Origin of the sequence: Vibrio sp. 2092 (assembly GCF_033339635.1) — a bacterium.
Lineage (GTDB): Bacteria > Pseudomonadota > Gammaproteobacteria > Enterobacterales > Vibrionaceae > Vibrio > Vibrio alginolyticus.
In genome coordinates, this window is record NZ_JAWOUY010000018.1 from 1 (window position 1) to 57,671 (window position 57,671).

Sequence of the window (57,671 nt, forward strand, 5' to 3'; positions counted from 1 at the left end):
CCGAATGAAAGCCTGTCCTCAGCATAGTACTGGGAAGGAGGGAGTGACCATCTCATTAAATAAAGCACGCTAAGCCGTAAGTAAGCGTGCTCCTGTGAAAGCCACAGCTAAAACTGCGTAGTACACATAGAGGTATTTTTTTCTAGATTTATATCGAATTTCGTTATCGAATTTCGCTTATTATTGATCAACTCGTTGCAGATCATGAAGGCGAAAGTATGACGAATAACCCTACCGATGACAGCAGACCATGGTCGGTCTTTCTTATTTTTCTGCGGCTTGGATTGACATCTTTTGGCGGCCCCATTGCGCACTTGGGCTACTTCCGCGCCGAATTTGTCACACGGCGGCGCTGGCTCTCCGAACGGAGCTATGCTGACTTGGTCGCGCTTTGTCAGTTCTTGCCAGGGCCTGCAAGCAGCCAGGTCGGCATAGCGGTAGGACTGTCTCGGGCTGGATACAGCGGGGCGCTGGCTGCTTGGGCTGGCTTCACGCTGCCGTCTGCCATAGCCTTGATCCTTTTTGCGCTCGGCATCTCCAGCTATGGCGATTACGTCTCGCAGGGCGCGTTGCATGGCTTAAAAGTGGTGGCTGTGGCCGTGGTCGCTCAAGCAGTATGGGGCATGGCGCGTAACCTATGCACGGATGGGCTGCGAGTCACCATCATGGCAATTGCTACCTGCGTCGTTTTACTTGTGCCGTCCGCGTGGGGACAGGTTGGCGTGATTGCTATCGCAGGCATCGCAGGCCGGTTATTGTTCAAGCCAGCGAAAGTTGTTGAGCATGACCCCCTACCTATCACGGTCAGTCACCGGGCCGGCGTGCTTTGGCTCTCGCTGTTCTTTGTCTTGCTGATTGGCCTGCCGGTGTTGGCCGAACTGATGCCAAGTCAAACCATGGCAATGGTGGATTCCTTCTATCGTGTCGGATCACTGGTGTTCGGCGGTGGTCACGTTGTGCTGCCATTACTGCAAGCCGAAGTGGTGCCCTCCGGCTGGGTCAACAATGAATCCTTTCTCGCGGGGTACGGGGCAGCTCAAGCGGTGCCCGGCCCTTTGTTCACGTTCGCCGCGTTTCTTGGTGCCTCGATGAACACCGCCCCGTCGGGCTGGATCGGCGGCATTGTGTGTCTGCTGGCTATCTTCGCGCCCTCGTTCTTGCTGGTCGTCGGATCAATGCCATTTTGGGAGCGTTTGCGCCGCAATACAGGCATCCAAGCTGCGCTGGCCGGGATCAATGCCGCTGTAGTCGGCTTGCTGCTGGCCGCGCTGTATCAGCCTGTATGGACTAGCGCCATCTTTCAGCCGCAAGACTTCGGCTTGGCATTAGTTGCCCTTGTCGCACTTATGTTCTGGAAGCTCCCGCCGTGGCTGGTTGTCCTCGGTAGCGGTGCAGCTGGGTGGCTGTTGAGCGTCGCTCTGTGAGGCACAAAAAATGACTGACAAAGACCTCTACGGCGGTTTGATCCGCCTGCACATCCTTCACCATGCAGCCGAGGAACCTGTCTTTGGGCTGGGGATCATCGAAGAGCTACGCCGACACGGCTACGAGATGAGCGCTGGCACCGTGTACCCGATGCTGCACGGCCTGGAAAAAAAAGGCTATCTGACCTCACGCCACGAACGCACCGGGCGACGTGAACGGCGTGTTTATGACATCACTGAACAAGGCAGAACTGCACTTGCTGATGCGAAAACAAAGGTCAAGGAGCTGTTCGGAGAGTTGGTAGAAGGTGGTTGAGTTTTTGCTTCTATGTCAGGTTGAGCTATGCCTCAGTCTGACAGTGATGAGTCGCAGGCGTTCGGATCGGCATCGGTTTCGCTCCCGGTCTTGGCGCGCGCCTGGAAGCGCTGATAGCACTCCAGCCCGCAGAAGTGCTCGACGTATTCCGCGCCTTCCGGGGTGAAGGCGGCATCGAGCGGGATTTCCTTGCAGCACACGCAGCAACTGGTGGCAGTCGGATCATTTGCATTCATGGTGGCACCCCTCCATTGACTGACGAAGACGGCGAATGCCGCCGCCGGCATCGGCTTGGCGAACAGGAAGCCTTGTCCTGTGTCGCAGTCCGCTTGTCGCAACAAATCAAGACTCGCCGATGTTTCCACGCCTTCGGCCACTACTTCCATGCCAAGCCCATGCGCAAGCTGAATCACGGTGCGCACGATGGTCTGGTCGCGGTGGTCGTTGGCGAGTCCGGCGACAAACGATTGGTCGATCTTGAGCGTGCTGATGGGGCAGCATTTCAGGTGTTGCAGGCAGGAATAGCCGGTGCCGAAGTCGTCGGCGGCGAAGCGCACACCGATCTGTCGCAAAGCTTCCAGGGCGGGGAAGATCGCCGGATCACCGAACGCAACCGATTCGGTCAGCTCAATTTCAAGATACGCGGCGGGCAACCCGGCATCGGCCAGCACGCCCTTTACCCACTTGTCGAAATCTGGCCCCACTTGGCTCGCCGAAACATTGACGGCCAGCCGGAACGGTTGCCATGCCAGCACCCGCCAGTCGCGCATTTGACGGCAGGCTGCGCCCAGCACCCATGCGCCGATTTCCGGCATCAGGCCGGACGATTCGATCACGGGCAGGAACTGGCCCGGCGGCAACAGTCCGAGCGTCGGATGACGCCAGCGCAACAGGGCTTCCGCGCCGACAATCTGCTCACTGCGCAAATCGACAATCGGCTGGTAGTGCAGCTCAAGCTGCCCGCGCTCGACCGCCTGCGCCAGTTGCGCCACTGTCCATTCAATTGGCTGGGAAGCGCTCATGATCGACCTCTGAAGGCCCGCAGCAGCCGCGTCACAGACAGGACAAACAAGCCGGTCAGCGTGAGGGCTGCAATACCCCAGTGCTCGCCGATGAACGCGCCGGCCGTCGTGCCGGCCAGCACAATGGCGAGAATCGGCAAATGACAGGGACAGGTGAGCACCGCCAGCGCACCCCACAGGTAGCCGGTGAACGGCTTGTGTGTCTCGGCCGGCATGCGCTCGGGGCTGTTCATGGCAAACTCTCCGCATGCTGTGCCGGCGCGGTCGGCATGGCGGCCAACTGCACTTCCAGATTGGCCAACGCTTCGCGCCGGCGTTCGACGAACTGACGCAGCACAGCAAGCTGCGCGGCAGTTTCATCGCAGTTCGCCGCATCCAGCGCCCGGCACAGCCGCGCCAATGCGCCGAGGCCGATGCCCGCCTCGAAGGCGGCCCGCACGAAGCACAGTCGCTGCAAGGCGGCGTCATCGAACAGGCCGTAGCCACCCGTGGTGCAGGCGACTGGCCGCAGCAATCCGCGCAGCAGGTAGTCGCGCACGATATGCACGCTCACCCCGGCATCAAGGGCCAGCCGGGACACCGTGTAGGCGTTCATCGAACACCTCCTTTTGGTCGGTTCACGGCAATGCATATACCGTTTCGCCGAGTTCAATCCGCGCGCTGCGAATCCGATGCCGGTGCCGTAGAACATTGGGTCGATATCCGATCACGGTGTCCTAGATGACATGGTCTGCAACAGATGTCGATTAAACTCCTGGCCCAAGCCGAAAGCCTCGTGGACACTGACGATCGCCAATCCTTCCAATCCTTGATGCTTGGAGGCCCAGTCTTCCGCCGTCGGGACAGATGCAAAGAAATGTACATGGCAACAGAAGGACTGACGAACGTCGGCTGCTTCCTGCGGCAATACCAAGGACACCGCCATGCCGGCAGGTTCGACAGCCTGTATCTCGCTGGGTGAAACCGTGAGTGAAACGGGTGCTCCGGTTGCAGCGCAATGCGATGAGACGCGAGCTGTACGGCCGATCAGCGCCGGAAATATCAAGGTGTCCAGCGCGCACCAGGCATACAGACGGCGGTCGTCAATTTCAAAGACATACGAAGTCTCGCGCAAGGTGAGGCCGTAGCCGATGATGTTCCCATCTTTGTCATATTCGGTACTGGTGGCCTGTTCGAGTACGGCGGCCACTCGCTCAGCGGGCCAGTCGAGAATCCCGGCAAGTGTCGTTCGTGAAACCGGACGCCCCTTGGCGAGTTCCCGCAGTAGCGGGACCAAGAGATCCGCAGTACCATTGGTACGATTGACCGAAGTGAGACGTTCTAAAATATATGGGGCGAGCTTCATGGTTCCATCTCCTTTCATCCTGCGCAGCAGGACAATTGTTTGACATCCTTGGTGAAGGTCTGCGCCGCGAGCTTCAGCCCCTCGACCATCGTCAGGTAGGGGAACAACTGGTCGGCCAGTTCCTGCACCGTCATGCGGTTGCGAATGGCGAGAACAGCCGTCTGGATCAATTCGCCGGCTTCCGGGGCGACGACCTGCACGCCGATGAGCCGTCCGCTACCTTCCTCGATGACCAGCTTGATAAAGCCGCGTGTGTCGAAGTTGGCAAGCGCACGCGGCACGTTGTCGAGCGTGAGCGTGCGACTGTCGGTTTCGATCCCGTCGTGATGCGCTTCCGCTTCGCTGTAGCCCACGGTTGCTACTTGCGGATCGGTGAACACCACGGCCGGCATCGCGGTTAGATTGATGGCAGCATCCCCTCCGGTCATGTTGATCGCGGCACGGGTGCCGGCCGCTGCCGCCACATAGACGAATTGTGGCTGGTCCGTGCAGTCGCCGGCCGCGTAAATGTGTGGCGTGCTGGTGCGCATGCCCTTGTCGATGACGATGGCACCCTGCGCATTGACGGTGACTCCCGCCGCGTCGAGTGCCAGGCTGCGCGTGTTCGGTGTCCGTCCGGTAGCGACCAGCAGCTTGTCGGCACGTACTTCACCGTGTCCCGTGGTCAGCACGAATTCGCCGTTCACATGCGCGACCTGGCTGGCTTGCGTGTGTTCCAGTACCTTGATCCCTTCGGCACGGAAGGCCGCTGTGACGGCCTCGCCGATGGACGGGTCGTCGCGGAAGAACAGCGTGTTGCGAGCTAGGATCGTGACCTGGCTGCCCAGCCGGGCGAAGGCTTGCGCCAGTTCCAGCGCGACCACCGACGAGCCGATCACGGCTAGGCGTTCGGGAATGGTGTCGCTGACCAAGGCCTCGGTCGAAGTCCAGTAGGGTGACTCTTTCAGGCCCGGAATCGGCGGCATGGCCGGACTGGCACCCGTGGCGACCAGGCAGCGGTCGAACATCACGACGCGCTCACCACCCTCGTTCAAACTAACGATAAGGCTCTGGTCGTCCTTGAAACGCGCTTCACCGTGCAGAACGGTGATGGCTGAATTGCCGTCCAGGATGCCTTCGTACTTGGCATGACGGAGTTCTTCGACACGGGCCTGCTGCTGGGCCAGCAGCCGCTCGCGCAAGATCGTCGGCGGTGTGGGTGGCATGCCGCCGTCGAATGGGCTTTCCCGGCGCAGATGGGCGATGTGGGCGGCGCGGATCATGATCTTGGACGGCACACAACCGACGTTGACGCAGGTGCCGCCGATGGTGCCGCGCTCAATCAGCGTGACCTGCGCGCCTTGCTCGACGGCCTTCAGTGCTGCCGCCATCGCGGCTCCACCGCTGCCGATCACGGCGACTTGCAACGGGCGCTCGCCGCCGCTGCCCTTGTCGGCGGCACCCATCCAGCCGCGCACCTTGTCGAACAGCCCAGTGCGGTTGTCGGTCGGCGGGGCATCGGCGAGCATCGCTTTGTAGCCCAGGCCAGCCACGGCGGCGGTCAGTGCGTCCGGCGCTGTGCCTGGATCAAGGGCGAGCTGGGCCGCGCCCTTGGCATAGGACACTATGGCAGATTGGACGCCGGGTACTTTTTCCAGCGCTTCCTTGACGTGCGCCGCGCACGAGTCGCAGGTCATGCCGGTGATTTTTAGATGGGTCATGCGACAGATCCTTTTTCGTTTGTGGTAGCAGACAAGGGCGTCAGATGTGCTGCGCTGCCGTTTTCAGTGCCTCACTTCTTGACGCTGGACGGATAGCCCGCGTCTTCGGTGGCCTTGGTCAGCTTCTGCACGCTGGTCTTGGCATCATCGAAGGTGACAACCGCTTCGCGTGTCTCGAAGGTCACGTTAACTTTGCTGACGCCTTCGACCTTGGAAATCGCCTTCTTAACGGTGATCGGACAAGCGGAGCAGGTCATGCCCGGTACGGACAGCGTGACGGTCTGGGTGGCGGCCCACACGGGGGCAACAACGGCAGCGATGGCGAGAGAGGCAAACAGTTTTTTCATGATGAACTCCTGTGATTAATAGAAAAATGGCATGACGTAGGGAAATCCGAGCGCGACCAGAACCAGCGCGGCCACGACCCAGAAAATGAGCTTGTAAGTAGCGCGCACTTGGGGAATCGCACACACATCCCCTGGTTTGCAGGCTTGCGCCGGTCGGTAGATGCGCCGCCAGGCGAAAAACAGCGCCACCAACGCCGCGCCGATGAAGATCGGGCGATAAGGTTCCAACACCGTCAAGTTGCCGATCCAAGCGCCGCTGAACCCCAGGGCGATCAGAACCAGCGGCCCCAGGCAGCAAGCCGAGGCGAGGATGGCGGCTAGCCCGCCAGTGAAGAGCGCCCCGCGCCCGTTTTGAGGTTCAGACATACGCTTGTCCTTTCAAATCTGGATTGGATAGCTTAAGCTTACTTCCGTACCAATGTACGGAGTCAAGCGATATGGAAAAAAATTTGGAGAATCTGACTATTGGCGTTTTCGCCAAGGCGGCCGGGGTCAACGTGGAAACAATCCGGTTCTATCAGCGCAAGGGCTTGTTGCCGGAGCCGGACAAGCCCTATGGCAGCATCCGCCGCTATGGCGAGGCGGATGTGACGCGGGTGCGCTTCGTGAAATCAGCCCAGCGGCTCGGATTCAGCCTCGACGAGATCGCAGAGCTGCTGAGGCTGGATGACGGCACCCACTGCGAGGAAGCCAGCAGCCTGGCCGAGCACAAGCTTCAGGACGTGCGCGAAAAAATGACCGACCTGGCGCGCATGGAAACCGTGCTATCCGAACTTGTGTTCGCCTGCCATGCGCGGCAAGGGAACGTTTCTTGCCCGCTGATTGCTTCGCTGCAAGGGGAGAAAGAGCCGCGTGGTGCCGACGCGGTGTAGCCGAGGGTAGTTACGCCTTAGCGTGCTTTATTTAATGAGATGGTCACTCCCTCCTTCCCGGTACTATGCTGAGGACAGGCTTTCATTCGGAGAACTATCATGGAAAACATTGCGCTCATTGGTATCGATCTGGGTAAAAACTCTTTCCATATTCATTGCCAGGATCGTCGCGGGAAGGCTGTTTACCGTAAAAAATTTACCCGGCCAAAGTTGATCGAATTTTTGGCGACATGCCCCGCTACAACCATCGCAATGGAAGCCTGTGGCGGTTCTCACTTTATGGCACGCAAGTTGGAAGAGTTGGGGCATTCCCCAAAGCTGATATCACCACAATTTGTCCGCCCGTTCGTTAAAAGCAATAAAAACGACTTTGTCGACGCCGAAGCTATTTGTGAAGCTGCATCGCGTCCGTCTATGCGTTTTGTGCAGCCCAGAACGGAATCTCAGCAGGCAATGCGGGCTCTGCATCGTGTCCGTGAATCCCTGGTTCAGGATAAGGTAAAAACAACCAATCAAATGCATGCTTTTCTGCTGGAATTTGGCATTAGCGTTCCCCGAGGAGCTGCCGTTATTAGCCGACTGAGTACCATTCTTGAGGATAATAGTTTGCCTCTTTACCTCAGCCAGTTATTGCTGAAATTACAACAGCATTATCACTATCTTGTTGAGCAGATTAAAGATTTGGAATCCCAGTTGAAACGAAAGTTGGACGAAGATGAGGTTGGACAGCGCTTGCTGAGCATTCCCTGCGTCGGAACACTGACAGCGAGTACTATTTCAACTGAGATTGGCGACGGGAAGCAGTACGCCAGCAGCCGTGACTTTGCGGCGGCAACAGGGCTTGTACCTCGGCAGTACAGCACGGGAGGTAGGACGACATTGCTGGGAATTAGTAAGCGAGGTAATAAAAAGATCCGAACTTTGTTGGTTCAATGTGCCAGGGTATTCATACAAAAACTGGAACACCAGTCTGGCAAATTGGCCGATTGGGTCAGGGATTTACTGTGCCGGAAAAGCAACTTTGTCGTCACTTGTGCTCTGGCAAACAAGCTGGCCAGAATAGCCTGGGCCCTAACGGCACGACAGCAAACTTATGTAGCATAACGGCAGAAATACACCGGTTTAAAGAATTACTGATCTGGTTTTGCGAATACTGATATTGATGATACTAACGGCCCACCGGCCTGTTGAGGAACCTGTAAAACGGAAAGGCTCATTGAAGCCGTATATTTTCTGGAGGTTCATCAGGCGCGGAACTCATCGAGGCGCGGGAATAAAATCCCATTCAGACGCCGGATAGATTCAAGCAAGCCAACTTGTCGTCAAAATCGGTGTTGCAAAAACGGGAGTGACCATAGATTCCGTTTTCTGAGACGACCCCTTGTAGGATTGGCTGTATCTGGGGACACTATAACCGTCAAAGAAGCCGGTTTGGTGTTGGTCATTGGGGTTATCCTGTGGATCTATGGTATAATCTTAACCAAGGTCAGCAATTCCTAAGGGGGTCAAATGGACGCTTTCACATTAGGCATGTTGGGGTTGCTCATTTTTTTCACTGTCGTCACTGGCGGCAGTCTGTATCTCTACCATGAGAAACAGAAGGAAAAAAAGCATCACAACGCCTAAAGAGTAACTGCGACAATGAACGTAAAGGCCAGCAATAGCTGGCCTTTTTTTATACTTGCAGTTTGAGGTGTTACATGTCACGATAAGGTAAGTGTGACATGTAACGGAAAAGGTGATTTTTTGAAAGTATCCAATGAAGATGCTCAGGCTACGGCGATCTATCTCCTCAGAGCTGCTTCGCGCCCAGCTTTCTGGCGTGACGTCCCATTCGATAAGAAACTTGAAGCCGTGGACAGCCTGAACAGCATAGGGCGATCACCATCAGAACTCACTGAATGGATTAATAAATACCTGACAGCAGAGCAAATCAATAAACTCGGGACATCAATTAGGCAACGTCGCAGAAGGGGATATGGTGTTGGTAAAAGCATAACTATAAGCGATAAAGCCCACAGGATTTTGAAGCGGTTGTCAGAAGTCGATGGTTGCAGTTTGTCAGAAGTGATCGAGAAACGCCTAGCCCGAGCTTATAAAAATACATGGGACCATAAATAGAGTGACACTAGGGGTTGCATTTTTAAAACCCGTGATAGCATCTAAATGAACCCAAACGAATAGGGGGGCTGGCGGCGATGCCGACCATTATCCCGACAATGGAGAAATAGACCATGATGACATTGACTACCGTCTCGAAGAAAACTTCAAATAATTCAGCCCTTGTATTCTGGCGCGTTGGTACAAAACGGAAAGGCATCCTTGATGTCCATATTGATTTTGACCACGAAGAAGCGGATCTTTTGGCTGAGCTCGTAGCCATTCGCTATCTGGCGCTGGACAAACAGGTTTTTTGCAGAGAGCCAGGTGCTGGTGCTGGTTACAAGCTGGTGGTATCCAAAGGTGCAATCAAGAAGCTGGCGCTGGGCAAATCCACCAAGGCTTTTGCTTTCAAGTTTGCGGCTTGCCTCACTGGGCGTTTAAAGGGCGCTACTATTGAAGTCTCGCAGAGCATGGAGTTTATGGATGAGCCGGGAGAGGGCAACATTGAGCTCCTCGATGTGGACAAGCAAGCCTATACCCAGACCCATGACGAAATATCTACACCTGCCATTGGCCCCGTCCTGGTTACTCAACATGCCATCGATCAGTATCAGGCCCGGATAACCTCTGGAGACCCTAAAAAACCGTGGGCCTCACTTGTTGGCCGCCTCCAGCATCCAGAGTTACAGGTTCAGCCCTTTGACGAGAAAGTGGCTCGCCATAAAGCCAGAAAGTATGGCCGCGTAGATAACGTGGAAGTCTGGGGCCATAGAGATTCCAAGTTCAAGTACCTGATGGTGATCAACGACGACAACCAAAAACGTGTTCTTGTCACAGTGTTTGAGCGAAATGAGTAACCTGCTTCTCATTTGTTCTGAATACACAACCTCTCCAAATCACGTATTCATACCCTAAAAGGGCAATAACGCAGTCGTTGATAACGACTCTCCCACCTGAAAATAGCTCCAGCATAAAAACTGGAGCTGTAAATGAGATCGAGACCTTCCCTTTTACTGATGCGAAACCTGCGGTCATTGGCCGTTGTGGTGCTCGCAACTTTGCCATGCGTTGCTTTTGCACAATGGCGGGTTGTAGCCGTGAGCACCGAAGTAGACAAAATGCGCTTCAACACCATCATAGACGCGCATTCCTTCATGAAGAATTATCGCTCTGGTGAGGAGCAAGGGAAGGGAACGCCAGTTGGGGATGCGCTTTATCCGGTTGCCAGTTATGGTGATGGCCGTTATGTCTCCAGGATCTGTTTTAAGTATCTAGGTGCTACTGGCGATTATGACCCCACTACCTGCACTGGCGACCCAGCTACGGTCTACTGGCGCTCAACCTATGTTCTGCCGGGTGAGATGGATAAAACACCGTTCCTGGACAGGGATCTCGGCTTACCAACAACGACCATGTGTGTAGGGAACCCTATCCATCTTGGCACCGGCAACAAGTTCCAGGCTGAACTGGATTATCAAAGCGGAGGCTCCGACCCTTTCACATTCACCAGATACTACAATAGCCACCTTCCTGATGAAGAGCTCGGCGGCTGGCGGCATACCTACTCGCGGAGCGTCGAGGTCAACGCCTCGAAGTACGGTGAGAACATGGTTGTCCTGCACCGGCCAGAAGGGCAACAACTCGCGTTCTACAACTCGTCCTCTGTCTGGGTGCCAACATGGAAAACCGATGATACCTTGACGAAGGATGCTACCGGCTGGCGCTACACTCAATCTGACGGGGTAGTCGAGGCCTATGATGAAACCGGACGACTGACCGGCATCGAGAAGCCCAACGGCAATCACATCACCCTGAGCTATCTGAACGGAGAGCTATCCTCGATCACTGACGGCTTTGGCCGCACCATCCAGTTCCAGTATCAAGATGGCCGCATGGTCAGTGTCACCGATCCTGCTGGTGGCAGTATTCAGTACCAGTACAACAGCGCTGGCAAGCTGGCGGAAGTGATCTACCAGGACAATACGAGCCGCAGCTATCTCTACGATGACCCGAATGCACCGGGTTTGCTCTCTGGGCTGGTGGACGAGAACGGCAACCGTTTCGCCACATGGGGATATGATACTCAGGGGAGAGCGGTTCTAAGCGAACACGCCGGGGGCGCAGAGAAAACTCAGGTAAGCTACAACGCTGACGGAAGCGTCTCTGTCACCAATGCCCTCGGCCACGTTCAGCGATACACCTACAGTCGCCACAATGGGATGCTCAAGCCTGATGTGGTTGAGGGTGCGCCGTGTACCGGCTTTGTGGGCGGCAAGGAAACCTACGTCTACGACAGCAAAGGCCTCGTCTCCAGCATTACTGACCGCGCTGGGCAGAAGCGCACGTTCACCCATAACGACCGGGGATTGGAAACCACCCAGATAGACCAGGACGGGGGTAAGGTTACGACCGACTGGCTTCCTTCCAAGTCGCTCCCGGCAAAAATCACAGAACCAACCAGGATCACTGAGCTCACCTACGACACTCATCTCCGGGTGATAAGCCGCAAGGTCACTGATCGCAGCTCGGGCGCTTCCCGGACATGGACCTACACCTATGCCCCTGTTGGTACAGGAAAGCCGAGCCTGTTGGCCTCGGTTGATGGTCCGCGCACCGACGTCAGCGATGTTACGACATTTGACTACGATGACCAGGGCAACCTGATCCGGACAACGAACGCGCTGGGGCAGGTGACGCAGTTTGGTGACTACGACGCGAACGGTCGCGCCGGGACCATTCAGGGTGTCAATGGTGTAACCCAAACCCTCACCTATGACGCCAGAGGAAGACTTGTCAGCTCCACTGGGCCAGAAGGAACCACGGTCTACAACTATGATGCTGTGGGCCTCCTGAGTTCGCTGACCAAGCCAAATGGTGCAACCGTCAGCTATGAGTACGACGCTGCACATCGGCTGGTGGCGGAAACAGATGCACAGGGCAACCGGCGCGAGCTTGAGCTCAATGACCTCGGGAACCCAGTAGAAGAGCGACTGCTCGATGCGCTGGGCCAGACCCGTTGGATAGAGCGCCGGATCTTCAACGAAATCGGCTGGCTCTCCAGTGTCTCCGACGCCTATAGCAATCAGTCATCGTTTTCCTACGATGTGGTGGCAAACCTGATACAGGAGACCAGTCCCTCTGGTAACACACACTCCTACAAGTACGACGGCTTCCATCACCGGACACAAACGACCGATCCCCTCGGGAAGGTCACGCAGGTGCTCTACAAGGATACCGGCGATGTTTACCGTGTCTCCGACCCTCGTTCGCGCCTGACCTACTACAGCTACAACGGCTTTGGCGAAGTGACCCAGGTCCGGAGCCCGGACACCGGCACCACCGACATTACCTATGACGAAGCCGGTAACGTGGCAACGCGCAAAACGGCCAAGGGGCAAACCACAAGCTACAGCTATGACGCGCTGAACCGGATCATCGAAACCTCCAGCGATGTCGCTGGCGAATCGCCAATTCTGTACGGGTACGACGAAGCAACCTCACCATACGGCATAGGCCGCTTGACCTCAGTCGATGATGGCAACGGTGTCCGGAGATTTGGCTACACCCCCGAAGGATGGCTGGCTTACGAAACCTGGGAAACCCACGGGCAGAGCCTGACTACCCAGTACCAATACGATGGTGCAGGCCTCGTCACGAAGATCACGTATCCCAGTGGCCGTGAGGTCTCCTACACCCGTGACTCAGCCGGTGACGTCATCGAGGTGACAACGACACAAGCAGGCACCACAACAAACCTGGCAAGCCAGATTGAGCGAGCGCCCTTTGGCCCCGTCACCAGTATGGTCAGAGGGAACGGCATTTCAGAAAGCCGCACTCTGGATCTCGATTACCGTGTCACCGGCATCGACGCTGCTAGGGTGCATTCGCTGGTCTATCGGTACACGCCAGACTCGTTGATTTCAGCCATAGACGACAATCTCAGCTCATCAGTCAATCAGTCACTCGGTTATGACGCGGTTGGCCGCATCACCTCTGCTGAGGGGATCTATGGCGTTTTGGGCTATGGCTATGACGCCACCGGCAACAGGACCTCGATCACGACCGATGGCCTGAGCCAAAGCTACACCATCAACTACATGAACAACTGGTTGGTGAAGGCCGGGCAAACCTCCAGAAGCTATGACGCCAATGGCAACCTGACGAAGCAGGGGGCGGATACCTTCACCTATGACAGCCAGAACCGGCTGGTGGCCGCAACGGTCGCGGGAGTGACTGTAAGCTACACATACAACCATCTGGATCAGCGTGTAACCAAGACCCTAAACGGGCATACCCGGCTGCTGGTTTACGACCTGGCAGGAAACCTCATCGAGGAGCTGGACGCGGCCACTGGAGACGTGCTGGCGGAGTACATCTGGCTCGATGGGACACCCTTGGGCTTTGTTCAGTCAGGACAGACCTACCAAGTCCACGTCGATCACCTGGGCACCCCGAAGGCACTGACCGACGTCAGCGGCCAAGTCGTTTGGAAGGCGAGCTACAGCCCGTTCGGTAAGGCCAGCATCATCATCCAGGGGCCAACCTTCAACCTGCGATTCCCAGGACAGTATTACGACGCGGAGACCGGGTTCCACTACAACTGGCGGCGTTACTACGACCCAGCGACCGGGCGGTACATTACCAGCGACCCTCTTGGCCTGATCGATGGAGTAAACACCTACGGGTATGTGCATGGAAACCCTATGTCCAATACCGACCCGACGGGTGAATTTGCGTTTGTTGGTGCAGGTATTGGAGCTGGGTTGGAGCTACTTAGCCAACTAATCGAAAATAATGGGAGTTGGAAATGTGTTAGTTGGTCAAAAGTTGGAATCGCCGGAGCGATTGGGGCTATAGGTGGCGGCTGGGCGTCAGGAGTTTTCAGACATGCCAGCTCCGGTAAATCGTGGTTCAAATTAAGCCAAAAATGGAGCAATGTCTCACCCAGAGTAAGGAAAGTTCAAGGGGTTCCACGAGGTAATGAGCTTCACCATTGGGCTATTCAGAGAAATGGCAAGTTTGGCAAATATGTTCCTGACTCAATAAAAAACCATCCTTGGAACTTGAAGTCCATTCCAAGAGATATTCACCAAAACATTCACGGCAATGGACCTACCCCATATAGCGCATTTGGTCGTTGGTGGCACGGGACGCCTGAATGGGCAAAAGTAGCTCAAGCCTCTCCTGTTAGTGGTGGTTTAGCTGATTCAATAAATGATGAGGGATGCGGTTGTGCAAATTGAATTTCCAGCGCTGCTTGTGAGCAGCAAGAAAAGGTCGCTCTTCGTAGTGGCATCAGAATCCGAGTTCGGGAAATGTACTATTCAGTCTTTGAGGAACGGTTATTTTGAGCTGATGGACATTTATGATTCGGAAGGTCGTCACTACAAAATAGACGAGGTTGCGAGCTACAAGCCGCTAAGTCCATTCTGGTACTGGCCTGTAGAAATTGTGATGTATGGTTCTCGACTGTTTAAGGCTAATTTCAATGCTGTTCTTATCTCTAATCTGGATTGCAAGGAGTTAAAATCTGAACTTTGTGATTTGGCTAAAAAGTACAGAAGTAATTTGGATTCCGGCGTCGGAATTGAAAAGATTATGGAGGAAATGGAGTCTGCCAGAACAATTAAAGAATTGATAAAGGTTTTTGGCTAGTTATTCATTGAATACGCTGGTGTTAGTCTAGCTAACCGACGCCAGCGGCCAAGTGTTTGGAAGGCGAGCCATCATAGAGTCAGTAGAGAGAGATACTTTTGGAAATCAATAGTATTATGATTGGTACAAATGAGTTGTAGCTCCATATTTTAAAGGGGGATTTCAGAGAAATGAAGAATAAGAAGGTAATAACTTTGATAATGGCCGCAGCCGCATCATGCTCGTCAGTCTACGCCGCGACATTACCGACCAGTGAGGTAGACGCATACATACTTGCGATGAACACCATGTCACCTATCACTGCAAAGTACACCATCCAGTACAAGCAAGCGGTTGAGCAGAAATGCAATACAGCCCTGAGCGTTGAGCAGCTCAACTCAAAGGCATTCACCAATGTTGTCCAGGCAATGGTGAGTAGTGAGACCGTCGATAGAATGGGGCTTGATGCTGCTGGTGGATCACTCCAGGATACCCTGTCTGTGATCGGCAAGAACGTCACATGCAGTGACCTGAACGCGCCATTTAAAGCACTCTTGGATGATAAGGACTTCACCAGAAAGCATCAGCACCTATCGAAGGTGCTGCATACTTGGAATGAAGTTGTTTCTCAAAGCAAACCCTGAGTAACAAAAAGGAGCCTAACTGGCTCCTTTTTTAATGGGGATGATGTTACGTTCGTGGACGTTATTTTCACTCGGGATATGTAACGTTGAAAAAGGCGTACCGACAAGAGAGTGGTCACATAGCTCTCCATAATAGATGAGCGACAAAATCTCTTGCTCGTTGATTTTTCCCACCTTAAAAAGGTAATTGATTATTGCTGTATCCAGTAGGTCGTGACACCCATTAAGCAGATCCACGATATTGGCCGCAGCTTCATTTTCCTCTCCGTCATCTCGACCGGCTAATACTGATTCAACCCAAGCCTCAAGGCTCGGATGTCCCTCAGCGAGCTCTATTTGACGGCACTCGTTCTCGATCAACCCTGTGATTGCTTCGTTGAGCGTTCCGCCATAAGTCGGCATGTTGAGAACAACTCCAAATCCGGGGATTTCTTTTTGGATTGGCTTCGCATCCTTGGGAGCTGATTTCAGCCACAGGAAAAACCAGATCCCAGAGCTTATGTCTTCCGGCTTGACCTGGTTGGCCGCAAGGAATTTGGAAACCTCGTTACAGATGATGCCATCTGGCGCTGCCATCTCGTAAATACCCGCCATCAGATCTTCAAGGCTCTTATACATATTATCTCTCGCACCTGTACATGATGTTTTCACTATCGTTGTTAAGCGTTTTTTCAGCAAGTATGTTCCAGCGAGACATCTTATACCATTCCATCTAAATCTGTAAAATTACCGTATTACCGTAATTATGATAATTACGGTAAATAAATTTAAGTTCTTCTTGCTGTTGTTCTACTTATTAAAATGTATCTTTGAAAAAGTAGAGTTTTTGGAATAGGATAGGTGGTGCTGAATGCCCACTTTTTACAAGGAGCGCGACCAGTGATTTTTGATGTAAGAGCGACCTTTGAAGTGGCACTCCAGACGGACACCCACCTGGTACTTATCGATCTGGATCAGGGAGCATCAGTTACGAACGATGCTGATGCAGTGATCGCCTGGTTGGCCGCAAACCTCGAAGGTGGAATTGGAAAACGTAAGGTGTACTACCGGGACACCGATGGACGCTTTGATGAGCTCAAGGTTAATGCCGGTGCTTTTGCCGGATTTGCACCTTGTAGCGAAGGCCAGCAGACCACCTTGGCTGGGATGCTCGGCCAGTAACTTTGTGTGGAGAACTCGATGTTAAACAAAAACAAATTTGAGAAAGTTTTAAAGAGAATCCTCGATAAGAACTTTGAGCGCTGCTCTATTTGCAGGAAACCATTCCCTGGACCGTGCCATACTTTTGCTGGTTTGGATTCGGACAATAAAGTTCAGAACGTAGGTTCTTGCTGTCGGACCAGTATTGTGGACTTGCGGCATGGAGGTGTGTATACGACCGCTCCTGTAGATACTCAAGAGGGGCAAAGTCAGGCGCATGAGCTACTCGCAACACATCCTTGTAAGGGGATGATGGGGCATGCTTAGCAAAAAAGTCTTTTTCATTAGTCAAGCGGAGGCCGAAAGACTGGAGCCGGTTCCCGGTGCGGCCATGATCTCCATAACTGACCCAGACAAGTCCCCTGCCGCTCTCGGACAGTGGGGGCAGTTGTACCGCGATAGCTTCTATGACGGCGGCTATTCTGAGAACACCATCCACACGATGAAGGCAGCGTTCCGGATGAATTACGCCTCTTACATTGACTCATCCCAGGCTGAAAAGCTGTCCACCTTCCTGGATGGATTGGTTGGTAGCGGTATCGATCAGATCTTCGTTCATTGCTATTACGGAGAATCCAGAAGTGGCGCGGTAGCGCTGTACCTCCAGAACAAACATGGATTCACTCCGAATAAGCCGATCACCAAGCCCAACCGAACAGTTTACGAATTGCTGTGCAATCCAACCAAGTTTGAACCACTGATGCAAAGCTACGAAACGCAACATATGGAGGAGGAACTACCTCTTCACCTCAAAATATGGGATTTTCTTCTCGTTGCGGTCGGGCTTAGGAGGTGACTTTGCACGACACAAACAATGACAAGGAAGAGCTAGTTTCACATGCGAAAGTAAATGTTCCGGCAGAACAAAGCATTCGCGGTGAACTGTTGCCGTCATCGAGCTCGCTCCGGAACATCCAGGACAACCCCGCCGTCGCCTATCTGGTGAGCCTCGGGTCAAAGCGAAGCAGGCAGACCATGAGCTCATTCCTCAACATTGTCGCCAAGATGATCGGGTTTCAGAACCTTCGTGACTGTGCATGGAGCTCAATGAGGCGGCACCACATATTGGCGGTGCTGGAAATGCTGGGGGATGCAGGGAAGGCTCCGGCAACGATCAACACCTACCTGTCAGCGCTCAAAGGGGTGGCTCTTGAAGCCTGGACGATGAAGCAAATTGATACGGATAGCTTCCAGCACATTAAGCAAGTCCGTTCAGTACGTGGATCTCGACTTCCTAAAGGGCGGGCACTTGAACGCCATGAGATTCGCAGCCTCTTTTTCACATGTGAAAGTGATTCAAGCGCCAAAGGGCTTCGGGATGCGGCCATTCTCGGGGTGCTCCTCGGGTGTGGCTTGCGCCGCTCGGAAATCGTTGCGCTGGACATGGGAAGCATGATCTACAAGGACCGCGCTCTCAAGGTTCTTGGCAAGGGCAACAAAGAGAGAATGGCGTATGTGCCTGGTGGCGCATGGAAAAGACTGGATAAGTGGGTTGAAGAGGTTCGAGGAACGCATGAAGGGCCTTTATTCCCGAGGATCAGGCGGTTTGATGATGTGACTGGAGAGCGGATGTCGGATCAGGCCATCTACCACATCTTGGAGACCAGAAGAGTTGAAGCCGGTCTGGAGATGTTTGCGCCCCATGACCTGCGACGCACCTTTGCCTCCTCGATGCTGGATAACGGTGAGGATATTGTGACCGTGAAGGACGCAATGGGCCACTCAAGCATTGCAACTACCCAGAAATATGACAGACGCGGCGATGAGCGTTTGAAGAGAGCGAGCCAACGCCTCGATATAGCGGATTAACAGCATGAATGATGAAGAACTCGAACTTGCCAGAGCCGAAGCCATGAAAGCCGATAGGTGCTTTTCAAAAGGACGGCTCAGGGACGAATTTCGGATGAAGCCTAAGCCAGGAGTAGAGCCAGTTTCGTTCTACAAAAACGGGTATGGTGGCCAATTTGGAGTGTACCGGATAGCAGATTGCCAACCAATGCGGAGAAGGGGTTGTTCACCGGCATCACAAAAGCAAATAAGGGCGCAATCCATCCTTTCGGTCAAGGCAAGAATGCGTAGCAACCTGGCAAAGGCCTCTGTCATGGCACAAAGGTGGGTCGCTCTGGAACCTCTGGTTCTCGATACCGAGACGACCGGACTTGGTGAAAGAGACCAGGTGATCGAGCTGGCTGTTACTGACATCAGAGGCGCGGTTCTCCTCTGCACCAGATTACGGCCAACCGTGGAAATAGACCCTCAGGCAATGGGTGTTCATGGCATCACCGAGACTGAGCTGTCGAATGAGCCTACGTGGACTCAAGTTGCGCCAGCTCTCGCCCGGCTTTTGTCGGGCCGTCATCTGGTGATATTTAACTCCAGTTTCGACAGTAGGATGTTGAGGCAAACAGCCAGTGCATTTGGAGACCAACTCTCTTGGTGGCAAGAGCAGAACTGTCTGTGCGCGATGAAGCTGGCGGCTGATGCCTTTGGCTCAACCAACCGGCACGGCACAATCTCACTTGCGGATGCCACCTGCGAGGCAGGTGTGAGCTGGAAAGGTCGAGCCCATTCAGCAGCGACCGACGCTATTGCCACCGCCGACTTGGTGACAGAGATAGCCAAAGTCCAACGTGACCTCGTGGTCCAGCTCCAGGAGCTTCAAAGCAAAGGTAATTTGGAATGACAGAACAATCCTACGGCGAAAGCCTCAAATTTTTCTCAGACTGGCAGAAGGACCCCGCGAAACGCACCGGCCTGAATGTGCAACACACGCTAACCAGAGGTGAATATCCTACGGTCAGCATCGAGATTGCGCCGATCAGGGCATCGGGGTCCAGCCCAGACTGGAAAAGCAAGATCACGGTGCAGCTCACTCGCGGCGAACTGACGGCGTTTTGCAGCGTTCTCTTTGGTTTGCGTAGCAAGGCTGAGGGTTCCTATCACGGCGACGCGAAGAATAAGAGCTTTGCGGTTTACAACAACGGCAAGGCCGGTGTTGCGATCATCCTTAGTGAGCGAGGAAACCAGCTCCAGAATTTCATCAATGATGACGACCGAATGGAGCTCGCAGTCTTCGCAGTTCGCCAGCTTTCCAACGCATGGAAAGTTACCCCTTCTGATGCCATCGCGCTGCTACGCCAATCAGCGTGGATGGACCGAAATTTGTCCTAATCGAGCAAATCTAGGCACCCTAAAAGTCGTCCTATAACCACAAAGTTAGACCATCATGCAAAGTGGGGTATAGAGGGTGCCAGCCCCACCCCAGCAGTCCCCCTCAGCCACATTTCTGGCTTGCCCCGCGCTTTTCTTCTTTCTCTCTTTTTCTCTCTCTTTCTCAATCTAATCTCACACACGAAGGTCAAACAGGGCACCCGCCGACGCGAAGCGGAGGCGTATTCTTGCCCCTCCCCCTCATTGCATGATGGTCTAAATCTGTCTACTATGTAACCAATGAACTGTTAGAACAAACCCACACATAGGCGGCAGCATGGCTAAAAACTTCATATCAGAACAATTCTCGGCCATGTGCCGCGACTTAACGAACCTGTCCTCTCTTATCAAACGACTACCGCCACGGTACGCAAAAGTTGCGGCCATCCCTCCTACCGGAAAAGGAATGGAGAACGAGCCCGTCAACAAGATTGTCGTAACTGAACAAACTGGGCGCGAAGCTCTTGAGCTGGCAGCGCACAGCTACAGAGATCTTCACATCAACCCAGACTATTCGCAGAAGTCTGCCAGGCGCACCGTGGGGGTACTCTGGTTCTCCCCTTCCAGGATTGGTGTAGCTGACGAAATTGCGGCGACGGTTGAACGCATCAACGCGGCCAAAGCTGGTATCGAGGAGTTCATTATCTCGACGTACCCCACCAGGCAAGAGAGGTTTGAAGCACTTCGAGCGGACTGCCCTGGTGTCATGACTCTCCACCTTTACAGACAAATTCGGTGCTATACCAATGGCGACATCGACTCTATCCGCTTCACCTGGCAACGGAAGGACTCCTTGAAGAAGCCCGTAAAAGAGGAGCTTTTGCAACGCATCAGAGAGGAGCTGGAGCGATCTGGGCCAGACTATCAACTTCCCCTGGAGCAGCTTATCCAGAAGATCGCCAGCACCCCGGAGCCTTATCTCCGGGAGCGAAGGGAAGTAAAGGTTCAACCGGTGGCAAACGTCATGGCCGCAGGGGTACTCAAAACCGTTACCGCGCCAATGCCCCTGATCGTGCTCCAGGATAAGGATGTTCAGCTCAAATTGCTTCGTAACTTTGACGCCTCAGAACAACGCAAAACTCGATCTGATAAAGCGGCATCGGAAATCCTTGGCACCTTCGGTGGAGTCACTATCGAATCCTTCCCTGGATGAATCAGCGTGACCGCGTAACAAGGCTTTTCCGCAGCCGGAAGGGCTTTGTCCCACACAAACAATTCCAATCGACAGCAGCATGATATATAATTATGATAATTACCGTATTATCGTAATTATCGTAAACATTACAAATTAAAAGGAACGTTCTCATGGCAAGAAAATTGGTTGAGTTTGACGATGTAGCGGCTGCGGCCCAAAAGCTCAAGGACGCCGGTAAACGCCCAACGGTCATCGCTATCAGAGACATCATTGGCAAGGGGAGCTTTACCACCATTTCAACGTATCTCAAACAGTGGTCAGAGGAACACTCCCTCGATGAAGAGCTGGTAGAGGTAGTCCTTCCAGAATCGGTTATGAGCGATGCTGAGCTCTTCCTACAGAAGATCTATACGGTAGCCAAAGCAAGCGCCGATGAACAGCTTGAGCGCGAGCGTGAACTGCTACGACAGAAAGAAATTGAGTACCAGGAAGATATGCAGCAAGCCGTGGACATGGCAAATGATGCCACCGAACGGGCTGAGCTACTGGAAGAACAACTTGAAGCTCTCACCAACAAAAAATCAGAGCTCGATGCGGCCCTTGGTAAGGCAGAAAACTCGCTATCCCTCAAGTCTGCGGAGCTAGAACGCTCACTGGCTGACATTGATAAGCTGGAAAAGCGGATCGTTGAGTTGGAGGGCAAGCTGGAGGCGAAAGCCGCAGATCTGACCCGAGCACAGGATCACCTGGAGCAAGCTAAAAGCGAAAATCGCTCTTTGAGCCAAAAATTGGCAACTACAGAGGGTGAGTTGGAGGAGCAAAAAGGCAAGAGTATAGAGCAGACAGAAAAGCTCCGGGCCGCTCAGGAACAAAAAACATCGTTGAAAGAGCAGCTCGAAAATGTACAGGCCAAACTGGCCCAATCACAGGACTCCCTTGCCACAGCCAAAGCTCATGGCGAATCCGCTGAACGAGAGTGCCAGCGCCTATCTGGAGAGGTAGAAAAGCTGGACGCCAAATTATCCAGCGCCGAAGCAGAAGCTCGCGCTCTTGTTCAAGACAAAGGCATGATGGCTGGTCAGTTGCAGGAAAAAGACCAGCAGGCCAAGAGCCTCGAACAAAGACTCAATGATGCACTGACCAAAATTTCTGGGTTGGAGCAAGAGCTCGCTAAAGCTGGTAAGGGAGGGAAAAAGAAAGAGGAAAACTGATGGCGCGAAAGGCTAAATATTCAGAAGAGTGGCGACACAGAGCTGCGGCTCTTCAAACCAAGATTGAGGAGGCTATGACACTAGCCACCTCATCTATTGGCGACTATCGCTGGTTACACCGTCTCCATAGTTGGGTTACGGAGGTGGCTCAAGGTAAAGCCCCAGACTGGTGGACAGATCTGGATTGTGAAGTATCCCTCCCCCGAGAAGAAAAGCGGATCAGTACGTTCCTCTCGACACAAAAGAAGCGCATCACTCTCCAGATGTGTTTGTCGTAGGGGGCCTCATGAAACAACTTCCTCCTGACACACCAGAACAATCACTGATCACTCAGTACAAAGGGCCTCGCCTTGTCGTTAAGGCCTACGCTGGAACGGGTAAAACCACGACACTGGTGAAGTACGCCCACAACAACCTCGATTCACGTATCCTCTACTTGGCATACAACAGGGCTATCCGCGACGAGGCAAGAGAAAAGTTTCCTGCAAACGTAGACTGCAAAACGTCCCACCAGCTTGCCTACGCCACTATAGGAAGGGGCTACCAGCACAAACTCTCCGGCAACCTAAGGCTCACCGATATTGCCCAAGCGGTGAATACCAAGAACTGGACGTTTGCCAAAGATATTCTCGATACGCTCAACGCCTTTATGTGTAGTGCAGACATGCGGATTCTTTATACGCATTTTGCTCGCGCCGATACGGGTAAAGTGCTTACGTCCAAACAGGAGAGATACCAAATCCAGGTGGTCGAAGGTGCTGAGCTCATATGGAAACGGATGACAAACGTTCAAGATCCGTTCCCGACCGTACACGATTGCTACCTCAAACAGTATCAGCTCGGGATGCCGAATCTGTCTCGCCGGTACACCACCATTCTTTTTGATGAGGCACAAGACGCTAACCCCGTAACAAGTAGCATCGTCCTACAGCAGAACTGCAAGGTAATCCTGGTTGGAGATCGCCACCAGCAGATCTATAGGTTCAGAGGCGCAAACAACGCCCTTGATAGCAAAGAGCTCATGAACGCCGACCAACTCTATCTCACTCATAGCTTCCGCTTTGGCCCCAACGTTTCGCTGGTGGCAAACGCCCTTCTTGAACTCAAAGGTGAAACACGACCTGTTGTTGGCCGGGGACCAGCAGATCAGGTACTCATGTTTTTACCAGGTGACGTGGGCCACCGCGCAATACTTCACCGAACCGTCATGGGGGTTATAGAGACGGCGCTCTCTGCGACCGAATCCGGAGCGCAGGTATTCTGGGTCGGTGGAATCGACGCTTACCAGATCAATGAGCTCCAGGATTTGTACTGGTTTTCGATGGCAGAGCCAGACCGGGTAAAGAATAAGAAACTGCTTGATGAGTATGAAGACTACTTCGAGTATCAAGAAGTAGCGAAGGCGACCAAAGACCCTGAGATGATGAGGGCTGTCAAGATCATCAACAGCTACGATGAAATCCCTGAACGACTCACCACTCTACGACGCAATACAGTCAAAGAAGAGTTTGGGGCTGACATTACGGTCTCAACAGCTCATCGGTGCAAAGGGTTGGAGTGGGACTTTGTTCAGCTCTATGACGACTTTCCGGATGTCCTGGACCCAGAGCTCGACCCAATGGCCCGTGACGATGAAATAAACCTGCTCTACTGGTTAATTGCATTTACTTTACCACCTCATTGCAACCGCTCCTTACCACGTGTTGCAAATTAATCGCACCACCACTTTCACGGAAAGTACCACTTCGTCGGAGCGTGGCTTTGTGCCAAAAGCGGCGATTACAATTCCTTCTTGTTAATGGTCTTCTTTCGGCTATAGAGCCGACATTCTTGATAACTCTGCTCAGTTTCATCGTTTCTAATAATTAACTATTGAGATTAAGGCGAACATATGCGGATGAACATATCGACTAGAAAGTACCTATTCGAGCTGCATCCGCACTGTTGAATTTAACTAAGTTCAACGTCCAAGTTTCAGTAACTTTGGCGAAAAGAAGCCACTTACACTGACTAATCCGCCTAAAATCCCCGCTACAAGAAAAATAGCTCTGACATCAAAAATTTCTCCCAGAGGTGTTATCAGCAACAACCCAATGGGAGCCGCAAGGCTCATCATCGAGTTCATAATGGACAAAACACGCCCTTGAAGATAATTTGGGATGATGGTCTGCAACAATGCCGTCAGAGGCGCACTACCGAAAACAAAACACACACCACTGATGACCCACCACGCAACGGCAACGCCAAATAGGCTGGATGGAACCAGTGCCGTTAATGCGACGGCAAAACAAGACGTAGCAAACCCTGCCAGAATCCAGTAAATAGGGGTTTTTAATTGCATAGCAGCAACAGCTAAGCCACCCAAGACCATCCCTACACCCGACAAGCCCTCCATCAAAGCCACTTGATTAGCGCCGCCGCCAAAATATTGTTTAACCAACAGCGGTAATAATGTAAATGACGGCATAATCACAAGCACCGTCGTCGCCAGCAGCAGGAATAATCGGGCTAGTCCCGGCGTGTTGCGAATGGTATCAATACCTTCTTTGAACTCACTGACCATACTTGTATCAGCCTTACGGACTGCACGACTCTGAGGAATTGCGAATATCAACAGTGGTATCACAGCACAAAGTGCAGTGAACACATCTATAGATAGGGCCCAGCCGATTGGCATGACACTTATAGCAAGGGCCCCCAGCGGCGCTGCAATGACCACTGTCATGCTTTGTAAAGCCTGATTAAGTCCAGCGGCTCGCATCAAGAAACTTTTGGGGACTAGCATATATGTGCTCGCCGCCGCAGCTGGTGCCTGAAATGCTTGCATCGCACTGCGGATCCCCAACATCACCCAGATATGCCATATTTCGATACTTTCGGTATTAAACAGCACGATGAGCACCACCATGCATATCGCGCTGACAACATCAGGAATGATCATCAAAAGTCGGCGGCTGTAACGGTCTGCAAGTACTCCACCCAGAGGACTAAGCAAGGCTTGTGGCAGTAAAGCCACAATACCTGCAATAGCCAACGCACTGACACTGCCGGTGGTATCCGTGATCCACCATAGCAGCACAAACTGAGTCAGGGCCGATCCACACAGAGAAAGCGCCTGCCCAATAAAAATAGCCCAAAACCTTAACGGCCAATCGGGACCGGGGTCACTTTGACCACATGTATCGCGGTCAGAAAGATCCCGAGTAGGTTCAGACGCTGCCTGATTCAACATGATACTTAGTGTACTCCCGTCTCTGCTTTATTTAAAAAGGAGCCACCAAGGGCTTTATACAAAGCCACATAGTTCGCGAGCTCCGCACCACGCAAATCAATCAGAACCTGACGTTCGGCATAAAGTTGACGTTGTGCATCAAGTAGTTCTAAGCGGCCATCAACACCTGCTCGGTATCTAAGCAGGGATAACTCCGCTCGTTTAGACGCGCTACTTACGGCTCTCTTTTGTGCCATTATTTGCAGTCCAAAAGTCTCCAAACCGCTTAATCCGTCAGCCACATCTTTGAATGCCGTCTGGATGGTCTGTTCATAAGATATGACGGCTCCGGATTTTCGGATCTCCGCCAAGCGGAGTTCCGATTTCAACTTACCAGCATTAAATATCGGTATATTAATTTGCGGGGCAAAACTCCAAACCCGGCTGTCACTATCAAACAGATTCTTCACTTCTGAACTGCTATAACCTGTTGAAGCCGTCAGCGAAATCCGTGGAAAAAATGCAGCCCGAGCTGCGCCAATATCTGCATTTGCAGCTTTCAGATTTAACTCGGCTTGTACTACATCTGGACGATTAAGGATTAATTCTGACGTTAAGTTGGCAGGCATCACCTGAAGTGGCTGAGTTTCTAACACTGACTGTTTTGATAAACCTTCAGGTAGTGTTTTTCCTATCAACAGCTGAAGAGCATTGTTAGATAGGGCCAGCACACGCAGCCGGGCCTGCAAATCAGCTTCAGCACTCGCAACCTGTCCTTCGGCTTGCGCAACATCTAAGCCACTGCTTTGTTCAGCGGCTCTCAGTTGGCGAGCTAACAGCAGTGAATGCTCCCAATCAGCCAAAGTCTGCTGTGCAAGCAAAAGTTGCTCTTGAGCAAGCAACTGTGCGTGATACGCATCTGCAACCGCACTTATTAAAACCAACTCTGCTGATTTTTGCCCCTGTTCCGTTGCAAGATACCGGTAAAAGGCTGCTTCACTCATTGAGCGTGCATAACCGAACAAGTCTATTTCAAAAGCGCTCGTCCCCAAGCCAACTCCGTGTTCAGAGGTTGTACTTACACCTCCGGTATCATTCTCTCCACGCTGGCGAGTTCCGCTGATTGTGGCATCAACAGAGGGCAACATATATGAACGCTGGATACCATACTGAGCCTTTGCAGCGGCCACGTTTAAAGTAGCCAGCCGCAAGTCTTTGTTATTTTCCAGCGCTAAACCAATTAACTGCTGCAACCTTGGCTCTTTGAACACAGATTGCCAAGACAAATCCACTGCCGATTTTTGCGACACGTTTTCGGTATTTAGCTGGTTGTAGTTCAGCGTATCTACTGGTGGCCTCTGATAATCGGGTGCCAGTGTGCATCCGGTTAGCAAAGATGCGCAAAGCAGGCTAAAAATATTTAACTTCATTACACCGACTCCTCGTTGCTCGCTTGAGGTTTGCTAGTTGCTTTCTTGCGGGATGCAGAAAAACGCTCTTGGATACTCATGACAAGTACGAAGAATACCGGAACGAAGTAAATTGCAAGCACTGTGGCTGTGACCATTCCTCCAAAGACACCAACACCGATAGCTGCCTGTGTTTCTGCACTTGCACCAGAAGCGAAAACTAGTGGCAATACACCAAGACCAAATGCAAGTGACGTCATCAGGATGGGTCTTAATCGCAGTCTGGAAGCTGTCACCGCTGCGTCAATTAACCCATGACCTTCTTCACGAAGCTGCTTCGCAAACTCGACAATCAAAACAGCGTTTTTGGCCGATAAGCCAATAACGGTGATCATACCAACTTTGAAGAACACGTCATTTGACATTCCAAGCAGCAATACCGAACCTACAGCGCCGAGCAGGCCTAATGGCACCACCAGCATTACTGAAACCGGAATAGCCCAGCTTTCATATAAGGCTGCAAGTACCAAAAATACGACTAACATCGAAAGAGCCATGAGCATTGGCGCTTGAGAGGCTGACTGCCTTTCTTGCAAAGACTGTCCTGTCCAAGCGATATCAAAACCCGGAGGAAGCTGAGCTGCGAGGCGCTCCATTTCGTCCATCGCCTCGCCACTTGAGAATGTCGGAGCAGCACCACCGGCGATTCTGACCGAGGGTAGTCCTTGAAAACGCATCAATTGTAATGGTGTCGCCCCCCATTTAGGTGTAACGACTTCTGATAGAGCAACCATGCCACCACTGACATTTCGGACACGTAATTTCAGAATGTCTTCAATCTGCATCCGAGATTTTGAGTCAGCCTGAATAATGACTTGTTGCATCCGCCCACGGTTAGGGAAATCATTGATGTAACTCGACCCCATTGCCGTGGAGAGCATATCGCTGATTGCAGCAAAGGACACACCCAAAGCCTCTGCTTTCTGCCGGTCAATATGAAGAGTGATCCCAGTACCCGCAGGAAGACTGTCGGCATAGACCCCGGTAACAATTTTACTGTTGTTAGCGAGCTCTAACAGCTTGGCTTGTGCAGCTTGAAGGGCTTCATACCCCTGATTACTGCGGTCGATCAAGCGCATAGAAAAGCCTGATGAATTGCCTAACTCGTCAATAGCAGGTGGCATGATACTGAACACCAATCCTTCACCAGCGGTTTCGGCCATGGTCATGTAGGCGTAGTAGACTTCCTCCCACGCATTTGCACCATTTCGTTCATCCCAGTCCTTCAGCATGGTAAAACTAACCGCTGCATTGGTGCCAGAGCCAGACAAGCCGTAACCTAGGATCGATATATTCGATTTAATACCCGGTCTTGTTGCTACGTACTCTTCAAAAGATTTCACCACCGCAGAGGTGCGTTCAGTGGTTGCATCTGAAGGCAGTAAAAAGCTGGTAATGAAATAACCCTGATCTTCTTCAGGCAAAAAGGCTGACGGTAATTTACCAAAAGAGTACACCAGCATGCCGACCAGCAGCGCAAACATCAGCATTACCCGACCAATCCGCTTGGTCAGTTTGCTGACTCTCACACCATAGCGATCTGTCATCCGGTCGAACCGACGATTAAACCAACCGAAAAATCCCGTTTTCTCGGCATGGCCATGGCTGATTGGCTTTAACAATGTGGCGCACAGAGCAGGCGTGAAAGTTAATGCTAAAAAGGCAGAGAATAAAATAGAGATGGCCATTGAGAGCGTGAATTGTTGATAAATCACGCCAACGGAACCGCTTGCTAAAGCCATTGGAATAAATACGGCGGTCAACACCAGCGTGATACCAATAATTGCCCCGGTAATTTCTTTCATTGCTTTAACGGTAGCATCACGTGGCGACAGACCCTCTTTTGCCATTAAACGCTCGACGTTTTCGACAACAACAATCGCATCATCCACGATGATACCGATAGCCAACACCATCCCGAACATCGTGAGGACATTGATAGAAAAACCGGTTAACATCATAACGGCGAATGTACCCAGCAACGCGATTGGAGCGACAATTGCTGGTATTAAGGTGTAGCGGACATTCTGCAAAAACAGGTACATTACGAGAAACACAAGAACCATCGCCTCAATTAACGTATGAGCGACTTTCTCAATCGAAATTTTTGCAAATGGCGCAGTATCGAAGGGAACTGAATAACTCATCCCAACGGGCATCGTCTGCTGAAGCAACTGCATGCGCTCTTTAACACGCTCAGAGGTCAGTACTGCGTTCGCGCCGGGCGCAAGTTGTATAGCAGCTGCTGTTGCTGTTTTTCCGTCTTCTCGCGTCAGAAATGCGTAAGATTGAGCACCTAACTCAACACGAGCAACGTCGCCCAATACCAGTTTTGCACCACTTCCCTCAGCGCGAAGCACGATGTTTGCAAATTCTTCCGGAGTTTCTAACTGACCTTTCGCCATTAATGGGATTGCAACTTTCTGTCCCGCAGGCGCTGGTTCATCGCCAAGACGGCCCGGTGCAATCTGAATATTCTGCTGAGTGATCGCATTAGAAAGATCGGCCATCGACAAGTTATAAGCAGTGAGTTTTACTGGATCGACCCAAATCCGCATCGCTTGCTCGGCACCGAACAATTGAACGCGACCAACACCTTCAATTCGGCGTAACTCTTCGATGACGTTTCTGGCCATGTAATCAGAAAGCGCCGTGCTATCGAAGCGATTGTCATCGGATTTAAGGCTGACAAGCATCAAAAAGCCCGAGGATGCAGCTTCGACAATCAGACCATTTTGTCTGACAGTTTGCGGCAAACGGGCTTCGATGGTTTTTAGTCTGTTTTGCACATCGACTTGCGCTAACTCAGGATTCACTCCGGGTTTAAAAGAAGCAGTGATAGTAGCTGCCCCTGACGTATCAGAAGATGACTCAAAATAGAGTAGATTCTTTAAGCTCGACAGTTCTCGTTCGATAAGACCGAGCACAGAATCATTCATCGTTTGGGGAGTTGCACCGGGATATACGGCTGTGATGGTCACCTGAGGCGGAGCAACTGAAGGATAGCGCTCAATCGGTAGCTGAGGTAATGCTATCAAACCAGACATGATGATAAAAAGTGCAACAACCCAAGCAAATACGGGGCGGTTAATAAAAAATTGCGGCATCTTAACTACTCCCGCTCGCCGGTTGAGGTATTACTGCTGATTGCAGTATCGACAGTTGGTTGAACTGCGTTCGACGGAGTCACTTCAGCACCTTCACTCATTCGGTCGAGGCCGCTAACAATCACCTTGTCGCCAGCCGTAATACCCTTTTCGATTCGATAGCTGCGATCAATCAACTCTCCGAGCTGAACATGGACCTGACGCACTTTATTGCCTTCAGACAGCAGCCAAACCCATGCTTCGTCTCCGGTTCTGGTTACCGCTTCCTGTGGTACGAGTAAGGCATCGTCGAAACTGGCCAGTGTGAGTCTGGCTCTTACAAACATACCGGGTAGTAACTCACGCTTTGTGTTGCTCACCAAAATACGCACCAACACATCGCCAGTTGCCTCATCAACGGTCAATCCCGAGAACAAGACTTTGCCTTTAACATCGAATGGCTTGCCACTGGCTTTTAGAATTTCAACATGCAATTCTTTTTTACCAGCCTCGGTCGCCTCTCTTAGCAAATCCAGTGATTCAGCAGGCTGGCGTACATCGACGTAAACCTCGTTGATTTGTTGTACCTTTGCCAGTGAAGTGTTGTCACTCGGACCGACCAAAGCTCCCTCAGAAACAATTGATTGCTCGATGCGACCGTTGATCGGCGAATCCACTGTTGAAAATTGTAAATCCAATTTTCGACGGGATAGCTCTGCTTTAGCCTGAGCAACCTCGGCAGCAGCCTGATCTTTGGCAGACACGGCGTCATCGTAGGTTTGCCTGCTAACGGCATCTCCTTCAACCAGCGGTTGCAAGCGTTTGACTTGAATTTGCGCTCTGCTCAGTGCAGCCTCGGCACGCATCAAAGCCGCAGCAGATGTTTCTACGTCAGCCTTAAACGGCGCTGGATTGATTTGGAAAAGTGGCTGGCCAGCATGAACCTCTGCACCTTGAACAAATAAGCGTTCTTGAATAATACCAGTGACTTGTGGTCTGATTTCGGCAACACGAACAGGCGCAACACGCCCGGTTAAATCATCGGTCAGTGCAACACGCGATGGCGTTACTTCCAGAATAGAAACTGGTGGCGGTGGTGTTGTCATATCTGGCATTTCGGGGCTACACCCTGTTAAGGTGAGCAGTAACAAAGCATGTATTACATTCAGCTGCTTAGTTGATTTCATCAAATGTCCTCTTGAGCTATAGTCCGGAATTCTGTTTACATCTCAGTGTAGACAAAGAGTGTTGGCGTTTGAGGGAGCCAATGTGGAGGAATGATGGAGAAACCGTATTTATGTCAGAAAACTTTAAAATGACGACTCTCGCTCTATCTAGCCGAGGTGAAAAAACGCTTGGTTCCCCCTTGATCCTTATTGCTGAAGATGAGGCTGATATCGCTGATATCCTCTCCGGTTACTTGCGAAGAAGTGGGTTGCGATGTGAGATTGCCGAGGATGGCCGACGAGCGCTAGACCTGCATGCAACACTAAAACCGGCACTGGTATTGCTGGATATTCAAATGCCGCAACTCAATGGCTGGCAGGTCCTATCCGAGATCAGAAATCGGGGTAATACACCTGTCATCATGCTCACCGCTATGGATCAGGATATTGATAAGTTGATGGGGTTACGGATGGGGGCTGACGATTATGTGGTGAAACCATTTAATCCTGCCGAAGTGACAGAGCGAGTGCTGGCGGTGCTTCGTCGTGTATCCCCTGAATCGCAAAAATCCAACAATCAGGTGCTCAAAGTATCCCCATTTCATATTGATTTGGAAACGTACGAGGTATTCATCGACAACCCCGATAGAAAACAAATATCGCTGACCATGACGGAGTTCAAGTTATTGGTTCAACTTGCAAAATCACCAAGAAAAGTATTTAGCCGGGCAGAGCTTCTAAGTCATTGCTTACCTGAGAGTGACGCTTTAGAAAGAACTGTCGATAGCCACATCTCTAAGCTTCGGAAAAAGCTAGAAAACCTTGGTGTAAAGGGGATCCCGTCTGGTTTAAGAGGTGCCGGTTATCGGTTATGGAGCCAAGAATGAAGTTGGTTGGTTTGAGTCGGCAAATTGCATTTTCAATGATGGCAATTGCCTTGGGGGTGATACTTTTAGTCATTTTTACTGCATATATTTTTTACTACTTTTGGGACAAATATTGGCCTGAAAATGTTCCGGTCAACAGCTTAGTGCCGACTGTGCCGGAACTATTTTGGATGCTGGGTACTACAATCGCTGGACTGGTGCTGGCCGTATGGGTTGCTTTGAGCTTATCCAAACGGATCCTCACTCCACTAAATTCACTCGCAGCCGGGATCCGAAGCCTTGCCAAAGGAGATTTGAGCGCGAGAGCTGTTGCCGATGATGAGTCTATGGGTGAAGCATCCCAGTTGGCAGCAGACTTTAATCATTTAGCTGAAAAGTTGCAAAAAATGACGGAAGAACAACGCTTCTGGAATGCGGCAATTGCTCACGAGTTACGGACACCTGTCACGATTTTACGTGGCAGGCTGCAAGGTCTTGTTGATGGTGTTTTCCAGCCGGACATAATGCAATTTAAAAGCTTATTAACTCAGGTTGAAGGGTTAAATAGGCTGATAGAGGACATGAGGGTTATCAGTTTGGCGGATAGTGGCAACCTGTATCTCAATAGAGTCAACACTGATATCAAAGATGAAATTGACTCTGCAATACAGTTCTCTGGGATTTTTTCTGACGACAGTAAATTCACGCCCTGTATCAATATCGACGCAATGATTGTTTCTTGTGATCCCGTTAGAATTAGGCAAGCAATGCTTGCGCTGCTGGACAATGCAAAAAAGTACTCTAGTTCAGGCCGGATCTATATCAGTTTGGAGAAGAAAAACCATAATTATCAGTTAAGTGTGCAAGACGAAGGTCCGGGGATCCCCCCAGATTTTCTGCCGCATATTTTTACACCATTCATGCAAGCCCCTGATAGTAAACGCAATGGCAGTGGTTTGGGGTTAGCTGTCGTCTCAGCGATTGCCAAAGCGCATGGAGGTTATGCAACCTGCACATTATCAGCTGATGGCGGCACAATTATCTCCTTGTGCTGGCCTGAGCCAGAACATATCGAATGATGTGGTCTATCAATCAACCCAAGACTAAGTTGCGCACGATGAGCTGGTTGCGTCCGCTATTTTTTGCTTGATAAAGTGCAGAATCGGCAGATTGAATAAATTTTTCAACAAATGCACTTACCTGAATTTCACGGCTGACGGACTCTGAAACAAGCTCAGTCACGCCTAAACTCACCGTCCATTTAACAGGTTGGCCATCGTCACTTAAAATTGTTGTCTCTTCTACACTACGCCTTATTCTTTCTGCCAGTTTTTCAGCCTCACTAGATTTTGTCTCAGGCATCACAATTGCGAACTCTTCACCACCGAGTCTGGCAACTAAATCATTTTTACGGGAGCTGTGAACGCACAAATCCGATAATTGCCGGATGACTCTATCACCAGTGGGATGGCCGTACGTGTCATTGATCCGCTTGAAATGATCGATATCCAGCATAATCAACGAACAACTCCGTTTAAAACTCACACTGTTCAACACCTCAAGCTTGATAAACTTGTCAAAAAATCTGCGATTAGCCGCACCTGTAAGCGGATCAGTTCTGGTTGATTTCTCAAGTGCGTTTTCTAGGATATGGCGATGATAATAACTCCATGAAAAAATGCCCATTACAAACACGGTTGCCAAACAAGACTGAAGAGATAACTGAATATACGCATCATCAGGAACATCGCCAACAATACCACCACTGCCCAGATAAAATGGGATCAGGAGTATCAAAGCTAATGAAGCAATCTGAAGGTAAAGCGAGAGGCCAAGCAAGATAAACAGTACAAAAAAAGGTGTTGTCACGATAGAGCTGATGATTGTCAGAAAGCTTATCTCGTCCATTCCCAAGATGAATGCCGATTGTAAACTGCAAATAGCAAGCGTCAGCAATATGATGAAAACTGAAACAAGATAATTATTGGTCTTCCAGAGCGCATATGCTGGTATTGCTAGCCAAAAGTAGAATGCATAATATCCAAAATGTATTTTTGATTTCTGGTCCGAGACTCCCCATTCAATCAGGTAATCGGCAAGCCCGAGAGGTATCAGTCCAATAAAAATGAGGGCGGTGTAAGATCTGTGATCATCCATCTTCTTTTGAAGATAGGAGCTGTTCATTTCCAATCGCAGAACATCGAGGATGTAACTCACAAAAGTTGACGCATCTTTTGGACTCATTTTGCTCCATCTACAGTTAAATTCTGTCTATCAAGATAACGAAGTATAATGCTGTTCTGAGGTGATTGTGGGCATAAACTGATTTTAAGGTGTCATGCCAAATGCGACGAAGACGTTAGCTCAAATCTGGTTGTGTCATCCTTAACTAATTATCACTCATTAATTACACTTTATGTACCATTCGATTGCGATACCAGCTTCCAGCCTTGACATGAGTAGAATCATCACTTTCAGAAAGTACCATTTTTTTGCATCGTGGGTTTGAGGCTAAAGTATGGATCGTCGCAATACACCAAAAGCTAACCCAAACTAAGTTAATAGTCGCTTGGTATTGTTTGATGATTCCTTCCATGCATAATAGCAGTGCGGTGCTAAATATGTGTCTACGCCTATGCCCAACCTTTTATCTATACGCTCATACAGCACTAAGTCGACCAATCACTCACATGGTTATTACCAATTAGTTCTACCATTACGTGGCGGAATTGTAATTGAGGTAGGCCAATTCAGCGGGAAAGTTGTTGCAGGTGAATGCGTTGTCGTTAGAAAACACGAAGCGCATCTTTTTAATGCTCATCCTGATGCTCTGTTTGTTGTCGCGGATATGGACAAACTTCCAGAAAATATTGAGCTTGATGGAAGTAGTGTTTTCGCAATTTCAAAATCCTTGTCTTGTTATCTGACTTTTGTAGAGGAGCAATTACAACACCAACTCAATAGTGACCTTGAATATGCGATGTTCAGTACTTTTTACCTTTTGCTCGCTGAACAAGAGCTACTGCCGAGACTGGATAATCGAATTGCCAAAGCTGTGCATCACATTCAACAGAACATACAAGAGACTTTAACTGTAAATCAGCTTGCTAAAATTGCATGTTTAAGCAGTACTCAGTTTAAACTTCTGTTCAAGAAGCAGCTTGGTTTTACTGTTCATGATTATGTTACCAAATTACGTATGGAGAAAGCACAGGCGCTCCTTAGACATACAGATTTCTCCGTTCAGCAAGTTGGTGAGATGGTGGGTTACCCAGAAAGCTCGACATTTAGTCGCAAATTCTCCCAGTATTACGGACTCTCGCCGCTGTTATCAAAAAAATAACTTGCGTCTATATCTCTAACAAATGCGTCCTTTTTGTCAATTTTTCCCAGACGGATATCTATACCATTATCTGAATTGATAGTCAGTCTATGCAGGTGATGAAGATGTTTATGACAACGCGTGCAAACGGAATGCTAGCAATTGTTATTGCGAGTTTTTTGTGGGGAACAACTGGCACTGCTGCTAGCTTTGCGCCTGATATCAGTTCTTTTGCTATTGGTGCATTTTCTATGGGATTTGGCGGTATTTTACTGTGTGTTAATGCTAGAGAGAGATTAGCTCAAGACTTATCCCGTATTCGAAAAACTCCTTTGAGCCTCATGCTAGGAAGCTTGTGTGTCGTACTTTATCCTTTGGCATTTTATACCTCTATGCGTTGGTCCGGTGTTGCTATTGGTACTGTCGTTTCGATTGCGAGTGCGCCTCTATTTGCCGCAATCATCGAACGTCTTTTTTGTAAAAAGACGTTCTCTTTGAAATGGCTATTGAGCTTTGTATTTGGTGCAAGTGGAATTGTATTGCTAAGTATAGGTAGAGCTGAAATAGATGCTCTCGAAGCAGATGAAATAACTCAGCAATTAGGAATATTCTTGGGGCTTATAGCTGGACTGACTTATGCTGGTTACTCATTTGCAGTGAAAAACATGATAAGCAAAGGAATGAACTCTAGATCTGCCATGGCTAGCTTATTTGGTATTGCAGCAATAATTTTGCTGCCATCTCTATTTATCACCGGAAAAAACCTATTTACCACCGTAGAAAATTCCATGGTTGCTATCTACATGGCTGTGGTCCCGATGTTTCTTGGTTATTTATTATACGGATTCGGCCTTCGCACCATTGATGCAAGTACTGCAACAATCATCACTTTAATTGAGCCTTTAATTGCTTCGATTCTGGCAGTATGGATTATCGGAGAGGAGTTTAAACCAATAGGTTGGATGGGCATGGGGCTTGTTTGTGTATGCCTGTTAATTCAATCTGTTAATGTAAAATTAAAACATCAAAACACTCAACTAAGAAAGGTTGGTTAAAGATTTATAATTTGGTTGTAAATATCCTTTAATCTACTGACTCCCATTTTTTATCTAAGAAAACGATCGATTGACTTAACGACCTTTCAAACTTGTGATTATGAGATAGTGCAGCCAGTGATTAAGGTGATAAATTAAGACGACGTTTTACAACTATTGATTGCGAACCTTGTCTTATGTCCGAATCGCAACTAAATACCTTACTCGCGGAAGCGATCTCATCTATAAGTTCGACACGATTTACGTTAAGTCTGATGCGATTTTTAAAGCTCCTAGGCTCCTACGATAACGCTGTGATTCTGGGATATGCAGCTGGTAAACATCCGGTATACCTATTTGATTCCCTTGAATCCAACAGACACCTGCTGTTTCAGCAGTACCTCACGAGCACTTTTCAACAAGACCCGTTTTATCACCAATTACTAACGCGCCAAGAAGGTGTTTTCAGCCTTAAGCAGGTCATCAAACAAAGGGAACATCAGGATTATTTGCATCAATTTTATTTGCAAACAGGCTGGCAGGATGAGTTATGTCTTTTGATTAACATCGGTGCAGAACGCGATGTGTTGATATTTCTCGGCGTTACCAATGAAAAGAGTCGTTTTACAGCTGACCAGCTCGTTTGTTTCAAACAACACTTTGCTGTGATCAAAGCTTTATGCCAACAACACTGGCAACATGCTGCCTTTAATTTGGCGCAATCATTCAACGAGATAGTTATCAGCCGAGCCACAATGAGAAGCTATGTGGATGAATCAATACAGACATTCGCTCAATCTGTATTGACGAAACGACAGCAACAAATTGCTAGCCTGCTGGTACAGGGTTTGGATAGCAGTGAAGTTTCAGCACAGCTTGGGCTATCAATTGGCACTGTGAAAAATTATCGCAAACAGATCTACGCTCAATTACATATCAATTCTTTAGGTGAGCTTTTCCAATTATTCCTCAATCATCTCCTGACACATGCCCCTGATTAATTTTCGAAACCATCCCTAAAGGGACATAGGCATATCAAAGTGCACTCATTAGTGTTGCCGTATTAACAGAACTAAGCGGGAAAAATTATGGATACGGCACTCTTGAGCGATTTAGAACGGCGTGGTTTGATAGCGCAATCGACAGATATCTATTCACTAAAAGTATTATTAAGCTCACCGCAAACCCTTTACTGTGGCTTTGATCCGACAGCGGGAAGCTTGCATATTGGTCACTTAGTGCCGCTATTGCTCCTGAAGAGATTTCAAGACGCCGGGCATAAAGTTATTGCTTTAATCGGCGGTGCTACAGGCCTTATCGGTGATCCAAGTTTTAAAGCCTCTGAACGCAGCCTCAACAGTACTTCGACAGTTGCGGGCTGGGTCAACGATTTATCTGTGCAAATTTTGAATTTACTACAACCACGGCTAAATCAACCTTTGCAACTTGTTAATAATGCCGATTGGATCCATCAACTGAACGTGGTCGATTTCTTTCGTGATGTAGGCAAGCATTTTTCGGTCAATAACTTACTTAACCGCGACTCAGTAAAACAACGTTTGCTGCGACCAGATCAAGGGATTTCATTTACAGAATTCAGTTACAGCTTGCTACAAGCTTTCGATTTTTCTGAACTCAATGAAAGGTATGATTGTCGCTTACAGATAGGTGGTAATGATCAGTGGGGTAATATCTTAAGTGGTATTGATTACACCCGGCGCAGAAATGGGCGTGAAGTTCATGGCTTAACTTTGCCTTTGATCACAAAATCCGACGGCACAAAGTTCGGAAAATCTGAAACCGGAACTGTTTGGCTTGATGCAGCCAAAACTTCGCCCTATGCGTTTTATCAGTTCTGGTTAAACACAGCAGATTCCGATGTCTATCGTTTTCTACGGTACTACACCTTTTTGAGCTGCGATGAAATTGACCGTATTGAAAATGAGGATAAAGCTAACCACCAGAAGCCTCAGGCCCAATATATTCTGGCGAAAGAACTGACTCAATTTGTGCATGGTGAAAACGGACTCCTGCATGCGCAACGGATCACTGAAGCCCTGTTCACAGGTAGGGTTCGGCAGCTTCAACTCAGCGAGTTAAAGCAGTTGGAACTGGATGGTTTACCAACATGGCATATAAGTAGCCATGATTTAACCGAAGCCCTGATAAAAAGTGGGTTGGCAGCGTCAAAACGTGCCGCGAGAGAATTGTTAGCAAGTGATGCGATTCGAGTCAATGGTGAAAAAGTTACGGCTGAGCAAAACGATTTGGGATTTGCGCTCTTTGACCAGTACTGGATCCTGCAAAAAGGTAAAAAACACTTTGCGTTGCTTAAACGTTAAAACAGCAAATTCAGGGCATGCATTGCAGGTCTGATCTGCATCAATGTCCGCAATTAAGACGTTGCGGACAGTTATTTTTCTACGACATTTAGTTCTTTCTTCGTCAGCTATTCGCTCATAACAGACGATCAAGTAACTGGATGATTGCTGAACATGGTGGTTCCGTGAAAATGCAACGGGTGGTAATCAACCAGTGATCGCGGTGGTAAATTCGGGTGCCGTTTTACACTCTACGTTGCATCCACCAGAGCGATGCGAATCCTTGCGTTGAACAGCGCTGTCGAGATGGTTATCCGCTACATCACCCAAAAACGCATGGTCGAGAAGCAGATGAAGATGGCCGCAGAAGCGACAGAAGTTGAAGAGGACACGACCAAATAGTTTGGTCAATTCTTTCACATGTGAAAGTTGACAAATAAAACGCTCTAAGCGCCCTAAATGGGCGCTTACACCTGCCTAATTTCACGCCTCCCACCTCTACCATATCGAGCATGGGAAAATACGTGCGTGAGACTATGAAAAAATCACCTTTGAATTTACTGCTCCTTGCAGCGCTCACGCTGGGGGCATCACACCAGGCTTGGGCTCAAGATGGCACAAGACCTGGTTTTTATGAGCGAAAGGAAGAGGGTTGGTTCTGGTACAAGGAAGAGCCCAAAGAACCAGAGAAAAAACCCGAAAAGCCCAAACCAAAGCCTGTGGCAGAAGCGAAGCCTACACAGCCTAAGCCTGCTGCTCCGCTTCCGAGCGGCCCAGAAATGTTCTCAGCGGAATGGTTCCGGGAAAACTTACCCAAGTACAAAGACCTTGCTTGGAACAATCCTACCGTTGAAAACGTCAGGACGTTTCTCTACTTGCAACGATTTGCGATAGATCGCTCTGAACAATTTTCCGATGCTACAGAGCTGGCGGTCGTAGGTGATCCTTTCTTGGATGAAATTACTCGACGTCCTGCTGCCACGTTTGCCTCACAACAAGTTGATCGTGACGCTGGTAACGCCAAAAACATGCTACTCAAAAGCGTAGCCGAACGCGTAGGGATATTCTTCTTCTACAAGTCCGACGATGACTACAGTGACTTGCAAGCACCGCTCATCAAGATGTTGGAACAAGGAGAAGGATTCTCGATCATTCCTGTATCTATGGACGGCAAACCACTCCCCAGTGGGCTTTTCCCCCATTACAAAACCGATGAAGGCCATGCCAAACAACTTGGTATCGTAACTTTCCCTGCTGTTTACCTCGCATCTCCAGACGGTCAGTTCGCTCCTATAGGACAAGGGCCAATGTCTCTTCCTGAGCTGAATCACAGGATTTTGGTCGCAGCAAAACGCAATGGTTGGGTCACAGACGAAGAGTTTAACCGTACACGTCCGGTACTCAACCTAGAAAACAACATAGCCGAACGCTTGGCCTCACCAGAGCTGGGCTCTGACCTCAAACAACTATCTCAAGCGAGCGGCGATAAAGACAACTTTGTGCCACCGGAACAACTCATGAAGTACATCCGGGACAAATTACAGGAGAACTAAGATGGTCACGCACAAGACATTAAAAAGGAGCCTGCTTGCCCTGAGTGTGGCGGCCAGTCTCGTCATGGCACCGACAGGGGCGATAGCCGCTAACGGCCTCCAATCACAGATGGACAAACTCTTCAATGAAATGAGCAACACAACACCACCTGGGGTTTATGAAAGCCAACGACGTGGCGTTTTAGCTGGTGGCCGGTTCACTGCAAAGACACGAATCTTCGACGAGAACCTGGTGAGCTTTGCCCCTCCATCATGGAAAGCTGGTTGCGGTGGTGTAGATCTGTTCGGCGGTTCGCTTTCCTTCATTAACGCGGATCAAATTGTCCAACTCCTTCGGGCTGTAGCAGCCAACGCCAAGGGCTATGCCTTCCAGCTTGCGCTCGATAACGTTTTCCCGGACGGAGCGAAGTGGATAGAGAACTTCCAGAAGAAAGTGCAAGCGCTCAACCAACATCTGGGCAACTCCTGCCAGCTCGCTCAAGGTTTCGTGAACGACCTAACCAGCGGCATGGACCTTAAACACAAAACTGATGCTTCTATAACCGCGACAACTTCCGGCCTGTATGAAGACTTCTTCGGGTCCAAGCAGGAAACCAGCGGCAAGAGTCCTCTGGAAGAACTGAAAGCCAACAAACCTGACGAATACAACAAGATGATTGGCAACATCGTCTGGAAGCAACTCAAGAGCAACAACGCCAACACCTGGTTCCAGTACGGGGATAACACCCTTCTTGAAGCGATCATGTCTTTAACCGGCACAGTCATCATTGGTGATCTGGTAAACGACCCGAACTCAACCGGCACTGGTGCGAAAACAACCCCTCTGACGACCCTACCAGGTAACAAGATCACCTTGTCAGACCTGATTTCAGGCGGTTCTGTTGAGATCTATTCCTGTGATTCTGATACGACCAACTGCCTGAGTGCTGGCTCCAGCAATAAAACTGTCGTGCTCAAAGGTATCAAGAACCAGATCACCGATATGCTGTTAGGAACAAGCTCTACACCTGGTGTGATCTACAAATACGCAACGAACTCTGGAACCTTAACCGACCCAGAAAAGGCCTTTGTTTCTAACCTCCCCGGAGGGATTGGCACCATTGTTCGTAACTTGTCTGTCCTTTCACAGGACGGCGCTAACCTGTTCGCAACAGAGTCATCAGGAGCGATAGCCCTGACCATGATGTATAGCTTCTCGGAAGAGTTCTTCCGCGCAGCTCGCATTGCGATGGCTAACAGCAAATCACCCTACAAGAAAGAGGCACTAGAGCTTCTCGCGCAATCGCAACAGCAAATCCGTGCTGAATACACAATCCTGTCCTCTCAATACGGCGATCTGGCAAGCCAAATTGAGAAATACAACAACCTACTGGACAACATCCGCAAGCAAAAATACATGCTGGCAACTTTGTCCAATCCTCCTAGCACGAACTAAGGAGCTATTGGAATGGGATCTTTTTCAATCCACTCTATCGGTGACTCTGCTTTTCTGGAGCAAATCCTGATTGCAGTATCAATGATCACCGGCACCGGGGATTTCGAGAAGATGGTCAGTATTGGCCTGCTTCTTGGGGTCTTGATGATCTGTATTCAGTCCGTCTTTCAGGGCGCAAAGCAAATCAACCTCCAGCAAGTGCTGGTAGGTTGGATTCTATATGCCTGTTTCTTCGGCCCAACCACAACTGTGACTATCGAGGACGCTTATACAGGGCAGGTTCGAGTCGTCGCCAATGTCCCTATTGGGGTAGGCTTTGCTGGAGGTGTCATATCCAACGTGGGATACACCATCACCAATTTGTTTGAAACTGGATATGGGGTAATCGTACCCAATGTCACGGAAAGCCACTTTTCCGAAACACTGAAACTGTTGAATGACGTCAGACGGCGAGCCTATGACACAGGAGTTTTTACTGCGCTTAACTCAGCAAATGGAGGCGGCTATGTTGACGTGAGGCGTTCCTGGAACAATTACATTCGGGAATGCACGTTAACCAAAGTCGATCTCAACCTAATGTCCCTTGATGAGTTGATGAACCGTTCAACTGACTCAGCTTTGCGATTCAACTCACAGCTCTACGGAACTAGGTTGTATTTGTCTACAGCAAACCCTGACGGCGCTGACTACACATGTACTGACGGATGGGTGGCTATTAGCACTGCAACCGCCAACCTAAGCAGCCCGGTTGTTGTTGATGCTCTTAACAGCCTACTGGGTATTGACACGTCAACTGGAGACAACGCTCTAACGAAGCTGACCGATTCGCTTCAAGCGATGGGTGCCACAACTACGTCATCAATCGACTATCTGAAAGCCGCCGTTCTGGAGCCCCTCTATTATGAAGCCGCAGCAGGACGTTATCAGGACCTCCAGGATTATGGCTCTGCATTGATGGTCAACCAGGCTATTCAGCAACGGAACACACAGTGGGCCGCAGAGCAGTCGATGTTCATGACCGTCGTCCGACCAATGCTGACGTTCTTTGAAGGCTTTATTTATGCTATAACCCCGATCATTGCTTTTATTATCGTGATGGGCAGCTTCGGCCTCCAGTTAGCCGGGAAATATGTACAAACCATCCTCTGGATTCAGCTATGGATGCCAGTCCTCTCAATTATAAACCTGTTTGTTCATACCGCCGCGTCAAATGAGATGTCTAGCCTCAGTGCTGGTGGTCTCAACTCCATGTACGCTCTTTCCTCAACTGGAGATGTTCTGCAACACTGGATTGCAACCGGCGGCATGTTGGCTGCGGCCACTCCGGTGATTTCCCTGTTTATCGTCACAGGTAGCACCTACGCCTTCACCAGCTTGGCATCGAGAATAAGTGGTTCTGACCACGTTGACGAAAAGATGCAAACGCCAGATCTACTCAAGCAAGGTCCGGTTATGCAAAGTCAGCCAGCGTACAATCACAACCAGTTCAGTGGTGCGATTGCAAACGGCGCAGAAAGCATGATCAGTACCTTCTCGCTTGGCTCCACCTTAGCATCAGGCGTGAGCTCCGCACAGGCATTACAAAGTCAGAAATCGGAGGCTTTCCAAAGCACTCTTGGTCGAGGTTTTTCTGATGGAGTAAGTCAGGATCAAGCCTATTCAAGACTCTCCAATGTCGGGCGCAACGTTTCGTCGCAAAACACAGCTCAAAGCCAATTGATCAACCAGCAAGCCAAGAACTTCATGGATAAGTTCCAGGTGGATGATAGCCACTCTGATGCTGTCAAAGGTGCTTTTGCCATGCAGGCTATGGGCACACTCGATGTTGACGAAGCTGCGTCCATGCTTATGCCTATGGTTGGCAAGGCCAGGGCAGCAATGAAGGCCGCTGCTGGTGTGAAATCAAACAGTACAGCCCTAGTTCCTGCTGGTGGTAATGGCGAATCAGGCGGCGGCAGTGATGTCCTGGACATCAAAGCGCAAGCGAAGGGAGCAACAGAGTCATCAACTCAAGACTCTTCAAGCTGGTCAGCGAGTGATGTGTCCCAGTTCATGAAGGGTGTGAGCTATTCGCAAACCGATAGCCAGGCGTTGACAAATCAATTAGCGCAGGGTTTCAGCCGTTCTGGAAGCGAGTCATTCAAGCAAACCTGGGGCGATAGCTTATCCCAGAACCTATCCAAGTCCGCTTCGGAACTGGTGTCTGCATCGGACACCTTCACAACAATGAGTCAGCTCCAAAACCAAATGGGCTCCATGACTAATACCGACTTTAAAACTCTCGGTGGTGCAGTAGCACAAACCCCTGCGGCCATGAACCAACTGAATGACTATTTCCGAAATGCCGCGCCGCAATCGGTTAAAGACGAGGCGGCTTCACTACAGCAAAGATACCAAGCCTACGGAATGTCTCCTCAAGTGGCCCAGGCAGCAGCGCGAATGACAGCAATGACCAACTCCAAAAATTACGAACAGGGTAAGGAGCTTGGCGGGTATCAAGCCGCACTACAGGCGATCAATACCGCGTCCGGTCGCAACGGAGCATTTAGTGGTGATGCTTACGGAAATAACGGCATTGAAGGCCCGAATGTTCAAGGCCTACCAGGTCAGGTTCAAGGGGCTGTAGGCAGTGGACCTAACATCCCAACCGGATTCCGGGAGAATGTGGCTGGGATGGCTGGAACTAATCCGGCATCAGAAGCTGGGCAGTTACCAACGAATAGCCCCCTTGTTCAAAATGAACATGCAGCCGGTACGTCAGCTCTTCATAACCAAGCACAGCAAACAGAGCGAAATGTATCTGCTCCTGAACTGAAAAAAGCCCAAGATAACCTTATGAACTCGCTTCCGGAAATGTCTTGGAGCGCTTCGGCGTGGGGAGCGTGGGACAACTCCAGTGATTGGATGGGCCGCAGAGCTGAACAAGCAGGTGGAGCTCTCATTGCTGGTGGTCAAGCTGGCGCTGATGCGTTCTCAAGAGCGATGGATCAAATGAGAACGATGACACCTGAACAACGCGACCAATTCATCGCGGCCACTCAACGCGGCGACCAGGCCGTGCAAGAGGAGTTTGGCTGGGCCGGTGATGCGATGGTCGGTATGGCTAAACTTGGCCGCAACGTCATGGGAGCTGCTGCAAGCGGCTATGATGCAGCGAAGGAGTGGTTAACTGGTAAATCTGATCTATCGGAAGCCGCTAAAGGGATGAGCATTGAGGAACGCGGCGCGTTCTATGCAGCAGCGCTATCCTCTGCCGCAGAAGCTGGTGGTGGAGCCGCGCAGCAGTTTATGAACCAGTACGGTGATGAGTTCAAAGAAACGATGCAGTCTATCGCTCAAAGCCGTTATGGGCTGACTGAATCCCAAGCCGCTGTTTATGCCGAATCGTTTGACACAAACGAAGGTCGCATGAACCAGGCTGTTCAGAATCTGAAAATGGAGTATGCAGAACGTAACCCGGATGGCTCACCGATGATGCAAGGAGGTCAGCCTGTTCTTTCTCAGCAAAACGAAGAGTTTACGGACAAGCTGGTAAACGTATTGCAGAACTCGACGGAAGCTGGAGACCGTTCAGGTAGCTATTTGACTGCCGTCAGGGGGTACAACATAGCAAATCAAAGGTTCTAAAAGACCAACCAAATAATAAGGGGGCCAGCAGGCCCCCTTATTCGTCTCCAGCTCCAATATGGAAGCGCTGGTCAAAATCATAGGAATCTTGAAACCCACCAGTTTGTTTTTTTCTGCGCCGGGTAGGTGGTGCCTCTTTATATGCTGACCGCGCAACGCGGATAAAGCACGTTAGTCCAAACAGAGCCCCGACAACCAAAGCAACTTGCCACTGGAAGTAAGCGATCCCTCCCCAAAAGATAACAGCAGCCCAAAGGCTTTTGTGAACCAGAAATAGGAAACGAGCACCCCAAACGCCGAAGGGAGCCAGCGCCACACCAAGTCCCCAAGGTGTGTCAGCCATCATGGCTATTCCCAGAAGCACCATTCCCAGCAGAAGAATATTGACCACATGTTTCATATCAACCCCCTTACTCTTTACCTCCAGTTTACCACGGCATCAAAAAATGCAACTGTGAAAATTTGACTATTTTTTGCTAAACAACCATTCCATTGGCAACTTCTTCGATTAGAATTTGCCCTCAAACTTTCACATGTGAAAGTTTGCCCTTACGGAACAAGGCGTTTATTGACAAAGCATTACATAGTTGAACATGTCAAACAAATCGCATACACTATGGAATAGGCCATTGCTAACGCTTTGGTCCCCATCTGCAACACCGCAGAGTTCTCTTTCTCAAATATCTCTTTCTGTAAACACCATCATCCTTGTGTGGTCGGGATGCGCCTTTGCCTTCCCTGCCCTCCTCAGCTCCTGCTGTATTCGCAATTTCAGCCCTCGCTGTATCCCTAAAATCACTTATACCTAAACGCTATTTAATATCACAAAATACCGCACTCCCCGTGCGCTATTTCCGCCATTCTTTTGGCGCACTTTCCATTGCTATCGCAAAAATATCCGTATCCCATTGATTACTAAAAGTATTGTAACTTTGTTCCGTCGGTACAAAGTTAAGTGCATGTTTTTAAAGGTTTTTTATTGTTGACAGCATCATTATTTGGGCTTGTAAAGGCGCAAAATGTGTCAGTTTGTGACAATAGAAGAACTCTAAAAGCGTTCATCGAATAACGCACTTTTTGTATGGCTAACAACGCAGTTTAAAGGGTGGCAAACAATGGATAAATGCCAATTGATAGACATCCCAAGCGACCCAGAGAAGAAACGTGAGTGGATCAAGTACAAACTCAAGATCCAGGGGCTTTCTCTGGCCGCATTGGGCAGAAAACACAAAACATCTCGGCAGGTGGTGTCTACGGCACTCTATAAGCCCAGTCCACGCTGGGAACATGAGATAGCTACAGCTTTGGGTGTGAAGCCGTCTGAGATTTGGCCGGAGCGGTACGACGAAGAACACGAAATACCCCTCAGACATAAGGAGGCAAGCTGATGAAGAACAAAGCCAAGGCGCTAGTTCTGTCTGCGGCTCTCCTTTCATCAACAGCGAATGCTATTGACCTGAGCGGAACCATCTTCGACAAAGCAGCGAAAGCATATAACCTCGACCCTCTTCTAGTGTATTCGGTCGCATTGGCCGAATCTGCATCAGGGAGAGGTAATGGCTCTATAAGTCCTTGGCCTTGGACGCTTCGCGTTCCTGGGCTTCCTTTCTATGCTAAGTCGGAAGATCAGGCAAAGGCTAAGCTCGCTGAGTTTCAGCAGCAGTACGGTCGTGCCATTGATGTCGGGTTTATGCAAGTGAGCATCCGGTGGAATGGTCATAGAGTTTCTTCTCCAGCAGATCTTCTCGACCCAGAGACCAACGTCATGGTTGGGGCAGAGGTGCTATCAGAAGCCATTCAGTCATCTCCAAATGACTTGGAGCTTGGCGTTGGCCGCTATCACGCCTGGGAAGACGAAATCCGAGCCAGAAACTATGGTAGCCGAGTCTTGGCTATCTATCGCAACCTTCGTGATTTGTGAGGGGGGCGGAATGTTGGAACTGGATATTATTGGTGCGTGGGATGCAAGAGCCGTCAACCTCGATCAAGAAGAAGCTGATAGAAACGTCTACGAGTTCGATCTGACATTGTGGAACCTGCTATCCACTCTGGCAAAAGAACGTCCAGATGATGCGGCCTCACAATTTTCTTTGGGCATGGACACCGTTCAAAAGCTGTCACTGGCAACACCTTCCCAATTGGAAGCTCTGGCCTCTGGCGTGTTGATCTCTTTCAAACTCGAAACAGCAGAGCAGAACATCATCACGCGACTCTCTGGCGACTACGACCCTGTAGTTTTTATCAACCATAGTGTTGATGAATTTGATGCTGCCTACTGGTTGCTATTTAACCGCGTCGCATCGAGAGACCCGGAGATGGCAAAGGAAGTTTTCGGGGTTTCGAGAGAGCTTGCGGAGCTGGTGGCTAAGGCAACAGACAGCCAGTTGCGCCACATGTCTGGAACAACGGTTACGCATTTTACGCTTCGTTTTGCTCCGAGCATCATTGAAGAAATTCTCGATGACAGCCGGGAAGAGTTAACACACCCGGTATTGAAAAAACTGCAACAGTCTCTACAGGGACGTGGGAGGTGGAGATGAACATTGGCAACTCTGGTACATTGGGTCGCTGGGTTACAGCTCGACACATGGCCCTTGCTGGGTACATCACAAAAATCATCATGATCGAGACTGGCCTGACCTACAAACAGGTCAGACGGCTTTACCAGGATCTGGAGAGGGACGGATATACTCTGGAACGAAAATCCAGAACTTTCCGGGGTGGTGCGACACTGATTCATAGTCACACATCCAAGATACAGGCCTCTCTTCTAATGCAGCTCTACTTCAACATTGGTGGAGAAGCCGTGTTGCGGTCTGTGAACATCAAAGCCTTGAACAAGGCATTTAGAATGTATCACGCAATCCGCAAAGAAGTGCCCGGAATGAAAGGTGCTCGGTGGGCTCCGTTTGATATTACTGATGCCTGGTGTCTTGCTTCGGAGCTGAGAAGTGGGGACGCAATGCTGGAGGTGTGCGACAACTGCAAGTGTACGTACTTCACCTCTGTTAATCAAAGAACCTGCGTTGAATGTCCGTTCTGCAAAGAACAAGGAAGGCATGGTGGTGGGGAGAAAGAGTGTGCTTGAGTAGACTATGACATTTCGGACCAGAAGATGAGCGCCCAAACTTTGCGGCGCTCATTTTTTTACTTCTTCTGTGGGATACGGTAGCGCTCCAGCTCGACAGCTCCCAACCCCTTGAAAGCATCCGGGCGACGTCCTTGCCCACTCCACGAAACTCCGTCTTTTGAATATTTAGCATTATCAGGTTCTGATCTGCTCGTGAACATTTCGTTGAGCAAGCCGATGTCCACACCGCAGGATTCCATGTCGCTCATTATTCGCTCAGCCTGAGCTCGCTTTTCTTTTTCTTCTTCTTCTCGCTTTTTGTACTCTTCCTCCAGTTCATTGAGAACGCCCTTCATTCTGTCAATGATCTCCCGAACTTCATCTAACGGGAGTCCTCGCAACAGGGTGCGAATGCGGCTTTTACGCTTTAACTCTGCGATTATTAACTCTCTACGTTCAGCCGCTGATAGCGTAGAGGACTCCTCGTGGTCTTTCATGTCATACGGAGCCCATCAGTTTTCCTTTAAGTGAATCACGTTGAGAGTTCAGTTTTGCGTCAGTCTGCACTGGCGAATTTTGATGCTGTGCAGGTTGACTCTCTGAACTCTGTTGCTCAAAAGACCCAATGTTGCCAGAAAATCGAAGAGAATAAAGACCCAATAGAGCAAGGGCGCGGAGCCGATCACTACGCGCCTTATGCTGCATCTGGGACAGTTCACGATAGAGCTCCGGAAAGGCTTGCTCCGATATGTTCAGATTAGATATTTTTCCATCCCATTTGCTACCAGCCACAACGACCTCCTATCTATCAGCCGCAGAACCAGAAGCCCCTGGCATTGGATGCCACGGATTCGTTGGGCAGTACGATCCTGCTCTTAGGGAAAAGCTCCTTGGCCGCATCTTGGTAAGCCTCGGCACCGCCGCCAGCCAGCAGAACTACGTCAGCATCCATCCCGTCCTCACGCATTGACTTCCGCATAGGGATCAAGGCGTTTTGAGCGACTTTGGTTGAGGCTTTCTTGAAGTAGTCTTTGATCGATACCTTTTCACCGTAGAGGAAGATTTCGGCCTTACCGGCACGAATAGCTTTCTCGATCTTTTCGATGCCAGGGGCACCGCCGTGGTCTTCCTGAATTAGCCGGTCCGTTTCCTGTAGCAACACCGACATCGCCTTGAGGCTGGTGCCAGATGAGTGATAGCGGACCTCTCCCTCTTCAAGAGCTACCCAGTCTACAGAAAAGAACCCAGGGTCAATTACAACGGTTTTTCCTCCCTGGATAATCTCCAGGAGGTCTTCATCTTTGGTTGAACTTACAACATCCATGTAAGCACCGGCAGGTTGAGGTACAACCACGACAGACTTAACCGCTACCGATCGTTTTGGCGTGATCTGGTGTTCGCCCTCAAGCCGAGCTTTCAACGCCTCTCTGCGCTCTACGTCCATGTACTGACTAACAGGCAGGCCAGTCACCAGCACATCGATCTCCTTCTGCTCGGACATCAGGAGTGCAGCGTAGAAAAGAGCCTTGTATGGATTGGTCGAAGGATAGTCGCCGTGAAGCTCACGCTCCCATCCTTGCAATCGGTCAGGCTCGACGCCTGCAACCCATTTCTCTCCATCAATCACAACCTGAATGCAGGTCCCTGCACCGCCAGTTAACTGTTGTGGCATCAGTTCCAATGGACCTGCCCCCACCGGCATGACGACTGTGCGAGCTTCCTCACCTTTATACCCCATTGCCATTTTCAGGTTGGAGTAACCAATATCCAAACCCAGAACAAATTGACTCATGAAATCCTCCAAAGATTGCTTTTAGATTGCTTTTCGATTGCTTGCCGCGTGTTGGATAGAGAATAAGGCTAAAAGCGGGGACAGATGGCCTGTGTAATTGCCCAAAAGGGGCATATAGGTTGCTTTTCGGTGGCTTTTTGATCGTTGAGTAAGGGAACCTATGGGAACGCTGCACGGATAGGCTCAGATAAACAGACCTTACCCTCGCATCGAGAACCGCTTGCCCTCCAGCATCGAGAGACGGTGGTAAAGAGGCATTTGGAATCTTTGATGCCATATCCAATATATCTGGAATCTTTACATATAGATTCATATTTAAAGAGGCTGTGAAAGAATAAGAGCATCAAGATTCCAGATAGATAGAGGGAAATTTGACAAATTCCAAAGATGGGTTAGCCTAGTGACAGAACTAGATTCCAGTATTGGAATAATCAGCTTTAAATTCCAGATAGATAGTTATGTGGATAGGAATTGGATAGGAATTGGGAGGGTATTGAGGTGAGTCTACCAACAGAGCGATGGCTAGATCTGCTAGATCCGAAGCTCGAAGAAGAACGATCCGAGATAACAGAGGATCTGCTAGAGGCAGAGGGACGAGAGTTTGTTGCAGAGGTACGGAGCAAACTGGATCACGCCTTAGCGGTTCTTGCTGTCGAGGCGCAGCAGGAAGCGGACATGTACTGGAACGCGCACAAATCAGCGCGTGAAGAAGCGTCAGAGGACGAACAAGGGCGTGTCGGTACACGGGTTCGCATTCTAGGCGTATCACTCGTTGCAGAGTGGTATCGCAACAGATTTGTCGAACAAGTTCCCGGACAAAAGAAAAGGGTTCTATCGACACATATCAAGAAGGGTCGCGGTCATGCCTACAGCATGTCGCACTTCAAGAAAGAGCCTGTCTGGGCACAAGAGTTGATCCAGCAAGTTGAAACCAGGTATGCCGTGTTAAGACAACGCGCCACTGCCTTAGCAAAAATTCGCCGGGCGCTAAACGAGTACGAGCGCCAGCTAAACAAGACACATAGCGACGAGGTGTGACAACATGACAGCATCTGTAGCGGCCACTGAATTGGCGAAACTGGGGAAATGTGAAGCGATGATCAAGAAAGTCGCCAGCCATCCTCGCCCTGCCCTGTCAAAGCGCCCACAATCGCCACAGGGGACAGATAGCACCCTTCGGGGTGAGTTCGCTCATTTCCGATATGAAGCGGCAGCCCTGCGTTTTATGAGCGGCACTGCGGGGGCTAAGCGTCGCATCTACCAGCTAGTGTTTTCAGCGACGGTAGCAGCGGGAGCATTGACAATGCTGGCGGCATGGACCACCAGCTAGAAAGTATCGACGGAACAATCATGAGCAAGAGAACCAAAGACAAAGACCTGGAGAAACTCGACGTAATCAAAGACTCACCGCAAATGAGCCTGTTTGAGATCATTGAATCTCCGGCCAAGAAAGACGACTACTCCAACACCATCGAGATCTACGATGCGCTGCCGAAGTACATTTGGGACCAAAAGCGTGAGCATGAAGATTTATCCAACGCTGTAGTGACACGACAATGCACCATCAGAGGCCAGCATTTCACGGTGAAGGTGAAGCCAGCCATCATCGAGAAGGATGACGGAAGAACCGTGCTGATCTACGCGGGACAGCGAGAGGAAATCCTTGAGGATGCTCTACGCAAGCTCGCAGTGAACGGGAAAGGCCATATCATCGAGGGCAAGGCTGGAGTCATGTTCACTCTGTACGAACTCCAGAAAGAGCTCTCGAAGATGGGTCACGGTTACAACCTGAACGAAATCAAGGAAGCAATCCAGGTTTGTCGTGGCGCAACACTCGAATGTATCAGTGATGACGGCGAAGCCTTCATCAGCTCCAGCTTCTTCCCGATGGTGGGACTTACCACCAGAGGTGAGTTTCGCAAGAAAGGCGGGAACGCCAGGTGCTATGTGCAGTTCAACCCGCTGGTAAACGAATCGATCATGAATCTGTCGTTTCGTCAGTACAACTACAAAATCGGAATGCAAATCCGCTCCCCTCTTGCACGGTACATCTACAAGCGAATGAGCCACTACTGGACTCAAGCATCGCCAGATTCGCCGTACACGCCATCGCTTATCAGCTTCCTGACACAGAGCCCTCGTGAATTGAGCCCACGGATGCCGGAGAACGTCAGAGCTATGAAGCTCGCTCTGGAGGCCCTCATCAAACAAGAGGTCATAAGCGACTACGACGCGAACCAGATCAAGGATGGCCGCAGAGTCATCGACGTGCGGTACGTCATAAGGCCTCATGAGAACTTCGTGAAGCAGGTGATGGCGTCCAACAAGCGTAAGCAGCAGACAGAGCTACGGGCCATCAAGCAAGGCATGATCGACCACGACATCATTGATGAACCCCAGCGTAAGGGGAGGTAGCCACCAGAAGCTCCCAATACCCCAGGGAAAAGAAAGATAGGCGCGTCAGCGCCTTTTTTTATGCCAGAAGAAAGCGCACAAGGTACGCCCACAAGGAAAGACCGGAAACGGAATGCCTCCGCATATGGGGGAGCTGCACGGATAGAGCGAACGTGACCCCAGATGCTTCGTGGGCTGAGGCTCGATATATGGGAACGTTGCACGGTAGTTGCAAGCCGAGTCTCAGTATCGTGCAAGCGTAAGCCACGACGAAGGATAAGTGCCATGCTGCTCCAGTGGTTCCCGTAGAGTGGTTCCCGTAAGGTATTGATAGTTAAAGGGTGAGGATGTGGGGGACCTGCACGTTATGAGATTTGATATGTGGGTACGTTGCACGAAAGCAGGTTCTGAACCTCTCGATATATGGGAACTCTGCACGATTGACGAAGCAGAACAAAGATTGACAGATCAGGACAAACCTAAAAAGGCAGTCAAAATGACTCCAATAGTCCATAAAGTGATCGTGCTCACATAAAAAGAGGCCAAAAGTTATCCACATTTCCTGTGCATAAACGGGGTTTTGGTATGTGGGAGCGCTGCACGATCACATGTGGGTACGCTGCACGGAGCAAAAAACGACCAAAATTGATATATGGGAACGTTGCACGTTAAGAAGAGAATATATGGGCTGACTGCACGTATAACCTTAGACATGTGGGAACACTGCACGAACACCAGTTCTGATATGTGGGAACGCTGCACGAAAGCTCTGTTTTGTAAGGATTTTGTGGAAAAAAAAGGGGTTCCGTGTGGATAACAGTGGATAAGATCCAAGGGTATGTGGGGGCGTTGCACGGCAACCTATGGGTTCGCTGCACGGCAACCTATGGGTTCGTTGCACGGAATAAATATGAAAATGCCAGCAATATCAATGCGTTGAATGACAACTCAGAGCGCCTAACCTGTTTTTAACCGCTTTTAATCCTTTATACAAAGATCTAAAGATCTTTATATTTATCCTTTTGATCGCTGAGCAAAAAATAATCAACACTGTTTTTTAGAGAAAAGTCTCGTATGCAAGGCCGAACAGGACGAGTATCACTAACAAGATAAGCATCGACAGCACAAAGTAACCAGACTCGTACACCACAGCTTTGATCACAGAAACGACGCTGATCGATCTTCCAGAGATCCTCCCGATGATCCAGTGAAACGCAACGAACGAACCAAGCCCACAGATCAGCACCACCGCTACGGAGACAAGTGCATGTTCCCTCAGGACAGACTCACTAAGGAAACCATACTGCATCCCCATCAATACAAGCCTGCCAATGCCAAACCCCAGACCCAATGCAACAGCTCCACGAACCAGCACAACCTTCAACGACTGGAGCCATGTCAGTTCAAGATCCATCCCCTTACGGGAAGACCGACGCACCAGCACCATAGATATGCCCAGCCCCAAAAACACCAAAAAAACAAAATCCAACATTACCACCTCTGCACAAATCAATCAGAACCACAGGCCTCTCGGCCAAATGCGCCACCAGGGAGAACCCACTTCTGCCCCTCCGGCACAAAAATCGGGAGCGTGTAATCCTCTCTGGATACCTGCTCCAATGCCTCAACATCACTAATCTGTATCGGCGCAACAGCAGAACCTAAATCTATTACGTCGATTTTTTTTCTTGATACCGTCACACCAAAGGTTTGTTCATACTGAGCAATCTTCCCAGCTCGTTCAGGCCAGTAGTGACGGATAGTGGACCAGATACGCTGTGAGTTGTAGATGCAGGTCATACACGAAGACCGGCTCCAACCAAGGCGATAAGGGACTGGGGCCAGAATGCGGTGACGCTCGATTACTTCCCATACCTCTTCCTCAGTCCAATGAAGAACGGGCCTCCAGGCATCAACTAACCGTGCAGTCTTCCCATATCTTCTGTCACAGGCATGAGCCTCAAGCTGGTTGTACTTGGATCTGTTTGCACTTTCCTCCCGGCGCTCACCAGTGATGAAAAGGATCTTCTTCCCCTTGAAGCGCTCCTGGTTATTAAGAGCTCTGCGGCCAACATCGATCTTCAAGGCTGATGAACACCACCTTGTTTGGAGTGATGGCGATTGCTGAGGGAAACGAAGGCGTGTACCAGGCTTAGAGCGCTTATGGTCTCTAGGCAGCACCAGAAGCCCCTCAGGCGTCTCTACACGATGGGGGTGGCTATAGGCATTGTCTTTGAGCATTTCGCCCTCAAAGCCGCCCTCAAGCCACGAGAAGTACATTGGGACACCCAGTTCTTCCCCGAGCTGACGACAGTAATCACGCATGAAGGCCCAATCCATCAACGAACTACCTTCCTGACCATCAACATCATGGTGCCAGAACTCCACCTTTGACTTATCAACACCCATGTCCACCAGCCGCAAGTACGCAGCAATCGAGTCCTTGCCTCCAGACAGGCAAACAATGATGTGGTCGTACAAACTCAAGTCCACATCCGGCGCTGAGAAGTACGTTGTTCTATCGTCACAACGCTGACTGGAAGATATACCGGTAAGAACCGACTCCAGTGATGGCAACACCACCTGGTCATCGAACAAATCTCCTTGGTTTTCTCGTCTCAACATAAGTCGCTCTTTTTTCTTTACTGGGTTGTTTTTATGATTTACAGTATTATAAAATGATGCTGTGAAAAGTAAAGTTTTCAGAACGACCAGTCACTCAGGAGAACTTGATAAGCACCAGAAAGCAATCTAAAGGTGGTTTTTCGGTGAGGTTAGTTCAGGGGCAACCTGTCTTGCTGATTGAAAATCATCAAGAAGTGGTTTTTTGGTGTGGTTACGGTTTGAGGGGGTGAGTATGTGGGAACGTTGCACGGTTAAAGGGGGCCGCACATGAAAACGATAAAGCGGTTCATCGTATGGGTGAATTACGGTCTTGAGGGTTGGAGCATTTTCGGATCGAGCGATGACTGGGATGAAGCGGTATCCATCCGTTCGGAAGCGATAGACGAATGCAATATTGATGAGGAAGACATCATCTTGGCAGAAAACAAAAACGAGCTGGTGGTAAAACCTGCGGCCAAGCAAATGACGGAGTGGCACCGGGAACTGGAAGCCGTCCTTATGACCTTGGATGACTGCCAGATGGAATGTGACGGCATGACATGGGCAGTAAGCCACCTACTCAATGACGCGGGTGTACCTCATGACTGCATGTATGGTTTTGTGCGAAACGAACAGACCAAGGACATCGTGACACCGCATTTCTGGGTTGTCCTGGATGATGGGTGGTTGGTGGATCTGAGGCTACGCATGTGGCTTGGCGATCACGACAACATTCCTCACGGGGTATTCCATCCCGATAACGAGCCAGGATTTTTCTACAAGGGAGACCCCGTTCAAAACCATAAAGGGATGAGACTGGGCAAAGCCGTCCTGGACATCATGACCGACGGAAAAATTTCACATGTGAAAGTTCCTGAACGACAAGACGGAGAGTAATAGCGTGGAATTTGATTACGACAAGTCAGTATCAAACGCACATCTTGAGGCCGCAGGCTGGGGTATGGATGCCTTTAATCACTCCAACCCATTTGAGAGCCATGTCATCTATGTGCGTGACTACCGCAACGATCACATCCGCCTGTTCACCATCAAGAAGGCTGACTTCGACACGATAAAGCTGCCGCTTCACCTTACCTCCGACATGCTGGCTTCGGTGATCGCTGAGTTCGTATCGAAGGCAGCAAAAGGGAAGTTGAATACGAAGGAGTCCGATACGCTGGCTCCTGCCTTGGTTGGCTATGCCAAATCAACAGAAACCTACCGGAGCTGGCGGAGAGTGTCTGGAACAACAGAGCGATTGCATATGGTCATCAATATCTACGCGGGTTCTGGATTGCTGAGACCTTTCATCGCTCGGGCTCCTGAGACCGTCCTGACGACCCAAGAGCTACTGGTCTTCTCATCACAGGTTAAGAACATGGATGTATCCAATCATCCAGAGTGGTTTAGGGGCCTGAGGTAGTCATGAAGGCAGTTCTCTGGATATTCGTCCTTATCATTGCACCTTTCGTCATTGCGAAAGTGGACCAGTGGCGCAAACGCGGCATTGGAGACACCTGGGCGTGGTGGAAATCAGAGAACATGCCTTATGAGCTGCGCTCGGCCACTCTGTTTTTATCCGAACAGGACATATCAACCACACAGCCGGTGCCCATGCACGGCAGGGTTGATCAGGTGTACAAAGCCAAGAATGGGGTTCTCATTCCCTTGGACACCAAGCTGCGCCAGGTAAACCACATCTATGAGTCGGACATTATCCAGCTCTCGGTTTACCGGGTAATTCTGTCACACAAGTACAAGGCACCCGTTGCCAAGTACGGCTATGTCCGAACCGTTGTTGAGACAGCGGACGGGGATAGAGTCCGTTACATCAAGACAAACCTTCTCAGCGAAAAAGAAGTGGTCAAGTTGTGGCACCGCTATCAATCCATCCGTTCTGGTCAGGTAAAAACCTCCTGTTCCTGTGGCGGAAAGTTTCACATGTGAAAGTTCTGGATTGAATTAGGGTTGCCCGAATTGGGCAGCTAGGCGGGGTTGCATTTTTGAAAAGTCCTGTACGCTGGTTGGTATAGGAGGTGAATAGTGGCCCAGCTTAAACATAACCGCTTCGTCATGTTGGGGTCCTTGGTAGCGACGGTCGTAGCTGCTGCGAATGGCTTGAGTTTTCTCACCCTTATGGCTGGTGGAATGACCCTTATCCAGTTCATGGCTTGGAAGCAACAAGATGCTGTCCGTAGCCGGTTTAAAGCTGCGAAGGATGCGTTTGAAGCGTTGAACGTTATTGCGTTCGACAAGCACTGGGTAGGTTCAACCGCGACGGTCGCCAAAGTGTCGAACATGATCACTCCGCCCGAACGACTGGATAAGCCCTGGGCGGTGCAAGTTCTGGCCGTAACCAAAGGTGGGACGTGGTTCGCAGTGGATCTGCAAGTGACCGGCACTGACAAGGTTCAGATGCTTAGCCTCCACCAGCTTAGTGAAAAGGCGGCAAAGACCATGCTGGCCTTCGACCTCGAAGTGTATGAAAAATTTTTCGGAAAACCTGATGTTGCATGAGGACAATGTGATGGAAAAAGTCAAAAGCGTAGATGCCGTGG

At 50.2% G+C, this 57,671-nt stretch carries 59 protein-coding genes (1 of these 59 running past the window's edge); 40 read left to right on the forward strand and 19 right to left on the reverse strand.

Annotated elements, in window-relative coordinates:
• Positions 1–218: 218 nt before the first annotated feature.
• Positions 219–1,424, forward strand: a complete 1,206-nt coding sequence (gene chrA / locus R7P80_RS22865) for a chromate efflux transporter (protein WP_000184001.1) — start codon at positions 219–221, stop codon at positions 1,422–1,424.
• A 10-nt stretch (positions 1,425–1,434) separates the two neighbouring features.
• On the forward strand, positions 1,435–1,740 hold the full coding sequence (locus R7P80_RS22870; protein ID WP_000130000.1) for a PadR family transcriptional regulator: 306 nt from the start codon (positions 1,435–1,437) through the stop codon (positions 1,738–1,740).
• A 32-nt stretch (positions 1,741–1,772) separates the two neighbouring features.
• On the opposite strand, the gene R7P80_RS22880 is transcribed toward R7P80_RS22870, so the two are convergent.
• The 7 genes from R7P80_RS22880 to R7P80_RS22910 form a co-directional block, all read right to left on the reverse strand.
• Positions 1,773–2,762 (reverse strand): DUF3330 domain-containing protein, encoded by a 990-nt coding sequence (locus R7P80_RS22880; protein WP_001276635.1) that lies wholly within the window; start codon positions 2,760–2,762, stop codon positions 1,773–1,775.
• Positions 2,759–2,995, reverse strand: a complete 237-nt coding sequence (gene merE / locus R7P80_RS22885) for a broad-spectrum mercury transporter MerE (protein WP_001087810.1) — start codon at positions 2,993–2,995, stop codon at positions 2,759–2,761. Before merE ends, R7P80_RS22880 begins: the two co-directional genes overlap by 4 nt.
• The gene (gene merD / locus R7P80_RS22890; RefSeq protein WP_000995361.1) at positions 2,992–3,357 is read right to left on the reverse strand and encodes a mercury resistance co-regulator MerD; all 366 of its coding nucleotides are present in this window, start codon (positions 3,355–3,357) and stop codon (positions 2,992–2,994) included. The genes merE and merD overlap by 4 nt, the downstream gene beginning before the upstream one ends.
• A 111-nt stretch (positions 3,358–3,468) precedes the next feature.
• Positions 3,469–4,107 (reverse strand): organomercurial lyase MerB, encoded by a 639-nt coding sequence (gene merB, locus R7P80_RS22895; protein ID WP_000761850.1) that lies wholly within the window; start codon positions 4,105–4,107, stop codon positions 3,469–3,471.
• Positions 4,108–4,121: 14 nt separating this feature from the next.
• The gene (merA, locus tag R7P80_RS22900) at positions 4,122–5,807 is read right to left on the reverse strand and encodes a mercury(II) reductase (protein WP_000149288.1); all 1,686 of its coding nucleotides are present in this window, start codon (positions 5,805–5,807) and stop codon (positions 4,122–4,124) included.
• A gap of 71 nt (positions 5,808–5,878) precedes the next feature.
• The gene (gene merP, locus R7P80_RS22905; RefSeq protein ID WP_000732290.1) at positions 5,879–6,154 is read right to left on the reverse strand and encodes a mercury resistance system periplasmic binding protein MerP; all 276 of its coding nucleotides are present in this window, start codon (positions 6,152–6,154) and stop codon (positions 5,879–5,881) included.
• A 15-nt stretch (positions 6,155–6,169) separates the two neighbouring features.
• Positions 6,170–6,520, reverse strand: coding sequence for a mercuric transport protein MerT (locus R7P80_RS22910; RefSeq protein ID WP_001294666.1), 351 nt, complete (start codon positions 6,518–6,520; stop codon positions 6,170–6,172).
• 71 nt (positions 6,521–6,591) lie between these two features.
• On the opposite strand from R7P80_RS22910, the gene R7P80_RS22915 reads away from it, so the two are divergent.
• The 7 genes from R7P80_RS22915 (at position 6,592) to R7P80_RS22955 (ending at position 15,407) form a co-directional block, all read left to right on the forward strand.
• The gene (locus R7P80_RS22915; protein WP_000414383.1) at positions 6,592–7,026 is read left to right on the forward strand and encodes a mercury resistance transcriptional regulator MerR; all 435 of its coding nucleotides are present in this window, start codon (positions 6,592–6,594) and stop codon (positions 7,024–7,026) included.
• A 99-nt stretch (positions 7,027–7,125) separates the two neighbouring features.
• Complete coding sequence (locus tag R7P80_RS22920; protein ID WP_000427623.1) at positions 7,126–8,130, forward strand: IS110-like element IS4321 family transposase; 1,005 nt, start codon at positions 7,126–7,128, stop codon at positions 8,128–8,130.
• Between the two features lie 642 nt (positions 8,131–8,772).
• Entirely contained in the window at positions 8,773–9,147 is a 375-nt protein-coding gene (locus R7P80_RS22935) for a hypothetical protein (RefSeq protein WP_000868820.1), read from the forward strand.
• Between the two features lie 113 nt (positions 9,148–9,260).
• The gene (locus R7P80_RS22940; RefSeq protein ID WP_000988731.1) at positions 9,261–9,986 is read left to right on the forward strand and encodes a hypothetical protein; all 726 of its coding nucleotides are present in this window, start codon (positions 9,261–9,263) and stop codon (positions 9,984–9,986) included.
• 132 nt (positions 9,987–10,118) lie between these two features.
• Positions 10,119–14,372, forward strand: a complete 4,254-nt coding sequence (locus tag R7P80_RS22945; RefSeq protein WP_001257735.1) for an RHS repeat-associated core domain-containing protein — start codon at positions 10,119–10,121, stop codon at positions 14,370–14,372.
• Positions 14,362–14,784, forward strand: coding sequence for a hypothetical protein (locus R7P80_RS22950; RefSeq protein ID WP_001165345.1), 423 nt, complete (start codon positions 14,362–14,364; stop codon positions 14,782–14,784). The genes R7P80_RS22945 and R7P80_RS22950 overlap by 11 nt, the downstream gene beginning before the upstream one ends.
• 200 nt (positions 14,785–14,984) lie before the next feature.
• Entirely contained in the window at positions 14,985–15,407 is a 423-nt protein-coding gene (locus R7P80_RS22955) for a hypothetical protein (RefSeq protein ID WP_002210564.1), read from the forward strand.
• A gap of 15 nt (positions 15,408–15,422) precedes the next feature.
• Here R7P80_RS22955 and R7P80_RS22960 read toward each other — a convergent pair whose 3' ends face one another.
• A complete protein-coding gene (locus tag R7P80_RS22960; protein WP_015063586.1) occupies positions 15,423–16,085 on the reverse strand; it encodes a hypothetical protein in 663 nt (220 codons plus the stop codon).
• A gap of 201 nt (positions 16,086–16,286) precedes the next feature.
• Here R7P80_RS22960 and R7P80_RS22965 point away from each other — a divergent pair, with 201 nt between their 5' ends.
• From R7P80_RS22965 to R7P80_RS23005, 9 genes are all read left to right on the forward strand, one after another.
• A complete protein-coding gene (locus R7P80_RS22965; protein WP_000575657.1) occupies positions 16,287–16,568 on the forward strand; it encodes a hypothetical protein in 282 nt (93 codons plus the stop codon).
• Between the two features lie 298 nt (positions 16,569–16,866).
• Positions 16,867–17,403: a hypothetical protein gene (locus tag R7P80_RS22970; RefSeq protein ID WP_000949433.1), complete on the forward strand. Its 537-nt coding sequence runs from the start codon at positions 16,867–16,869 to the stop codon at positions 17,401–17,403.
• 2 nt (positions 17,404–17,405) lie between these two features.
• Positions 17,406–18,416, forward strand: a complete 1,011-nt coding sequence (locus R7P80_RS22975; RefSeq protein ID WP_000543934.1) for a tyrosine-type recombinase/integrase — start codon at positions 17,406–17,408, stop codon at positions 18,414–18,416.
• A gap of 4 nt (positions 18,417–18,420) precedes the next feature.
• Positions 18,421–19,290, forward strand: coding sequence for a 3'-5' exonuclease (locus tag R7P80_RS22980; RefSeq protein WP_000997323.1), 870 nt, complete (start codon positions 18,421–18,423; stop codon positions 19,288–19,290).
• Positions 19,287–19,778: a hypothetical protein gene (locus R7P80_RS22985; protein ID WP_000139717.1), complete on the forward strand. Its 492-nt coding sequence runs from the start codon at positions 19,287–19,289 to the stop codon at positions 19,776–19,778. The genes R7P80_RS22980 and R7P80_RS22985 overlap by 4 nt, the downstream gene beginning before the upstream one ends.
• 316 nt (positions 19,779–20,094) lie before the next feature.
• Positions 20,095–20,970, forward strand: a complete 876-nt coding sequence (locus R7P80_RS22990) for a DNA replication terminus site-binding protein (protein WP_001097010.1) — start codon at positions 20,095–20,097, stop codon at positions 20,968–20,970.
• A 152-nt stretch (positions 20,971–21,122) separates the two neighbouring features.
• Positions 21,123–22,163, forward strand: coding sequence for a DNA-binding protein (locus tag R7P80_RS22995; protein WP_000101568.1), 1,041 nt, complete (start codon positions 21,123–21,125; stop codon positions 22,161–22,163).
• The gene (locus tag R7P80_RS23000) at positions 22,163–22,441 is read left to right on the forward strand and encodes a hypothetical protein (protein ID WP_000101263.1); all 279 of its coding nucleotides are present in this window, start codon (positions 22,163–22,165) and stop codon (positions 22,439–22,441) included. The genes R7P80_RS22995 and R7P80_RS23000 overlap by 1 nt, the downstream gene beginning before the upstream one ends.
• Positions 22,442–22,449: 8 nt before the next feature.
• The gene (locus tag R7P80_RS23005; RefSeq protein ID WP_343446996.1) at positions 22,450–23,877 is read left to right on the forward strand and encodes a UvrD-helicase domain-containing protein; all 1,428 of its coding nucleotides are present in this window, start codon (positions 22,450–22,452) and stop codon (positions 23,875–23,877) included.
• A 246-nt stretch (positions 23,878–24,123) separates the two neighbouring features.
• Here R7P80_RS23005 and R7P80_RS23010 read toward each other — a convergent pair whose 3' ends face one another.
• Genes R7P80_RS23010 through R7P80_RS23025 form a run of 4 tightly spaced genes read right to left on the reverse strand, consistent with a single transcriptional unit; the run spans position 24,124 to position 31,116 of the window.
• Positions 24,124–25,395, reverse strand: coding sequence for an MFS transporter (locus R7P80_RS23010; protein WP_065800143.1), 1,272 nt, complete (start codon positions 25,393–25,395; stop codon positions 24,124–24,126).
• A 5-nt stretch (positions 25,396–25,400) separates the two neighbouring features.
• Positions 25,401–26,804 (reverse strand): efflux transporter outer membrane subunit, encoded by a 1,404-nt coding sequence (locus tag R7P80_RS23015; protein ID WP_048822810.1) that lies wholly within the window; start codon positions 26,802–26,804, stop codon positions 25,401–25,403.
• Complete coding sequence (locus R7P80_RS23020) at positions 26,804–29,950, reverse strand: efflux RND transporter permease subunit (RefSeq protein WP_048822809.1); 3,147 nt, start codon at positions 29,948–29,950, stop codon at positions 26,804–26,806. The genes R7P80_RS23015 and R7P80_RS23020 overlap by 1 nt, the downstream gene beginning before the upstream one ends.
• A 5-nt stretch (positions 29,951–29,955) precedes the next feature.
• Complete coding sequence (locus R7P80_RS23025; protein ID WP_048822808.1) at positions 29,956–31,116, reverse strand: efflux RND transporter periplasmic adaptor subunit; 1,161 nt, start codon at positions 31,114–31,116, stop codon at positions 29,956–29,958.
• A gap of 110 nt (positions 31,117–31,226) precedes the next feature.
• On the opposite strand from R7P80_RS23025, the gene R7P80_RS23030 reads away from it, so the two are divergent.
• Positions 31,227–31,982, forward strand: coding sequence for a response regulator (locus R7P80_RS23030; protein WP_213899778.1), 756 nt, complete (start codon positions 31,227–31,229; stop codon positions 31,980–31,982).
• Complete coding sequence (locus R7P80_RS23035; RefSeq protein ID WP_065800145.1) at positions 31,979–33,040, forward strand: ATP-binding protein; 1,062 nt, start codon at positions 31,979–31,981, stop codon at positions 33,038–33,040. The genes R7P80_RS23030 and R7P80_RS23035 overlap by 4 nt, the downstream gene beginning before the upstream one ends.
• A 13-nt stretch (positions 33,041–33,053) precedes the next feature.
• Here R7P80_RS23035 and R7P80_RS23040 read toward each other — a convergent pair whose 3' ends face one another.
• Complete coding sequence (locus R7P80_RS23040) at positions 33,054–34,205, reverse strand: GGDEF domain-containing protein (protein WP_048822807.1); 1,152 nt, start codon at positions 34,203–34,205, stop codon at positions 33,054–33,056.
• Between the two features lie 379 nt (positions 34,206–34,584).
• Here R7P80_RS23040 and R7P80_RS23045 point away from each other — a divergent pair, with 379 nt between their 5' ends.
• The 8 genes from R7P80_RS23045 to R7P80_RS23080 all read left to right on the forward strand — a co-directional run bounded on the left by R7P80_RS23045 (position 34,585) and on the right by R7P80_RS23080 (position 45,253).
• Positions 34,585–35,304, forward strand: a complete 720-nt coding sequence (locus tag R7P80_RS23045; RefSeq protein ID WP_213899779.1) for an AraC family transcriptional regulator — start codon at positions 34,585–34,587, stop codon at positions 35,302–35,304.
• Between the two features lie 104 nt (positions 35,305–35,408).
• Positions 35,409–36,338: a DMT family transporter gene (locus tag R7P80_RS23050; RefSeq protein ID WP_114139812.1), complete on the forward strand. Its 930-nt coding sequence runs from the start codon at positions 35,409–35,411 to the stop codon at positions 36,336–36,338.
• Positions 36,339–36,631: 293 nt separating this feature from the next.
• Positions 36,632–37,318 carry a LuxR C-terminal-related transcriptional regulator gene (locus R7P80_RS23055; RefSeq protein WP_202681453.1) on the forward strand — a complete coding sequence of 229 codons (687 nt, stop codon included), beginning with the start codon at positions 36,632–36,634 and terminating at the stop codon, positions 37,316–37,318.
• Positions 37,319–37,405: 87 nt separating this feature from the next.
• Positions 37,406–38,659, forward strand: a complete 1,254-nt coding sequence (gene tyrS, locus R7P80_RS23060; protein WP_048822804.1) for a tyrosine--tRNA ligase — start codon at positions 37,406–37,408, stop codon at positions 38,657–38,659.
• Positions 38,660–38,911: 252 nt separating this feature from the next.
• A complete protein-coding gene (locus tag R7P80_RS23065) occupies positions 38,912–39,040 on the forward strand; it encodes a hypothetical protein (protein WP_258238572.1) in 129 nt (42 codons plus the stop codon).
• A 134-nt stretch (positions 39,041–39,174) separates the two neighbouring features.
• Positions 39,175–40,191, forward strand: coding sequence for a conjugal transfer protein TraF (traF, locus tag R7P80_RS23070; RefSeq protein WP_000749520.1), 1,017 nt, complete (start codon positions 39,175–39,177; stop codon positions 40,189–40,191).
• A 1-nt stretch (position 40,192) separates the two neighbouring features.
• Entirely contained in the window at positions 40,193–41,626 is a 1,434-nt protein-coding gene (locus tag R7P80_RS23075) for a conjugal transfer protein TraH (RefSeq protein ID WP_000256129.1), read from the forward strand.
• Positions 41,627–41,638: 12 nt separating this feature from the next.
• The gene (locus R7P80_RS23080) at positions 41,639–45,253 is read left to right on the forward strand and encodes a conjugal transfer protein TraG N-terminal domain-containing protein (protein WP_000534551.1); all 3,615 of its coding nucleotides are present in this window, start codon (positions 41,639–41,641) and stop codon (positions 45,251–45,253) included.
• A gap of 37 nt (positions 45,254–45,290) precedes the next feature.
• Here the strand turns inward: R7P80_RS23080 and R7P80_RS23085 are convergent, their stop codons facing one another.
• Positions 45,291–45,653, reverse strand: a complete 363-nt coding sequence (locus R7P80_RS23085) for a hypothetical protein (RefSeq protein WP_000683483.1) — start codon at positions 45,651–45,653, stop codon at positions 45,291–45,293.
• Positions 45,654–46,368: 715 nt separating this feature from the next.
• Here R7P80_RS23085 and R7P80_RS23090 point away from each other — a divergent pair.
• Genes R7P80_RS23090 through R7P80_RS23105 form a run of 4 tightly spaced genes read left to right on the forward strand, consistent with a single transcriptional unit; the run spans position 46,369 to position 48,341 of the window.
• Entirely contained in the window at positions 46,369–46,641 is a 273-nt protein-coding gene (locus R7P80_RS23090) for a helix-turn-helix domain-containing protein (protein ID WP_000356489.1), read from the forward strand.
• Positions 46,641–47,174, forward strand: coding sequence for a transglycosylase SLT domain-containing protein (locus R7P80_RS23095; protein WP_000790610.1), 534 nt, complete (start codon positions 46,641–46,643; stop codon positions 47,172–47,174). The genes R7P80_RS23090 and R7P80_RS23095 overlap by 1 nt, the downstream gene beginning before the upstream one ends.
• Before the next feature lie 10 nt (positions 47,175–47,184).
• Positions 47,185–47,793 (forward strand): hypothetical protein, encoded by a 609-nt coding sequence (locus R7P80_RS23100; protein ID WP_000891157.1) that lies wholly within the window; start codon positions 47,185–47,187, stop codon positions 47,791–47,793.
• Positions 47,790–48,341 (forward strand): FlhC family transcriptional regulator, encoded by a 552-nt coding sequence (locus tag R7P80_RS23105; protein ID WP_001020646.1) that lies wholly within the window; start codon positions 47,790–47,792, stop codon positions 48,339–48,341. The genes R7P80_RS23100 and R7P80_RS23105 overlap by 4 nt, the downstream gene beginning before the upstream one ends.
• 59 nt (positions 48,342–48,400) lie before the next feature.
• On the opposite strand, the gene R7P80_RS23110 is transcribed toward R7P80_RS23105, so the two are convergent.
• From R7P80_RS23110 to R7P80_RS23120, 3 genes are read right to left on the reverse strand one after another with little or no spacing between them, the layout of a single operon-like run.
• Positions 48,401–48,820, reverse strand: coding sequence for an H-NS family nucleoid-associated regulatory protein (locus tag R7P80_RS23110; protein ID WP_213899780.1), 420 nt, complete (start codon positions 48,818–48,820; stop codon positions 48,401–48,403).
• A gap of 1 nt (position 48,821) precedes the next feature.
• Entirely contained in the window at positions 48,822–49,115 is a 294-nt protein-coding gene (locus R7P80_RS23115) for a hypothetical protein (protein WP_000919078.1), read from the reverse strand.
• Between the two features lie 16 nt (positions 49,116–49,131).
• Positions 49,132–50,115 (reverse strand): ParM/StbA family protein, encoded by a 984-nt coding sequence (locus tag R7P80_RS23120; RefSeq protein ID WP_000077457.1) that lies wholly within the window; start codon positions 50,113–50,115, stop codon positions 49,132–49,134.
• A gap of 498 nt (positions 50,116–50,613) precedes the next feature.
• On the opposite strand from R7P80_RS23120, the gene mobI reads away from it, so the two are divergent.
• The 3 genes from mobI to R7P80_RS23135 are packed head-to-tail and all read left to right on the forward strand — an operon-like array spanning position 50,614 to position 52,530.
• The gene (mobI, locus tag R7P80_RS23125) at positions 50,614–51,153 is read left to right on the forward strand and encodes a conjugative transfer protein MobI(A/C) (protein ID WP_001447712.1); all 540 of its coding nucleotides are present in this window, start codon (positions 50,614–50,616) and stop codon (positions 51,151–51,153) included.
• A 4-nt stretch (positions 51,154–51,157) separates the two neighbouring features.
• On the forward strand, positions 51,158–51,445 hold the full coding sequence (locus tag R7P80_RS23130) for a hypothetical protein (protein ID WP_000127321.1): 288 nt from the start codon (positions 51,158–51,160) through the stop codon (positions 51,443–51,445).
• A gap of 20 nt (positions 51,446–51,465) precedes the next feature.
• Complete coding sequence (locus R7P80_RS23135) at positions 51,466–52,530, forward strand: RepB family plasmid replication initiator protein (protein WP_000044788.1); 1,065 nt, start codon at positions 51,466–51,468, stop codon at positions 52,528–52,530.
• A gap of 1,036 nt (positions 52,531–53,566) precedes the next feature.
• Here R7P80_RS23135 and R7P80_RS23140 read toward each other — a convergent pair.
• Together R7P80_RS23140 and R7P80_RS23145 are read right to left on the reverse strand one after the other, a co-directional pair.
• Positions 53,567–54,001 (reverse strand): hypothetical protein, encoded by a 435-nt coding sequence (locus R7P80_RS23140; RefSeq protein ID WP_004201092.1) that lies wholly within the window; start codon positions 53,999–54,001, stop codon positions 53,567–53,569.
• A gap of 17 nt (positions 54,002–54,018) precedes the next feature.
• Positions 54,019–55,134 (reverse strand): phosphoadenosine phosphosulfate reductase family protein, encoded by a 1,116-nt coding sequence (locus R7P80_RS23145; protein ID WP_000946104.1) that lies wholly within the window; start codon positions 55,132–55,134, stop codon positions 54,019–54,021.
• 267 nt (positions 55,135–55,401) lie between these two features.
• On the opposite strand from R7P80_RS23145, the gene R7P80_RS23150 reads away from it, so the two are divergent.
• From R7P80_RS23150 to R7P80_RS23170, 5 genes are all read left to right on the forward strand, one after another.
• Entirely contained in the window at positions 55,402–56,010 is a 609-nt protein-coding gene (locus R7P80_RS23150; protein WP_000849069.1) for a hypothetical protein, read from the forward strand.
• Positions 56,011–56,014: 4 nt separating this feature from the next.
• Positions 56,015–56,536: a hypothetical protein gene (locus R7P80_RS23155; RefSeq protein WP_000393783.1), complete on the forward strand. Its 522-nt coding sequence runs from the start codon at positions 56,015–56,017 to the stop codon at positions 56,534–56,536.
• Between the two features lie 2 nt (positions 56,537–56,538).
• The gene (locus R7P80_RS23160; RefSeq protein ID WP_000648873.1) at positions 56,539–57,060 is read left to right on the forward strand and encodes a hypothetical protein; all 522 of its coding nucleotides are present in this window, start codon (positions 56,539–56,541) and stop codon (positions 57,058–57,060) included.
• Between the two features lie 96 nt (positions 57,061–57,156).
• Positions 57,157–57,630, forward strand: a complete 474-nt coding sequence (locus tag R7P80_RS23165; protein WP_000057876.1) for a hypothetical protein — start codon at positions 57,157–57,159, stop codon at positions 57,628–57,630.
• 10 nt (positions 57,631–57,640) lie between these two features.
• Positions 57,641–57,671 carry the beginning of a hypothetical protein gene (locus tag R7P80_RS23170; RefSeq protein ID WP_001370730.1) on the forward strand. 263 nt of this gene lie beyond the right edge of the window, so only the first 31 of its 294 coding nucleotides appear in the window; its start codon is at positions 57,641–57,643; its stop codon lies off the right edge, out of view.

Excerpts from the sequence above, each read along its gene's own strand:
- chrA (WP_000184001.1), top strand. The coding sequence starts at position 219 with ATGACGAATAACCCTACCGATGACAGCAGACCATGGTCGGTCTTTCTT.
- R7P80_RS22870 (WP_000130000.1), top strand. The coding sequence starts at position 1,435 with ATGACTGACAAAGACCTCTACGGCGGTTTGATCCGCCTGCACATCCTT.
- R7P80_RS22880 (WP_001276635.1), bottom strand. The coding sequence starts at position 2,762 with ATGAGCGCTTCCCAGCCAATTGAATGGACAGTGGCGCAACTGGCGCAG.
- merE (WP_001087810.1), bottom strand. The coding sequence starts at position 2,995 with ATGAACAGCCCCGAGCGCATGCCGGCCGAGACACACAAGCCGTTCACC.
- merD (WP_000995361.1), bottom strand. The coding sequence starts at position 3,357 with ATGAACGCCTACACGGTGTCCCGGCTGGCCCTTGATGCCGGGGTGAGC.
- merB (WP_000761850.1), bottom strand. The coding sequence starts at position 4,107 with ATGAAGCTCGCCCCATATATTTTAGAACGTCTCACTTCGGTCAATCGT.
- merA (WP_000149288.1), bottom strand. The coding sequence starts at position 5,807 with ATGACCCATCTAAAAATCACCGGCATGACCTGCGACTCGTGCGCGGCG.
- merP (WP_000732290.1), bottom strand. The coding sequence starts at position 6,154 with ATGAAAAAACTGTTTGCCTCTCTCGCCATCGCTGCCGTTGTTGCCCCC.
- R7P80_RS22910 (WP_001294666.1), bottom strand. The coding sequence starts at position 6,520 with ATGTCTGAACCTCAAAACGGGCGCGGGGCGCTCTTCACTGGCGGGCTA.
- R7P80_RS22915 (WP_000414383.1), top strand. The coding sequence starts at position 6,592 with ATGGAAAAAAATTTGGAGAATCTGACTATTGGCGTTTTCGCCAAGGCG.
- R7P80_RS22920 (WP_000427623.1), top strand. The coding sequence starts at position 7,126 with ATGGAAAACATTGCGCTCATTGGTATCGATCTGGGTAAAAACTCTTTC.
- R7P80_RS22940 (WP_000988731.1), top strand. The coding sequence starts at position 9,261 with ATGATGACATTGACTACCGTCTCGAAGAAAACTTCAAATAATTCAGCC.
- R7P80_RS22945 (WP_001257735.1), top strand. The coding sequence starts at position 10,119 with ATGAGATCGAGACCTTCCCTTTTACTGATGCGAAACCTGCGGTCATTG.
- R7P80_RS22955 (WP_002210564.1), top strand. The coding sequence starts at position 14,985 with ATGGCCGCAGCCGCATCATGCTCGTCAGTCTACGCCGCGACATTACCG.
- R7P80_RS22970 (WP_000949433.1), top strand. The coding sequence starts at position 16,867 with ATGCTTAGCAAAAAAGTCTTTTTCATTAGTCAAGCGGAGGCCGAAAGA.
- R7P80_RS22980 (WP_000997323.1), top strand. The coding sequence starts at position 18,421 with ATGAATGATGAAGAACTCGAACTTGCCAGAGCCGAAGCCATGAAAGCC.
- R7P80_RS22985 (WP_000139717.1), top strand. The coding sequence starts at position 19,287 with ATGACAGAACAATCCTACGGCGAAAGCCTCAAATTTTTCTCAGACTGG.
- R7P80_RS22990 (WP_001097010.1), top strand. The coding sequence starts at position 20,095 with ATGGCTAAAAACTTCATATCAGAACAATTCTCGGCCATGTGCCGCGAC.
- R7P80_RS22995 (WP_000101568.1), top strand. The coding sequence starts at position 21,123 with ATGGCAAGAAAATTGGTTGAGTTTGACGATGTAGCGGCTGCGGCCCAA.
- R7P80_RS23000 (WP_000101263.1), top strand. The coding sequence starts at position 22,163 with ATGGCGCGAAAGGCTAAATATTCAGAAGAGTGGCGACACAGAGCTGCG.
- R7P80_RS23005 (WP_343446996.1), top strand. The coding sequence starts at position 22,450 with ATGAAACAACTTCCTCCTGACACACCAGAACAATCACTGATCACTCAG.
- R7P80_RS23010 (WP_065800143.1), bottom strand. The coding sequence starts at position 25,395 with ATGTTGAATCAGGCAGCGTCTGAACCTACTCGGGATCTTTCTGACCGC.
- R7P80_RS23015 (WP_048822810.1), bottom strand. The coding sequence starts at position 26,804 with ATGAAGTTAAATATTTTTAGCCTGCTTTGCGCATCTTTGCTAACCGGA.
- R7P80_RS23020 (WP_048822809.1), bottom strand. The coding sequence starts at position 29,950 with ATGCCGCAATTTTTTATTAACCGCCCCGTATTTGCTTGGGTTGTTGCA.
- R7P80_RS23025 (WP_048822808.1), bottom strand. The coding sequence starts at position 31,116 with ATGAAATCAACTAAGCAGCTGAATGTAATACATGCTTTGTTACTGCTC.
- R7P80_RS23030 (WP_213899778.1), top strand. The coding sequence starts at position 31,227 with ATGTCAGAAAACTTTAAAATGACGACTCTCGCTCTATCTAGCCGAGGT.
- R7P80_RS23035 (WP_065800145.1), top strand. The coding sequence starts at position 31,979 with ATGAAGTTGGTTGGTTTGAGTCGGCAAATTGCATTTTCAATGATGGCA.
- R7P80_RS23040 (WP_048822807.1), bottom strand. The coding sequence starts at position 34,205 with ATGAGTCCAAAAGATGCGTCAACTTTTGTGAGTTACATCCTCGATGTT.
- R7P80_RS23050 (WP_114139812.1), top strand. The coding sequence starts at position 35,409 with ATGTTTATGACAACGCGTGCAAACGGAATGCTAGCAATTGTTATTGCG.
- tyrS (WP_048822804.1), top strand. The coding sequence starts at position 37,406 with ATGGATACGGCACTCTTGAGCGATTTAGAACGGCGTGGTTTGATAGCG.
- R7P80_RS23065 (WP_258238572.1), top strand. The coding sequence starts at position 38,912 with ATGCGAATCCTTGCGTTGAACAGCGCTGTCGAGATGGTTATCCGCTAC.
- traF (WP_000749520.1), top strand. The coding sequence starts at position 39,175 with ATGAAAAAATCACCTTTGAATTTACTGCTCCTTGCAGCGCTCACGCTG.
- R7P80_RS23075 (WP_000256129.1), top strand. The coding sequence starts at position 40,193 with ATGGTCACGCACAAGACATTAAAAAGGAGCCTGCTTGCCCTGAGTGTG.
- R7P80_RS23080 (WP_000534551.1), top strand. The coding sequence starts at position 41,639 with ATGGGATCTTTTTCAATCCACTCTATCGGTGACTCTGCTTTTCTGGAG.
- R7P80_RS23085 (WP_000683483.1), bottom strand. The coding sequence starts at position 45,653 with ATGAAACATGTGGTCAATATTCTTCTGCTGGGAATGGTGCTTCTGGGA.
- R7P80_RS23090 (WP_000356489.1), top strand. The coding sequence starts at position 46,369 with ATGGATAAATGCCAATTGATAGACATCCCAAGCGACCCAGAGAAGAAA.
- R7P80_RS23095 (WP_000790610.1), top strand. The coding sequence starts at position 46,641 with ATGAAGAACAAAGCCAAGGCGCTAGTTCTGTCTGCGGCTCTCCTTTCA.
- R7P80_RS23100 (WP_000891157.1), top strand. The coding sequence starts at position 47,185 with ATGTTGGAACTGGATATTATTGGTGCGTGGGATGCAAGAGCCGTCAAC.
- R7P80_RS23105 (WP_001020646.1), top strand. The coding sequence starts at position 47,790 with ATGAACATTGGCAACTCTGGTACATTGGGTCGCTGGGTTACAGCTCGA.
- R7P80_RS23110 (WP_213899780.1), bottom strand. The coding sequence starts at position 48,820 with ATGAAAGACCACGAGGAGTCCTCTACGCTATCAGCGGCTGAACGTAGA.
- R7P80_RS23120 (WP_000077457.1), bottom strand. The coding sequence starts at position 50,115 with ATGAGTCAATTTGTTCTGGGTTTGGATATTGGTTACTCCAACCTGAAA.
- R7P80_RS23130 (WP_000127321.1), top strand. The coding sequence starts at position 51,158 with ATGACAGCATCTGTAGCGGCCACTGAATTGGCGAAACTGGGGAAATGT.
- R7P80_RS23135 (WP_000044788.1), top strand. The coding sequence starts at position 51,466 with ATGAGCAAGAGAACCAAAGACAAAGACCTGGAGAAACTCGACGTAATC.
- R7P80_RS23140 (WP_004201092.1), bottom strand. The coding sequence starts at position 54,001 with ATGTTGGATTTTGTTTTTTTGGTGTTTTTGGGGCTGGGCATATCTATG.
- R7P80_RS23145 (WP_000946104.1), bottom strand. The coding sequence starts at position 55,134 with ATGTTGAGACGAGAAAACCAAGGAGATTTGTTCGATGACCAGGTGGTG.
- R7P80_RS23150 (WP_000849069.1), top strand. The coding sequence starts at position 55,402 with ATGAAAACGATAAAGCGGTTCATCGTATGGGTGAATTACGGTCTTGAG.
- R7P80_RS23160 (WP_000648873.1), top strand. The coding sequence starts at position 56,539 with ATGAAGGCAGTTCTCTGGATATTCGTCCTTATCATTGCACCTTTCGTC.